This window comes from Clostridium intestinale (assembly GCF_035905475.1).
GTDB classification, from domain to species: Bacteria; Bacillota; Clostridia; order Clostridiales; family Clostridiaceae; genus Clostridium_T; species Clostridium_T intestinale.
On record NZ_CP121166.1, the window covers coordinates 746,786 to 804,456 of the forward strand.

General features: G+C 29.2%; 57 protein-coding genes (2 of these 57 running past the window's edge). 44 read left to right on the plus strand and 13 right to left on the minus strand.

What is annotated here, in order from left to right:
* The 7 genes from P8F83_RS03805 to P8F83_RS03835 all read left to right on the plus strand — a co-directional run.
* A protein-coding gene (locus tag P8F83_RS03805; protein ID WP_238904142.1) for a hypothetical protein crosses the window boundary here: on the plus strand, window positions 1-148 show its 3' portion. The gene continues 44 nt to the left of window position 1, outside the view; the window shows 148 of its 192 coding nt (coding positions 45-192); its start codon lies beyond the left edge, outside the window; its stop codon occupies window positions 146-148.
* A gap of 62 nt (window positions 149-210) precedes the next feature.
* Window positions 211-1,080 carry a methionyl aminopeptidase gene (locus P8F83_RS03810; RefSeq protein WP_326513538.1) on the plus strand — a complete coding sequence of 290 codons (870 nt, stop codon included), beginning with the start codon at window positions 211-213 and terminating at the stop codon, window positions 1,078-1,080.
* Between the two features lie 84 nt (window positions 1,081-1,164).
* Window positions 1,165-1,911, plus strand: a complete 747-nt coding sequence (locus tag P8F83_RS03815; protein ID WP_326513539.1) for an N-acetyltransferase — start codon at window positions 1,165-1,167, stop codon at window positions 1,909-1,911.
* Window positions 1,912-2,021: 110 nt separating this feature from the next.
* Entirely contained in the window at window positions 2,022-2,582 is a 561-nt protein-coding gene (locus tag P8F83_RS03820; RefSeq protein ID WP_326513540.1) for a sigma-70 family RNA polymerase sigma factor, read from the plus strand.
* On the plus strand, window positions 2,579-3,655 hold the full coding sequence (locus tag P8F83_RS03825; RefSeq protein ID WP_326513541.1) for a DUF4179 domain-containing protein: 1,077 nt from the start codon (window positions 2,579-2,581) through the stop codon (window positions 3,653-3,655). The genes P8F83_RS03820 and P8F83_RS03825 overlap by 4 nt, the downstream gene beginning before the upstream one ends.
* 321 nt (window positions 3,656-3,976) lie before the next feature.
* The gene (locus P8F83_RS03830; RefSeq protein ID WP_073016987.1) at window positions 3,977-5,659 is read left to right on the plus strand and encodes a ribonuclease J; all 1,683 of its coding nucleotides are present in this window, start codon (window positions 3,977-3,979) and stop codon (window positions 5,657-5,659) included.
* A 224-nt stretch (window positions 5,660-5,883) separates the two neighbouring features.
* Complete coding sequence (locus P8F83_RS03835; RefSeq protein WP_326513542.1) at window positions 5,884-6,573, plus strand: 23S rRNA pseudouridine(2604) synthase RluF; 690 nt, start codon at window positions 5,884-5,886, stop codon at window positions 6,571-6,573.
* A 27-nt stretch (window positions 6,574-6,600) separates the two neighbouring features.
* On the opposite strand, the gene P8F83_RS03840 is transcribed toward P8F83_RS03835, so the two are convergent.
* On the minus strand, window positions 6,601-6,942 hold the full coding sequence (locus P8F83_RS03840; RefSeq protein WP_326513543.1) for a cupin domain-containing protein: 342 nt from the start codon (window positions 6,940-6,942) through the stop codon (window positions 6,601-6,603).
* 185 nt (window positions 6,943-7,127) lie between these two features.
* Between P8F83_RS03840 and P8F83_RS03845 the strand changes: the two genes are divergently transcribed.
* The 4 genes from P8F83_RS03845 (at window position 7,128) to P8F83_RS03860 (ending at window position 9,370) form a co-directional block, all read left to right on the plus strand.
* On the plus strand, window positions 7,128-7,916 hold the full coding sequence (locus tag P8F83_RS03845; RefSeq protein ID WP_326513544.1) for a GNAT family N-acetyltransferase: 789 nt from the start codon (window positions 7,128-7,130) through the stop codon (window positions 7,914-7,916).
* Window positions 7,917-8,129: 213 nt separating this feature from the next.
* A complete protein-coding gene (locus P8F83_RS03850) occupies window positions 8,130-8,252 on the plus strand; it encodes a hypothetical protein (protein WP_275299572.1) in 123 nt (40 codons plus the stop codon).
* Window positions 8,253-8,394: 142 nt separating this feature from the next.
* Window positions 8,395-9,057, plus strand: coding sequence for a Crp/Fnr family transcriptional regulator (locus P8F83_RS03855; RefSeq protein ID WP_326513545.1), 663 nt, complete (start codon window positions 8,395-8,397; stop codon window positions 9,055-9,057).
* Complete coding sequence (locus tag P8F83_RS03860; protein WP_073016974.1) at window positions 9,050-9,370, plus strand: rhodanese-like domain-containing protein; 321 nt, start codon at window positions 9,050-9,052, stop codon at window positions 9,368-9,370. The genes P8F83_RS03855 and P8F83_RS03860 overlap by 8 nt, the downstream gene beginning before the upstream one ends.
* A 56-nt stretch (window positions 9,371-9,426) precedes the next feature.
* Here the strand turns inward: P8F83_RS03860 and P8F83_RS03865 are convergent, their stop codons facing one another.
* On the minus strand, window positions 9,427-10,338 hold the full coding sequence (locus P8F83_RS03865) for a DMT family transporter (RefSeq protein ID WP_326513546.1): 912 nt from the start codon (window positions 10,336-10,338) through the stop codon (window positions 9,427-9,429).
* Window positions 10,339-10,638: 300 nt separating this feature from the next.
* Between P8F83_RS03865 and P8F83_RS03870 the strand changes: the two genes are divergently transcribed.
* On the plus strand, window positions 10,639-11,247 hold the full coding sequence (locus P8F83_RS03870) for an HAD family hydrolase (protein ID WP_326513547.1): 609 nt from the start codon (window positions 10,639-10,641) through the stop codon (window positions 11,245-11,247).
* 42 nt (window positions 11,248-11,289) lie between these two features.
* On the opposite strand, the gene P8F83_RS03875 is transcribed toward P8F83_RS03870, so the two are convergent.
* Window positions 11,290-11,904: a manganese efflux pump gene (locus P8F83_RS03875; RefSeq protein ID WP_238904164.1), complete on the minus strand. Its 615-nt coding sequence runs from the start codon at window positions 11,902-11,904 to the stop codon at window positions 11,290-11,292.
* Window positions 11,905-12,133: 229 nt separating this feature from the next.
* Between P8F83_RS03875 and P8F83_RS03880 the strand changes: the two genes are divergently transcribed.
* The gene (locus tag P8F83_RS03880) at window positions 12,134-13,498 is read left to right on the plus strand and encodes a DUF2334 domain-containing protein (protein ID WP_326513548.1); all 1,365 of its coding nucleotides are present in this window, start codon (window positions 12,134-12,136) and stop codon (window positions 13,496-13,498) included.
* A gap of 51 nt (window positions 13,499-13,549) precedes the next feature.
* Here P8F83_RS03880 and P8F83_RS03885 read toward each other — a convergent pair whose 3' ends face one another.
* Window positions 13,550-16,060, minus strand: coding sequence for a vitamin B12-dependent ribonucleotide reductase (locus P8F83_RS03885; RefSeq protein ID WP_326513549.1), 2,511 nt, complete (start codon window positions 16,058-16,060; stop codon window positions 13,550-13,552).
* A 291-nt stretch (window positions 16,061-16,351) separates the two neighbouring features.
* Between P8F83_RS03885 and P8F83_RS03890 the strand changes: the two genes are divergently transcribed.
* A complete protein-coding gene (locus P8F83_RS03890) occupies window positions 16,352-17,038 on the plus strand; it encodes a putative ABC transporter permease (protein WP_238904170.1) in 687 nt (228 codons plus the stop codon).
* A 38-nt stretch (window positions 17,039-17,076) separates the two neighbouring features.
* Here the strand turns inward: P8F83_RS03890 and P8F83_RS03895 are convergent, their stop codons facing one another.
* Window positions 17,077-18,462: an NAD(P)H-dependent oxidoreductase gene (locus tag P8F83_RS03895; protein WP_326513550.1), complete on the minus strand. Its 1,386-nt coding sequence runs from the start codon at window positions 18,460-18,462 to the stop codon at window positions 17,077-17,079.
* A gap of 130 nt (window positions 18,463-18,592) precedes the next feature.
* On the opposite strand from P8F83_RS03895, the gene P8F83_RS03900 reads away from it, so the two are divergent.
* From P8F83_RS03900 to P8F83_RS03910, 3 genes are all read left to right on the plus strand, one after another.
* Window positions 18,593-19,186, plus strand: a complete 594-nt coding sequence (locus P8F83_RS03900) for a TetR/AcrR family transcriptional regulator (protein WP_326513551.1) — start codon at window positions 18,593-18,595, stop codon at window positions 19,184-19,186.
* A gap of 189 nt (window positions 19,187-19,375) precedes the next feature.
* The gene (locus P8F83_RS03905; protein WP_326514816.1) at window positions 19,376-21,025 is read left to right on the plus strand and encodes a GH3 auxin-responsive promoter family protein; all 1,650 of its coding nucleotides are present in this window, start codon (window positions 19,376-19,378) and stop codon (window positions 21,023-21,025) included.
* Between the two features lie 150 nt (window positions 21,026-21,175).
* A complete protein-coding gene (locus P8F83_RS03910; RefSeq protein WP_326513552.1) occupies window positions 21,176-22,723 on the plus strand; it encodes a carbohydrate-binding protein in 1,548 nt (515 codons plus the stop codon).
* Window positions 22,724-22,787: 64 nt separating this feature from the next.
* Here the strand turns inward: P8F83_RS03910 and P8F83_RS03915 are convergent, their stop codons facing one another.
* Complete coding sequence (locus tag P8F83_RS03915) at window positions 22,788-23,786, minus strand: 3-oxoacyl-[acyl-carrier-protein] synthase III C-terminal domain-containing protein (RefSeq protein ID WP_326513553.1); 999 nt, start codon at window positions 23,784-23,786, stop codon at window positions 22,788-22,790.
* A gap of 293 nt (window positions 23,787-24,079) precedes the next feature.
* Here P8F83_RS03915 and P8F83_RS03920 point away from each other — a divergent pair, with 293 nt between their 5' ends.
* The 7 genes from P8F83_RS03920 to P8F83_RS03950 all read left to right on the plus strand — a co-directional run bounded on the left by P8F83_RS03920 (window position 24,080) and on the right by P8F83_RS03950 (window position 31,023).
* Complete coding sequence (locus P8F83_RS03920) at window positions 24,080-25,540, plus strand: methyl-accepting chemotaxis protein (protein ID WP_238904180.1); 1,461 nt, start codon at window positions 24,080-24,082, stop codon at window positions 25,538-25,540.
* A gap of 152 nt (window positions 25,541-25,692) precedes the next feature.
* A complete protein-coding gene (locus P8F83_RS03925) occupies window positions 25,693-26,862 on the plus strand; it encodes an AI-2E family transporter (RefSeq protein WP_238904182.1) in 1,170 nt (389 codons plus the stop codon).
* A gap of 260 nt (window positions 26,863-27,122) precedes the next feature.
* Window positions 27,123-27,917 carry a MerR family transcriptional regulator gene (locus tag P8F83_RS03930; RefSeq protein WP_286908161.1) on the plus strand — a complete coding sequence of 265 codons (795 nt, stop codon included), beginning with the start codon at window positions 27,123-27,125 and terminating at the stop codon, window positions 27,915-27,917.
* Between the two features lie 14 nt (window positions 27,918-27,931).
* Complete coding sequence (locus P8F83_RS03935; protein WP_286908159.1) at window positions 27,932-28,591, plus strand: GyrI-like domain-containing protein; 660 nt, start codon at window positions 27,932-27,934, stop codon at window positions 28,589-28,591.
* Between the two features lie 179 nt (window positions 28,592-28,770).
* Window positions 28,771-29,187 carry an EamA family transporter gene (locus tag P8F83_RS03940; RefSeq protein WP_073016933.1) on the plus strand — a complete coding sequence of 139 codons (417 nt, stop codon included), beginning with the start codon at window positions 28,771-28,773 and terminating at the stop codon, window positions 29,185-29,187.
* A gap of 137 nt (window positions 29,188-29,324) precedes the next feature.
* A complete protein-coding gene (locus tag P8F83_RS03945) occupies window positions 29,325-30,056 on the plus strand; it encodes a phosphatase (RefSeq protein ID WP_326513554.1) in 732 nt (243 codons plus the stop codon).
* Between the two features lie 244 nt (window positions 30,057-30,300).
* The gene (locus P8F83_RS03950; protein WP_326513555.1) at window positions 30,301-31,023 is read left to right on the plus strand and encodes an MBL fold metallo-hydrolase; all 723 of its coding nucleotides are present in this window, start codon (window positions 30,301-30,303) and stop codon (window positions 31,021-31,023) included.
* A gap of 117 nt (window positions 31,024-31,140) precedes the next feature.
* Here the strand turns inward: P8F83_RS03950 and P8F83_RS03955 are convergent, their stop codons facing one another.
* Window positions 31,141-32,241, minus strand: coding sequence for a DNA alkylation repair protein (locus tag P8F83_RS03955; protein ID WP_326513556.1), 1,101 nt, complete (start codon window positions 32,239-32,241; stop codon window positions 31,141-31,143).
* A 192-nt stretch (window positions 32,242-32,433) separates the two neighbouring features.
* Between P8F83_RS03955 and P8F83_RS03960 the strand changes: the two genes are divergently transcribed.
* The 3 genes from P8F83_RS03960 to P8F83_RS03970 are packed head-to-tail and all read left to right on the plus strand — an operon-like array spanning window position 32,434 to window position 35,267.
* Window positions 32,434-33,501, plus strand: coding sequence for a sugar ABC transporter substrate-binding protein (locus P8F83_RS03960; RefSeq protein ID WP_326513557.1), 1,068 nt, complete (start codon window positions 32,434-32,436; stop codon window positions 33,499-33,501).
* Between the two features lie 59 nt (window positions 33,502-33,560).
* Complete coding sequence (locus tag P8F83_RS03965; protein ID WP_326513558.1) at window positions 33,561-34,628, plus strand: sugar ABC transporter substrate-binding protein; 1,068 nt, start codon at window positions 33,561-33,563, stop codon at window positions 34,626-34,628.
* Window positions 34,629-34,643: 15 nt separating this feature from the next.
* Window positions 34,644-35,267 carry a DUF488 domain-containing protein gene (locus P8F83_RS03970; RefSeq protein ID WP_238904198.1) on the plus strand — a complete coding sequence of 208 codons (624 nt, stop codon included), beginning with the start codon at window positions 34,644-34,646 and terminating at the stop codon, window positions 35,265-35,267.
* A 32-nt stretch (window positions 35,268-35,299) separates the two neighbouring features.
* Here P8F83_RS03970 and P8F83_RS03975 read toward each other — a convergent pair whose 3' ends face one another.
* The gene (locus P8F83_RS03975) at window positions 35,300-37,330 is read right to left on the minus strand and encodes a penicillin-binding transpeptidase domain-containing protein (protein WP_238904201.1); all 2,031 of its coding nucleotides are present in this window, start codon (window positions 37,328-37,330) and stop codon (window positions 35,300-35,302) included.
* Between the two features lie 156 nt (window positions 37,331-37,486).
* Between P8F83_RS03975 and P8F83_RS03980 the strand changes: the two genes are divergently transcribed.
* The 6 genes from P8F83_RS03980 (at window position 37,487) to ppaX (ending at window position 41,954) form a co-directional block, all read left to right on the plus strand.
* A complete protein-coding gene (locus P8F83_RS03980) occupies window positions 37,487-37,711 on the plus strand; it encodes a TIGR04540 family protein (protein WP_021802393.1) in 225 nt (74 codons plus the stop codon).
* A 107-nt stretch (window positions 37,712-37,818) separates the two neighbouring features.
* Window positions 37,819-38,016 carry a hypothetical protein gene (locus P8F83_RS03985; RefSeq protein ID WP_021802392.1) on the plus strand — a complete coding sequence of 66 codons (198 nt, stop codon included), beginning with the start codon at window positions 37,819-37,821 and terminating at the stop codon, window positions 38,014-38,016.
* A gap of 122 nt (window positions 38,017-38,138) precedes the next feature.
* A complete protein-coding gene (gene nagZ, locus P8F83_RS03990) occupies window positions 38,139-39,296 on the plus strand; it encodes a beta-N-acetylhexosaminidase (RefSeq protein WP_286908148.1) in 1,158 nt (385 codons plus the stop codon).
* 88 nt (window positions 39,297-39,384) lie between these two features.
* On the plus strand, window positions 39,385-39,774 hold the full coding sequence (locus P8F83_RS03995) for a bacteriohemerythrin (RefSeq protein WP_073016920.1): 390 nt from the start codon (window positions 39,385-39,387) through the stop codon (window positions 39,772-39,774).
* Between the two features lie 51 nt (window positions 39,775-39,825).
* Window positions 39,826-41,241 (plus strand): glycogen synthase, encoded by a 1,416-nt coding sequence (locus P8F83_RS04000; RefSeq protein WP_326513559.1) that lies wholly within the window; start codon window positions 39,826-39,828, stop codon window positions 41,239-41,241.
* Between the two features lie 59 nt (window positions 41,242-41,300).
* Window positions 41,301-41,954 carry a pyrophosphatase PpaX gene (gene ppaX, locus P8F83_RS04005; RefSeq protein ID WP_326513560.1) on the plus strand — a complete coding sequence of 218 codons (654 nt, stop codon included), beginning with the start codon at window positions 41,301-41,303 and terminating at the stop codon, window positions 41,952-41,954.
* A 43-nt stretch (window positions 41,955-41,997) separates the two neighbouring features.
* Here the strand turns inward: ppaX and P8F83_RS04010 are convergent, their stop codons facing one another.
* The gene (locus tag P8F83_RS04010; RefSeq protein ID WP_326513561.1) at window positions 41,998-43,266 is read right to left on the minus strand and encodes a D-alanyl-D-alanine carboxypeptidase family protein; all 1,269 of its coding nucleotides are present in this window, start codon (window positions 43,264-43,266) and stop codon (window positions 41,998-42,000) included.
* A gap of 120 nt (window positions 43,267-43,386) precedes the next feature.
* Between P8F83_RS04010 and P8F83_RS04015 the strand changes: the two genes are divergently transcribed.
* Window positions 43,387-44,004, plus strand: coding sequence for an NUDIX hydrolase (locus P8F83_RS04015; RefSeq protein WP_326513562.1), 618 nt, complete (start codon window positions 43,387-43,389; stop codon window positions 44,002-44,004).
* On the opposite strand, the gene P8F83_RS04020 is transcribed toward P8F83_RS04015, so the two are convergent.
* Both P8F83_RS04020 and P8F83_RS04025 read right to left on the minus strand, forming a co-directional pair.
* On the minus strand, window positions 44,001-44,735 hold the full coding sequence (locus P8F83_RS04020; protein WP_021802385.1) for a type 1 glutamine amidotransferase: 735 nt from the start codon (window positions 44,733-44,735) through the stop codon (window positions 44,001-44,003). The genes P8F83_RS04015 and P8F83_RS04020 overlap by 4 nt on opposite strands.
* An 11-nt stretch (window positions 44,736-44,746) precedes the next feature.
* The gene (locus tag P8F83_RS04025) at window positions 44,747-46,102 is read right to left on the minus strand and encodes a Mur ligase family protein (protein ID WP_326514817.1); all 1,356 of its coding nucleotides are present in this window, start codon (window positions 46,100-46,102) and stop codon (window positions 44,747-44,749) included.
* Window positions 46,103-46,318: 216 nt separating this feature from the next.
* Here P8F83_RS04025 and P8F83_RS04030 point away from each other — a divergent pair, with 216 nt between their 5' ends.
* The 5 genes from P8F83_RS04030 (at window position 46,319) to P8F83_RS04050 (ending at window position 52,959) form a co-directional block, all read left to right on the plus strand.
* Window positions 46,319-48,097, plus strand: coding sequence for a tetratricopeptide repeat protein (locus P8F83_RS04030; RefSeq protein WP_326513563.1), 1,779 nt, complete (start codon window positions 46,319-46,321; stop codon window positions 48,095-48,097).
* A 62-nt stretch (window positions 48,098-48,159) separates the two neighbouring features.
* The gene (gene manA, locus P8F83_RS04035) at window positions 48,160-49,137 is read left to right on the plus strand and encodes a mannose-6-phosphate isomerase, class I (RefSeq protein ID WP_326513564.1); all 978 of its coding nucleotides are present in this window, start codon (window positions 48,160-48,162) and stop codon (window positions 49,135-49,137) included.
* 630 nt (window positions 49,138-49,767) lie between these two features.
* On the plus strand, window positions 49,768-50,634 hold the full coding sequence (locus tag P8F83_RS04040; protein ID WP_326513565.1) for an undecaprenyl-diphosphate phosphatase: 867 nt from the start codon (window positions 49,768-49,770) through the stop codon (window positions 50,632-50,634).
* 307 nt (window positions 50,635-50,941) lie between these two features.
* Window positions 50,942-52,039: a 6-phosphofructokinase gene (locus P8F83_RS04045; protein WP_073016907.1), complete on the plus strand. Its 1,098-nt coding sequence runs from the start codon at window positions 50,942-50,944 to the stop codon at window positions 52,037-52,039.
* A gap of 140 nt (window positions 52,040-52,179) precedes the next feature.
* Window positions 52,180-52,959, plus strand: a complete 780-nt coding sequence (locus P8F83_RS04050) for a serine hydrolase (RefSeq protein ID WP_021802379.1) — start codon at window positions 52,180-52,182, stop codon at window positions 52,957-52,959.
* Between the two features lie 123 nt (window positions 52,960-53,082).
* Here the strand turns inward: P8F83_RS04050 and P8F83_RS04055 are convergent, their stop codons facing one another.
* Window positions 53,083-53,421, minus strand: a complete 339-nt coding sequence (locus P8F83_RS04055; protein WP_326513566.1) for a hypothetical protein — start codon at window positions 53,419-53,421, stop codon at window positions 53,083-53,085.
* Window positions 53,422-53,741: 320 nt separating this feature from the next.
* A complete protein-coding gene (locus P8F83_RS04060; protein ID WP_326513567.1) occupies window positions 53,742-54,059 on the minus strand; it encodes a hypothetical protein in 318 nt (105 codons plus the stop codon).
* A 420-nt stretch (window positions 54,060-54,479) separates the two neighbouring features.
* Between P8F83_RS04060 and P8F83_RS23530 the strand changes: the two genes are divergently transcribed.
* The 5 genes from P8F83_RS23530 to P8F83_RS04080 form a co-directional block, all read left to right on the plus strand.
* Window positions 54,480-54,671, plus strand: coding sequence for an aspartyl-phosphate phosphatase Spo0E family protein (locus P8F83_RS23530; protein WP_420022604.1), 192 nt, complete (start codon window positions 54,480-54,482; stop codon window positions 54,669-54,671).
* Entirely contained in the window at window positions 54,623-54,766 is a 144-nt protein-coding gene (locus P8F83_RS04065; RefSeq protein WP_175550846.1) for a hypothetical protein, read from the plus strand. Before P8F83_RS23530 ends, P8F83_RS04065 begins: the two co-directional genes overlap by 49 nt.
* Window positions 54,767-54,784: 18 nt before the next feature.
* Window positions 54,785-55,024, plus strand: a complete 240-nt coding sequence (locus tag P8F83_RS04070; protein ID WP_073016897.1) for an AbrB/MazE/SpoVT family DNA-binding domain-containing protein — start codon at window positions 54,785-54,787, stop codon at window positions 55,022-55,024.
* 589 nt (window positions 55,025-55,613) lie between these two features.
* A complete protein-coding gene (locus P8F83_RS04075; protein ID WP_286908119.1) occupies window positions 55,614-56,510 on the plus strand; it encodes a DMT family transporter in 897 nt (298 codons plus the stop codon).
* Between the two features lie 162 nt (window positions 56,511-56,672).
* Window positions 56,673-57,671, plus strand: the 5' portion of a protein-coding gene (locus P8F83_RS04080; protein ID WP_326513568.1) for a methyl-accepting chemotaxis protein. Its footprint extends 507 nt past the window's final position; the window shows 999 of its 1,506 coding nt (coding positions 1-999); its start codon is at window positions 56,673-56,675; its stop codon lies off the right edge, out of view.

The window sequence follows — 57,671 nt, forward strand, 5'->3', positions numbered from 1 at the left end:
ATTTCTATTTCTCAGTACATTAGCATATTTTTGGAAGTGGCTAGATATGAGTATGGAGACCGCACTTTTCATGTCTTTAGGAATGGGGATTTGTGATTTTCTAATCTATATAGTAAGAAAATATAGAAATAAGAAAAAGATAGAGTAACACAACTATATTTGTGTTACTACAATATTAAGATAAAAAGATTAAATTAAGGAGAATAATAAATGAGTATTGGTAGAAACGATAGTTGTTGGTGTGGTAGTGGAGTAAAATATAAAAAATGTCATATGAATTTTGATGAAAAGCTAGAGAGTCTTAAGGATAAAGGACATATAATTCCAACACGAAATCTCATAAAAAATAAAGAACAAATTGAGGAAATAAAAAAGAGTGCAGAAATTAATAATGCACTACTAGATTATATAAGTGATAAAGTTAAAGAGGGTATTACTACAGAAGAAATAGATAAACTAGTTTATGAATTTACCGTTTCAAAAGGTGCTATACCTGCACCACTTAATTATGGAGGATTTCCTAAAAGTGTTTGTACATCAATAAATGATGTAATATGTCATGGAATACCAAGTAAAAATGAAGTGCTTAAAAATGGTGATATTGTAAATATAGATGTATCAACTATACTAAATGGATATTATTCTGACGCTTCAAGAATGTTTATGATTGGAGAAGTAAGTGAAGAAGCCAGAAACTTAGTTGAAGTGTGTAGAGAATGTCTATATAAAGGTATAGAAGTAGTTAAACCTTGGGGTTTTGTAGGTGATATTGGTGCGGCTATACAAGAGTACGCTGAAAGTAGAGGATATTCAGTAGTTAGGGATTTTGGTGGACATGGTGTAGGAACTAAATTTCAAGAAGAACCTTTTATACCTCATTTCGGGAAAAAAGGTCAAGGAATGGTTTTAACTCCAGGAATGATGATAACTATTGAGCCTATGATAAATACAGGTGACTATAGAGCTTATATAGATGAAAAAGATGGTTGGACTGCTAGAACTGTAGATGGCTCGCTTTCAGCTCAGTGGGAGCACATGCTTTTGATAACAGATGATGGTATTGAAATAATATCAAAATAGTAGCTTATCAAGACGAATATGACATGTAGTTGTCTATAATAGAATGTTACTATAAGGGTAATATCTAAAAAGGAGATTAATAAAATGGAGATTATAACATTAAATAAAAACAATATAGACAATGAACATATTTGTTGTGCTATTTCTGATAAAAAGTGCAGAGAAGGTTACGAGAAGAAAAAAGAGCTATTAAAGAAAGAGATAGACAAAGGATACAGCTTCAAAAAGTTTGATGTAAAGCATAAAGTATTTATTGAGTATTGCCCATCAGAGATATCTTGGCTTCCTATAAATGCAGATAATTATATGATTATTAACTGCTTTTGGGTAGCAGGTATGCATGCTGGAAAGGGATACGGTAAGAAACTTTTAGATGAATGTTTTAAGGCAGCTGAAAAAATGAATGGAATTGTTGTATTAACAAGTTCTAAAAAGAAATCATACATGGCTGATAAAAGATTTTTTATAAAGCAGGGGTTTGAGGTTTGTGATAGAGCAGATCCATATTTTGAACTCTTAGTATATAAAAATAAAAGGGATGTAGAAAGTCCAAACTTTAATGATTCAGTTAAAAAAGCTATACCTAAAGGTGATAAAGGTTTATGTTTATATTACTCAAACTTTTGTCCTTTTACAGAGCATTACGCAAAAGTACTTAAAGAATTAGCAGATAAAAGCAATATACCTATAGAAATAATAAAAATTAACAATAGAGAGCAAGGGAAAGAAAATCCGTCGCCATTTATAATTTATAGCTTGTTTTATAATGGAAAGTTTCTAACTCATGAAATTGTGAATGACAAAAGGTTTGATAAACTTATTTTATCTTAAAAAGTGAATATATAATATAAAAATACAGATTAGAAGTCTGTATTTTTTTGTGAAATTAATGAAAGTTACTCCGTATATATTTATGAAGACATATAAGAAAGGAGTTAAATATGGTTATTAAAGAGGACAATCTTATAGAAGAATTGGACAAGAGAAATAGTGAAGCCTTAGAGTATATAATTCAGAAGTATGCTAACTTGATTTTTAAAGTAGTTATAAATGTTTTAGGTAGCGATAATAGAGAACTGGCAAAAGAGTGTATTGGTGATGTATATATGCTTGTTTGGAATAAATATAAGCTATATAATCCGGAAAAAGCCTCTTTTAAGAATTGGCTACTAACAGTAAGTAAATACAAAGCAATAGATTATAAGAGGGCTTGTAAGAGCTTAGAGAATGTAGAGTTAGATAAAGAAGCTTTAAAAGCACCTATCGACATTGAGAGAGATTTTATAGATAAAGAAAATGTTAAAGAGGTATTAGGGTTCCTCAACGATGAAAAACCTATAGATAAAGAAATATTTATTAGAAAAAATATATATGAAGAAAGTATAGAAGAGATTAGTAAAAATTTAAATTTATCTAAGGGAGCTGTTTATAATAGGCTTTGGAGGACAAGAAACTCTCTTACTGAAAAAATAAAATGTTATAAAAAGGAGGTAATAGAATGAAATCACATTTAAACGAAGATGATATTTTAGTGCTTCTTAATGATATAAATATAAATGAAAATGAGTTAAGCGATTTAGAACTTAATGATAAAGATATAAATCAAATTACTACTGAGGTTTTAAGTAGAATTAAAAACAAAAAGCCAAGAAGGAAAAAGTGGATGATAGCAGCTTCTATTGGGACTATACTTGTAGTTTTGTTTTTGGGACGACCTGTAATCGCAGCTATAAGTTCAAAAATATTTGAGAACAACAAAGATATTAAAAAAGCAGTTGAAAACAACTATGTTCAGAAATTAGATGAGAAAGTTGCTTATGATAACGGGGTTAAAATTGAATTAACAGATGTAGTTTTAGATAAGCGAAAATTGGCCTTATCATTTAAAATCAAGTTTGAAGATAAAAAATTAATTAATAATATAAAGTTAATAAATTTAGATTTGAAAATAGAAGATGAGAATGGAAAAATTATATACGGAAAGATGTCTAGTCAAGAAGATGCTAATAAACAAGTTATACAGGGAGGAAAAATAACTAATTGGAATTATGAGGTTTTAAATGATGATGAGGGTACTTTAAGATATGATTTTGTATTAAATTCAATAGATGTAGATATTCCTACATTAAATAAAATGAATATTTGTATTGAAAAAATACTATATGCAGATCACTTAAATGTAAAGTCTGAAGAAGATGTAGAAAAAATTGATGGATTGTGGAATATTGATTTTGACATAGATAGTAAATTTAAAGACGAAAATAAGATAGTGTTTAGATATGAAAATATTAATGATGAAGTGAAGATAATTAGCGCTGAATCAAGCCCTACAGGTTCTGTAATAAAATTTACTACCCCTCCTAATACAGATATTATAAGAGAAGAAGGGATTTCCTTAGTTTCTATTAATGGGAGCATAAATAATGCGGATTTTATGTTCCGTAATACAGATTATAGGGGTATTTCAACTTATACTGTTGAATTTAATATATCAACATTTGATGATTTAAATGATTTGGTTTTCATAGTGAAAAATTATAATGGGGAAGATATAAAGATAAAATTGATTAAATAATAGGTAATGAAAAAGAGTATGAAGAGATATAAATCTTTGTACTCTTAATTTTTTCAAATAATTTTGACTAAACTTGCTAATATAGGGCAGATAATATATAATGAGCCTAGGTTGTAAGTACAGTAATACGAATATAGAATTATTTTTATGCTATAAATTAATAATATATTTATAAAACTAATAAATATTATTGAGTTATTGGTTTGTATTTATTGATTTATTGTTCAGAATAGTTTCGGTTAAAATTGTAATACTGTTTTCGGACTTATATTTTTATGTAGAAGCAAGGAAAGATTGAGTTCTTGCTGGATTGGAGATTAAATGAATAACAAAAACAAAGCTAAAAGTAAGAAAAAAGTAAAGATAATACCCTTAGGTGGATTAGGTGAAATCGGGAAAAACATAACAGCTGTAGAATATGATGATGAAATCATAGTTATAGATTGTGGTGTAGCATTTCCAGATGTTGAAATGTATGGTGTAGATTTAGTAATTCCAGATATAACTTACCTTTTAAATAGAAAAGAAATGGTTAAAGGAATAGTGTTAACTCATGGTCATGAAGATCATATAGGTGCTCTTCCATATATATTGAAACAGTTAAACGTACCTGTTTATGGAACTAGATTAACCTTAGCATTAGTAAAAAGTAAACTTACAGAACATAATATACTTTCTGATTGTACTTTAAATGAAGTAAATGCAGGAGAGGAAGTTAAAACAGAACATTTTTCTGTTGAATTTATAAGAACCTGTCATAGTATAGCAGATGCTTGTGCATTAGCTATTAAGACTCCAGAAGGGGTTATATTCCATACAGGAGACTTCAAGATAGATTATACTCCTACTTATGGAGAGGGTGTTAATTTTGAACGTTTTGCAAAGCTTGGTAGCCAAAAAGTTCTTTTACTAATGGCTGAAAGTACTAATGTTGAACGTCCAGGATATACAGTTTCAGAAAAAATAATAGGTGAAAACTTAACTAGAATGTTTGGAGAAGCTAAAGGAAGAGTTATAGTAGCATCTTTTGCATCAAACTTAGATAGACTTCAACAAATAATTAATTCCTCTCTTCATTATGGAAGAAAAGTTGCTTTTAGTGGAAGAAGTATGGAGAAAAATTCAACTATAGCTATTGAATTAGGTTACATGCATATACCAGAAGACTTCCTTATAAGCTTAGATGACATAAATAAATATCCACCAGAGAAAATAACTATTATAACTACAGGAAGTCAAGGGGAGCCAATGTCAGCTCTTTCAAGAATAGCATCTGCTACCCATAGAAAGATAACTATTCAAGAAGGTGACTTAGTAATTGTTTCAGCTTCACCTATTCCAGGAAATAAAAAATATATATCTAAAAGTATAGATGAATTATTTAAAAAAGGCGCAAAAGTAATTTATGATGACATAGAAGAAGTTCACGTTTCAGGGCATGCATGTCAAGAGGATTTAAAATTAATTCATAATTTAATTAAACCTAAGTTCTTTATGCCTGTTCATGGAGAATATAGACATTTAAAGAAACATGGGATGTTAGCTGAAAGTTTGGGAATGGATCCTAACAATATATTTATATTAGAAACAGGTGATTCTTTAGAATTAACTAGAAGAGAAGCTAAAAAAGGACCTAATGTCCAAACTGGCGCTGTTATGGTAGATGGATTAGGAATTGGTGACGTAGGAAATGTAGTTTTAAGAGATAGAAAACATTTAGCTCAAGATGGGATATTAACAGTAGTTTTAACTATAGATACAGAGTCTATGAATATTTTATCTGGTCCAGATATAGTTACAAGAGGATTTATATATGTAAAGGAATCTGGTAACTTACTCCATGAAGCTACTAAGGTAGTAAGAGCTGAAATAGATAAATGTATGGAGAAGAAGATTACTGATTTATATGTAATTAAATCCAATATAAGATACTCTCTAGGACAATTTTTATATACTAGAACAAAAAGAAATCCTATTATATTAACTGTAATAATGGAAATTTAATAGATAGAGGTTATCGCAAATTAGTTTGTGGTGACCTCTTTTTTAACCATTAATTGAGGCTTCCTGCATAGAAACATAGGAACATAAAAGCATAGGAACATAAAAGCATAGGAACATAAGAACACAGGAACATAAAAACATAAAAGCATAGGAACATAGAAACATAAAAACATAAAAACATAAGTGCACAAATGTAAAAAATATAGAATGGAGAATGAGGTACCATGAGAATAAATAAGTTTTTTAGTAATATGGGACACTGCTCTAGGAAGGAAACTAATCGGCTTATAGAAGAAAAGAGAGTAACAGTAAACGGAAAACTCTGCATACCAGGTCAATGGGTAGAAGAAACTGATGTAATTTTGGTAGATAATAAACCGTTAGTGAGTAAAAATAAAGTATATATATTATTAAACAAACCTGTAGGAATTACTTGTACTGCTGCAAGGGAAGTAGAAGGAAATATAGTATCTTACATGGGTTATCCGGAATATATATTTCCTGTAGGAAGATTGGACAAGGAATCTCAAGGATTAATTTTAATGACAAATGATGGTGAACTAGCAAATAAAATATTAAATTCAGATAATGAACATGAAAAAGAGTACATAGTGACCTTAGATAAATCCTTTGATGATAGTTTTATAGAAGGAATGTCTGGTGGAGTTGAAATATTAAATATTAAAACAAAACCCTGCAAAGTTACAAGAGTGAGTGATGATACATTTAGAATTATCTTAACCCAAGGGCTTAATAGACAGATAAGAAGAATGAGTAAAGCTTTTGGCTACAATGTTGAAATCCTTGAAAGAGTAAGAATAATGAATTTGAAGATAGATGGTATAGAAATGGGAAAGTGGAGACACTTAACTAAAATAGAAGAGAATGAACTTAAAAAAGAACTATCCTTATGAGAAGCTAATCTCAAAAGGATAGTTCTTTTAAACTTCCTTTGAATATGGAGAAGATGGATTAGGTGTAAGTACTATAAATAGTGACATGTCTTTAGTTCCTGTATTTTTTAAACTAAAAACTTCTTTTCCATAGCAGTGTATAACATCTCCTTCAGTTATATTATGTAGGCTGCCATCTACAGTCATTTCTCCATCACCTGCTAAAACATGAACTAACAAATCGCTTTGTTCATGATTATGAGGTGGAACACCTTGACCAGGTTTAAAATTAAGAACAAAGTTTAATATTTTATCTTCTTTAAAAATAATTCTTTTAGTAAATGATTCATCTGTAAAAGCTATTTTATTTGTTATCTTTTCTAGTTTCATGTTTTCTCCTTTACTGAAGTTATTTCAATTTTAATATACGCATTGACATAATTTATTATACAATATATGTAATGGAAAATATATTAATGGATGAAGTGTTAAGATTAGTGGCTTAATATTAAAGAGAAATTTAAATATGTTAATTAAAGATAAGGCTTTAGATTATATAATTAGGGGGAGAGTATATGGAGATTAAAATTATTCATGAGAGGGAAATAGTATATAATTTTTTAAAAGAAAAAACTAGATTTAATTATATTTATCAGTTCAATAATATTGATAAGAGTAATTGGGGAAATGTTATATGTTATGGTCTTTTTGAAAATAAGGAACTGAAAGATATAGCAATGCTAAATATTAATTATGGAATTCCAGTTTTATTAGCTGCAAGTTTTGATGATAGTAATTATTCAGTAGAATTAATTAAAAGTATAAAAAACTTTCTCCCAAAAGAATTCTATACGCATATTGATAAAGTTACTATAGATAAAGTATTTAATGATTGTGATGTTTTAGAATATGAAGAGTATATAAACATGGGAATAGATAATAATGTAAGTATGAAAGAAATTACTTCTACAGACGTTGTTAGATTAGGAAGTAATAATTTAGATGATATAAAGGAACTGATTTTAAACAGTTACCCAGAAGCATGGTTAGATGATGATCTTATAAAATTAAATGAGAACTTTGGTATATATAATAGGGAAAAACTAATTAGCTTTGCTGGAATACATGCTTATTCAGAGGAGATGCAAGTCGCTGCCATAGCCCATGTTACTACCAATCCTGATTATAGAAATAGAGGTTATGCAGAAAATGTAGTAAATGAACTTGTAAGAAGCTTAAAAAATAAAATAAATTTTATTGGACTTAATGTTAAGAATAATAATGTAAGTGCAATAAATTGCTACAAAAAACTTGGATTTAAAGAGTATGGAAAGTTTTCAGCTTGTACAATAAAAAGAACTTAGTGTGAAATATTAACACTTAATTTAAATATAATATTATAAAGAGAATGAATTTAATGTTTATAGTGCTAAATATTAAGCTCAACAGATATTTATTATCAATAGAGAAGAAAATTAATTGATAATAAAACTTGATAAATGATAAAGGTTATGATATACTTAGTAATAAGTAATAAAAAACTATGTTACTTAATTTAGATCAAGGAGGAGAGCAATATGAATATAGATAAAACTAATAATAAATCTAGCAAGAGTAGTAAGGCATCCAAGTATGATCTTGAGGAAATAAGAAAACATCTAAAAGAAGCTCTTGATAGTGTTAAAGAATTAAAAAGTTAATGATTTTGCAGATATTTTCCCTAAGAAGTGTTGAATATAAACTTCTTAGGGACTTTTTTTATACTTGTGTGACCAAGTCACTTAATTTTTTTTGATTTCTTTATATAATTAGAATATAGAAAAGAAAAGGGAGATTTATCAAATGAATATTAAAGAATTATATAATGTATATCCAGTTCTCGAAAAAATAGATAAAGATAATAATGGAATAATAGCTTCAAGAGCAACTTTTAAAACTTTATATTCAGATGAGTATATATCTAGCAATGAATCTTCCTGCCAAGGAGTAGTATTTGTAATAAAAGGAATGATAAAGATTCAAAAGATTAATAAAGATGGGGAAGAAACAAATCTCTATAACATAAAACAAGGAGAGTTTTGTCATGAAGCCTTAAGTTGTTTATCAACACTTAATTCTTTAAATATATCAGGAAAAGCTATTCAAGATTCAGAAATCTGCATTATTCCTTTTGACGTAGTTAAAAAATATCTCATAAGTAGCAATGGATTTTTGATGTATATGTATGAAGATTTATATAAAAAGTTCAGCTCAATAATAGAAAACAAAGAAGAGAGAATGCATGAATCTTTAGAAAGCAGGATTATAAAATTTATCATTGATAGAAATAGTAAGGTTGTATATGCAACCCATAGTCAATTGGCATTTGAGATTGACTCTGTAAGAGAAGTGGTAAGTAGGAAGCTTAAAGTTATGGAGAGACAAGGATACATTAAGTTAGAAAGAGGGAAAATAATAGTTCTTAAGAATTTAAGTGAGTTTGAAGGAGGAAATAAAAATGTTTAATCTATTAAGAAGAAATACTGGAAAAGTAATAAATGTAAATGATATTGATAATGTTATAGGGAAAGTTGAATTAATTGATATAAGGGAAGAATATGAATATAAAGCTGGAAGTATTAGAAGCGCTAAGAATATACCTATGGGGAAACTTTTAAATGAGCCAGAAAGATATTTAGATAAGAATAAGGAATATTATATAGTATGTCAATCTGGAGGAAGAAGTTCAAGAGCCTGTAGCAATTTAGCTAGCAAAGGATTTAATGTTGTTAATGTAGCAGGAGGAGTAGGCTCTTATGTTGGGACAAAAAGAAAATAGATAGAGATATAAAAGGTTCTACAAGCTTATGAGGTTTGTAGAACCTTTTATTTATATTAACTACAAAAACTATTTAAAATCATACCTATAATGACAAGAGATAAACCTATGAAACCTAAGAAAGAAGGAAGGTTATCTTTAAATAGTATAACACCCATTAAAAGAGTAAATAAAATCTCTCCTGCTTGTGTAGATTCTACTATAGATAGTTTTAGTGGGTTTGTCTTTACTAACTCTGTAGCTTTAAAAAATAGGGTTGTAGCTATTATTCCAGAAAAAACTGCAACAATTAATGATTGAGCTATTTGATTAGAGCTTGGTGGGCCTATATAAGATAACCCCATTAGAGATAAAACTATCCAAAAAGGGAGACTACATAAAGTCATTCCAAATATTCTTTCTAGAGTAGTAAGCTTATTATCACAAATCTCCATCATCTTACGATTACCCAATGGATAGGAGAATGCTGCAATTAATACAGCTACGGTTATTATGAGCGCATTTAGAAAAGAAATATTTTTGGCTTCTTGAAATTGCATTATAAATATTCCAACAAGAATAATTGTTGAATTCATTATAGATTTTTTAGGTATTCTAGATTTCTTTTCAAGTTTTTTAAAAAACATAGGGGATAGCAGGGGCCCTGCAATTATAGTAATTTGCCAAGTACCAGCAACCAACCATGATGCTCCATAAGATGAAGCAAAACATAAGGGAGCATAAAATAAACCAAAACCAATGGTACTCCAAACAAACCATGAAACAGGAGATTTCTTTATAGAATTTATTACATTAATAAGCTGGTTTTTTAGAATCATATAAACTAATAAAATAAAAAACATAAAAAAATATCTTAAAGAGGCGCTCCAAATCCAGCTGCCTCCTGCAATATCCATTTGACGATTTAGTACAAAGGTAAAGGCAAAAAAGAATGATGATAATATTCCTAGTATGATTGATTTATTCATTGATAGACCTCTCTTATAAAAAGATTAATATATAACATTTTATTATATAACAGGATATATACAAAGCTTTATTCATAGAAATAAAGTCTTTGGAAAGGTACTTGACAACTAAAAAAGTATGTGATGAATTTAAGGATCTGATTAGAATTATTAGATTTTCTATGCAATAAATTTTTTGAGCAAGCTTCAGAGGCATTATATAACATTCAAAGTTATATTGAGTTAATATAAAACTCCTATTACATTAATTGCAAATATAATTTATAATTAAAATATCATAAAATTATGCAGGAGGATGGAATGATTAAGAATATAGTATTTGATTTAGGTAATGTATTACTAGATTTTAATCCTTTAGACTATTTAAAAGCTAAGGGAATAGAAGATAGTGTTAAATGTAAAGAGATATTTAATGAAATATTTAAAAGTGAAGAGTGGCTTATGTTAGATAGGGGAACTATAACTGAGGAAGAAGCAGTAAGAGTCCTATGTGAAAGAAGTAAGGGGAATTCTGAACTTATTAAATTAGCCATGGATAATTGGTATGATATATTAACTCCTATAGATGGAACCGTAAAGGTATTAGAAGAGATGAGTAATGCTGGCTATAATTTATATGTTCTATCAAATTTTCATTTATTAGCTTATGAAAATGTAACTAAAAGATATCCATTTTTTAATTATTTTCATGGTGGTGTTATTTCATATAAAGAAAATGTAATAAAGCCAGAGGAAGAAATATATATAAGGTTAATTAAAAGATATAATATAATCCCAGAAGAGACAATATTTATAGATGATACATTAGAAAATGTAGAAGCATCTAAAGTTTTTGGAATTAATGGCATAGTTTTTAAGAGTCCGAACAACTTGAGAGAAGAACTTAAAGAATATAAAATTAATATATAAACAAGAGGCTGCTCAAATTTTAGCAGCCTCTTGTTTATATATTTAGTTAATTAATTCTAAAATGCCAAGTATAATTAATAAAAATCCAGATAATAAAGGCGCATATCTTCCTAATAGCTTTCCTAAGAAACTATTTCCTAAATATTGTCCTATAATAATAGTAAAAATGCTTAATATAAAGGTAAAGATTACGGTTAACGAAATGCTAATTCCAGTTACACTAGCAGCAACTCCTGAACCTAAGTTATTAAGTGCCAAACCAAAAGAAATTAAAAGAGATTCTCTCATGTTTATGTCTCCAGAGTTATCTAAATCAGTTTTTTTTGCATATTCAATCATGTCATCTATATCTTTTAAAGCTAGATCATTGCTTTTGCTGTTATTTATAAGGTTGCTTTCACTTTTATATATAAAATATCCCCCTAAGAAAATAATTAATAAAGAGCCTAGAGCATTAGCTATATTGTGTGGTAGAAAATTAGTTATATAAAATCCTATGGACATTGCTAAAAATGTTCCTGTAGAAGTTATAAAAGCTATTATAAGATTAGAAAATATTTTTATATTTATCTTTTTTATACCATAAGCTATGCCTATAACTAAGTTATCAAGATTTGAATATAAGGCAAATAGCATTGCAGATAAAATCACAGACATGTTTATCACCTTCCTTTGTATTCACTTTTTAATATATGAAAAGAGTTAAAGGAAAGTTCTAAATAGTAAGCTAAGTGAATACAGGGTACAAATATATTTCAATGAAAAGTAATAAGTTAAATAATGGTTAAATAATTATTATATTTATCTTAAATTTAGTTAATATTATACAAAAAGTGTATATTGTGTAGTATTATGGGTAGGTAACTTATATTACGGGGGGACGAAAATGAAAAGTAATGCGATAAAAAAAATATCAGTTGGTATTTTGATGTTGTTAGTTTTACTAACTGGAGTTTATGGATGTACAAGCAAGACAGTAGCAGTTTCAGGAAATGGACCAGCTGATGTTAACGAAGAAAAAAAATTCGATTACAGTAGTTTTAAAGAGTTATCTTTAAATAAAGATGATATTAAAATTAAGTTTGAAGGGAAAAACTTAGATACAACTTTGCCTGTTTATGTTGAGAACAATAGGTATTACCTTCCATTAACTGAGATAGTAGAAAGATTGGAAGGAAAGATAACTAAAGAAGGAGATATAATTAAAATATCTTTAAATGGGAATGAGATAAGCATAAACACTAAAGATAACAATTTTACAATTAATGATAAAACTCAGAATTTAAAGAAAAAATTAATGATTTCTGAAGACATAGTTTACATATCAATGTTTGACTTTACTAAGATTTTAAATCTTAAAACTGATTGGAGTTTTGATAATAAAACTATCACTTTCTTTAATAATAGAGAAAAGATTGATAAAAAAGAAGTTGGTGATGCACCTAAAACAGCACTTATAAGAATAGAAGATATTGGAGTTAGTAAAAATTATAGATACGTAAATGAAGAAACTTTGGAGAAATTAAGAATTGTATCAGATTATATGTACTCTGAGGGAATACCATTTCATGTTGCTTGGGTTCCAAGATATATGGATCCTAAAAGAAATGAAGATAATGATTTAACTAAAGAAAATAATATGTATTATTCAGACTTTTTATTTACTTTAGATTATTTTGAGGACAGAGGTGGACTTATAGGACTTCATGGATATACTCATCAAGCAGGAGATGATGCTAGTATTGAAGGGAAAGAATTTGCAAATCCAAAGGACCCAAAATCTTATACTAAAGAATTTACAGAAGAGAGAATTAAAGCAGCATGTGATACTGCAAAAAAATTAGATATCAAGCCATATTTTTTTGAGACTGGTCATTATGCTGGATCAGATGATAATTTTAGAGTTATAGAAAAAGAGTTTGATTATATATATCAGCCTAAAAAAGATGGGTCAAAATATATAGTAAGTGCAAAAAATGAAACTAGAACTGCAAAATATATACCAGCTTACTTAGATTGTATAGATGGTAAACAAGATACAGATAACATGCTTAACAAAATCAACAAATTACCAGCTGATGTTATGGCGTCTTTTTTCTATCATCCTAATATAGAGTTTGAAGATATAAAGATTACTAAAGATGATACTGGATATCCAACTTATACATACTCAGAAGAGTCAACTTTACATAGAGTAGTTAAGTTACTTGAAACTAAAGGATATAAATTTAAAAAAATAACTGATTTTTAATATACAAATAGAAAGGACTAGCTGTTTTATTTTCAGCAGTCCTTTTCTATTTTAGCTACAACCACTTGTAGAACCACAAACTAAGCATAAGGAGCAAGTTCCATTAGGAACTATTTGTTCACTTCCACAATTATTGCATTTTACCTTATGATGACCTTCTGGGATGAGTTCACTTGAAATATCTATTTTAGAAGGTATATTTTTAATCTTATTTTCAAGAGACTTAGCATAATCTAATAGTTCTTTATAATTCATAGATTCAAGAGACTTAGTGGTACCATCTAATGATACATTAAGTGGTTGTGAAACCTTTGAACCATCTCTGTATAGTGCTATACATTTTACTCCAAGTTTCCAGGCTTCTTCATGAACCTCTTTAAAATCTTCTATAGTAGCATCATTAGGAAGATTTACAGTTTTAGAAATAGCTCCAGAAACAAAGGGAGTTAAAGCAGCAACCATTTTGACATGGCCCATAGGAGAGATAAATCTATATCCTCCAGAAGACTTATTTGCAGTGTCAAAAATTGAATAATGATTTTTATTTAAATAAGGAGCTCCTTCTATTTTGCCACTTTCATCTATATATGATACTATAGATGAAATTTCTGCACCGCTATAATTTAAGCTTCCTAAAGCAGTTTTAATAGTGGAGTTAACAAGTTTCATGTAACCACCACCGCTTAGATTTTTCCATACTATATGTGAGAAAAAAGGCTCTATGGAAGTAGTATCACAATCCATTGCTAAAGCAATGGTACCTGTAGGAGCTATTACTGTTACTTGAGCATTTCTAAACCCAACTTCACTTCCATGTGAATAAGCTAAGTTCCAAGAAGTTTTTAAGGTTTCAGATAAATTGTTTAGAGAAAGCTCATTTAAAACTTTATGGTTAACTTTAATTGGAGTATAATTTAAATCTTCAAAAGCACCAGATAAAGCACCTGCGGCTCTTGAGTGATTTCTAATTACTTTTAACATATATTCCTTATTAATATCAAACTTCGGAAAAGTACCAATTTTCTCAGCCATAAGTGAAGAAACATAATAAGAATATCCAGTAACAATTCCCATTAAAGCTGCAGAAATTGTTCTTCCTTCTTCACTATCATAAGGAATTGCCATAGCCATTAAAGTTGAGCCAGTATTAGCAATACCTAGACCAGTGGTCCTAAACATAAAGGATTTTCTTGCAATTTCTTCTGTAGGAAATTGACCTTGATAAATTGTGGTATCTAAAACAACTTGAATTAATGCAGTTAGATGTGTTAAAGCATCTAAATCAAAGGCTTTCTTATGTTCATCGTAAAATTTTCTTATGTTTATACTTGCTAGGTTACATGCGGTATCATCAAGGAAATGATATTCAGAACAAGGATTTGATGCATTGATTCTGTTGTGTTTAGCATCATATAGACCATCTTCTCCAGCAGGGCAAGTGTGCCATGCATTTATTGTATCATCAAATTGGGGAGCTGGATCTGCACAATTCCAAGAACTTTCATTAAAGCTATCCCACAATTCTTTTACTGAGATTACTCTATTAACAGCATCAGTTTTTCTTCCTTTAAGAAGAATAGTTTCATCAGAATTAGTGGTAGCCTTTTTCATAAATTCATCTGAAAAACGTACAGAATTATTAGCGTTTTGACCAGAAACAGTTTCATATGCTTCTCCTTCAAAACCTATGTCATACCCCATCTTACCTAAATCTCTTACTTTTTGTTCTTCTCTTGATTTCCAAGTTATAAAATCCATTATCTCTGGATGGTCATAATCTAAACAAACCATTTTTGCAGCTCTTCTAGTAGTTCCGCCAGATTTTATAGCACCTGCATTTCTATCAAGTACCTTTAAGAAAGACATTAGGCCTGAGGATTTGCCACCACCAGATAAAGGTTCATCTAATGCTCTTATGTTTGAGAAATTGGTACCTGTACCAGAACCAAGTTTGAAAAGTCTAGTTTCAGTAGTTATTAAATCTGTAATAGAACCAGGGCCTAGCAACTTATCTTCAATTTTGTTTATAAAACATGCAGAACCTTGAGTCCTAGTGTATGCATCTTTTGATTGAAGAGTTTTACCTAATTCTTCATCATAATAAAAATGTCCCTCAGCTTCCTTACTTATATTATAAGAGAGTTTTAATCCAGTATTAAACCATTGAGGTGAGTTAGGAGCCCACATTTGATTTAAGAGAGCAAAAGCAAGTTCATCATAAAATATTTGAGAGTTTTTTTTATTTATAAGTCCTTGTTCTAAAGCGTAAGTAGTCCAAAAGTTAACTAATCTATGAGTTATTTCCTTCATGCTTCTTTCATAGCCAAGAGAGTTTGGAACACCACTTTGTCTAAAATATTTACTTGCTATAATATTACATGCATTTTGTGAATAAAAGTCAGGAAATTCTAAATCTTCTCTGGAAAAAATAGTTTTATTAGTTTTATAGTCTACAATATGAACAGCTACGCTCTTCCATTTAAAAAGATCATAAACACTCTTATTAGTAGTCTCTAATTCTTTAGTAAAATATCTAGTTATTAGTTTATATAAGTCATTCATAAAACAAATCTCCTTCAAATAAAAACTTCATTAATATATTTTCACACAATATATTGTGGAATGCAAAAATTGAAATACTATATATAGTTGAATAGTCATGAGTTTTATTAGTAAATAATGCTATTATCTTCTCATTTCTAAGTTTTTTAATGCATGAGAAAGTATATAGCTTAAAATTATACATTGTGAATGAGAAAGGGGATTTGAGAAGATTATTAAAAAAATAATGGTATATAAGCAGATAAATACATATAAGTAGAAGGAAGAGAAATTTTAAAGGAGAAAGGTAGGATGATAGAAGATAATAAAAATTCTTTAGAAAAAACAAATAAATCTTTTGCTAGTGGATTAAACTGCTACAAAATTTTTTGGATTTTTTTTATAGGATGTATTTTAGGAGTGGTTATTGAAACTATTTGGTGCATTATAACACGCTTTAGAATTGAGAGCAGAAGTGGTCTTATATATGGACCCTTTAATCTTGTATATGGCTTTGGAGCTGTTATAATAACTTTGAGTTTATATTGGTTATATAATAAACGTGATTTGTGGGTATTTGTTGGAGGAATGTTAGTTGGGGGAGTCTATGAGTACTTATGCAGTTGGGTGCAAGAAAAGATATTTGGAACAGTTTCCTGGGAATATAGTCAGATGAATTTTAATTTAAATGGAAGAATTAGTTTATTGTATTGTTTTTTCTGGGGAATATTAGCGCTAATATGGGTAAAACAAATATATCCAGTTTTATCAAATCTAATCGAAAAAATCCCAAATAGAATAGGAGTTTCTTTAACATGGGTATTATTTATATTTATGATATTTAATACAGGTATTTCAGGTTTGGTAGTAGAGAGGCAAACTGAAAGACGTGAAGGAATACAAGCGGTATCTTTTCTTGATAAATATTTAGATAAACATTATTCAGATGAAGTATTAAGGAAAATATATCCTAATATGATATACGTTATTGAAAAATAAAAGGTTGCCAGTGATTATTTATTACTGGCAACTTTTTCTTATATATTTGGATCTTCGGCAATTTTCTTTAAATTTTGAATCATACCGGGTTTTATTTGATTTGAATATATTTCATTTTTTATCTTAGGAAACTTAGTCATTATTAAAAATATTGTACTCATTATTTTATATTTAAGAGAATTATGTGAAAAATCAAATATTCCTAATTTCTTATAAGCCTTATAATCTGCTAAAAAAGGAAATCTAAGTTTACCGTAAATATCATCTCTAAAAATCTTCGTACCTCCAACACCAAGGAAAGTTGAGGGTTTAATAAAATTAGCTAATGATAAGTTTATAGCTTTTGAAGCTAAAGCATAAAGCTGATTATCTATTTCATTTATAGAAGAATATTCATCAGTAACAAAATCTACTAGATTTGCTCTCTGCCATTGGGTATAAGACTCAAATATTTGTTTTAGATTAGGTATTTGAGTTAATGGACCTGATATTATAAATCCAATCTGTTTACCTGTAATACTTGGTGTATGGGTATTAAAGAAGCTTCTATCAAAAAATCTTTTCCATAGAGAAGATAAATATCTGTCTTTAATATTTCCACAAAAAATTATAATATCTGAATTTCTAATTTTATCATTATAAAAACCTATAAATTCATCTTTTCCAGTATAAACACACTCATAGTTATATCCACATTTTATACAACCTAAGCAGCCACCTTTTATATCTATTTCCTGAATATTAATTATTTCTATATCATCTATAAAAAAAGAGCTAAAAGTATTAATCATATTTGATAGATTGCTATTTTCAAGAGAGTCAGTTATTAGAGTTAACTTTTTATTAGAAGTATTAATTTTGCTAAAATTAGCTTCACCTTTATATTCTATTGGATTATATGATAATTTAGAGTAGTTTTTAGTTGTAGTAAATTTATTATTAATTGCATTAAAGTAATTTTCATAAAAGGTTAAAATGAGTTTTCTACTGCTTTCTTTTTCTAAATCATCCATATGCAAAGATAAATAATCTACAAAGTTCATGTCTAGGTCATCGCAAATAGCGTTTATATAGTTTATTGCAGTATGATCTTGAAAGTGAATGGATGTAGCTAAGGCGCAGGCGTATTTACCTTTAAAAGAATTAGTGACTTCTCTTTCAAAAATTAATTCAATAAATCTTTTATATTGGGATGCAACTAAGTGATAATAAAGTGGAAATGCCCAAATCACTCCATCGCTAAAATTTATTTCATCTATAATTTCCCCAAAAAAGTTCAAGTCTTTTTCAAGCTTATTTATCTGCTGTGCAATATTAATTATTTTAAGCTCATGTTTAGGAAATTTCTTTTGAATGTGTTTGATATACTGCATAGTAACGCTTATATCACCTTTTGGACTTCCGTTTAAAACTATTAGTTTCATTTATTAATCCCCCTTAAAAAACTATGTTTACGGTGTAAACTTTATTCCATTATATGTCGGTAAGTTTACACTGTCAACATATAATGATATAATTTAATAAAGAAATATTTTTTATTTCTAGGAGGAAAATATGAATAGAGAAAATTATCATCATGGAGATTTAAAGCAAGAGCTTATAGATAAAGGATTGTTATTGTTAAATAGGGAGGGATTTGAGAAATTCTCTTTAAGAAAGGTTGCTAGTATGTGTGGAGTTAGTCATACTGCGCCTTATAAGCATTTTAAAGATAAAGAAGAACTAATAGAAGAGATTATCAAAAAGGTTTGGAAAAGTTTTAATATGGCGTTATCAGAATCTACGCATAAGTATAAATTTTCACCTAAAGAAGAAATCCTCGAAATGGGAAAAGCCTATGTAAAATTTATGGTTGAAAATCCAGAATACTTAAATTTCATGTTTTTATGGGGAAATACTACACCAATAAAGATTGAAGAAAATAAGTTTAACTCTTATGAGGGAAGTACTTTTGAAGTATTTAAAAATTCTGCTGAAAGATACTTAAAAGAAATTAATATAGATGAGAGTGAGTATACTGAAAGAGTCTTAACTATGTGGAGTATGGTTCATGGAATATCAATATTATTAGCTAAAGGAAGCATAAAATATAATGGGGATTATTTAGACCTTACTGAGAGAATGATAAGAAGTGGGTTAGGAATTTAAAAAAATATTTTCTGTTAATGAATAATTGACAATGTAATATTCAAAAATATTTAAACCTATGCTAAAGATAAAAAAATACAATATTTATTAGTACCTATAGGCACTTCTTCTAGATTTTTCATATATTGATTATGGAAAAATCTAGGGGAGTGTTTTATTACGAGTATAATAAGCAAAGTGATATATAAAATGATGCTACAAGGTGGAGGAATAGTTGAAAAGAAATTCAACTCAAATACGAAAAATTACAGTAAGGTGAACAATGAATTGTTATTTAAAATATTAAAAAACAATTCTAAAAGTGAATTTGGAGTTAGTCATAATTTTAATGAAATTATGACTATAAAAGAATTTAAGGATAAAGTTAAATTAAGTGAATACAAAGATTATGAGGGATATATAAATAGAATGGCAGAGGGTGAAAAGAATGTTTTGATTAGTGAAGATGTAGTATATTTTAGTCATACATCAGGAACTACAGGTAAACAAAAATTAATCCCCTGTACTAAAAGTAGTAGGAAAGTTGCAGCAAAGTATATGGCCTTACTTATTAATAAATTTACTTATAATAATTTTAAAGATACTTGGAAGTTAAATAAAGGGTTAATGATAGCTGATATAGTGATGACCACTTATACTCAAGGAGGACTACCTATTTGTTCAGCAACTTCTGGGGGCTTTAAGAATATAAAATCTTTGTTGCCATTTTTATATACTTCACCAATAGAAGTTATGGAAATAAAAGATAAGGAAACTGCTTATTACTTACATTTATTATTTGCATTAGAAGAATCTAGACTTTCGTATATAAATGGAATTTTTATTTCAAATATATTAGACTTACTAAGAATTTTAGAAGAGAAACATCAAGACTTAGTAAGTGATATAAGAAAAGGTCGTATAAATAATAATTTAAATATAGATAAAACTATTATTGAGAAATTAAATAAGCTTATTGCTCCTAATTCTACTAGAGCGGATGAATTGGAAAAAGAGTTTAAAATAGGATTTGAAGGAATAGCTAAGAGAATATGGCCAAGGCTATCATATATAGCGACAGTAACAGGAGCAAACTTTTCTATATATGATGATAAGGTAAATCATTATACAGACTCAGTACCTATATATTCTCCTGTTTATGCAGCCAGTGAAGCTATGATTGGAATTAATCCATATGCGGATAAAATAAGATATGTAATTGTCCCAGATACAGCTTTTTATGAATTCATTCATGTTAAGGATGGGGAAACAGAAAGCGGAGATACCTTAAGCTTAGATGAGATTAGATTGGGTGAAAAATATGAAATAGTAGTTACTAATTATGCAGGGTTTTATAGATATAGAATAGGAGATATCATTAAAGTGGTAGGATTTTATAACGGCTGTCCAGAGGTTGAATTTGTATGTAGAAAAAACCAGCTGCTTAATATGGTATCTGAAAAGACTAATGAAGAACATATAACAAATTCAATAAAAAAAACAATGAAATATTTAAACTTAAGTTTGGTTGATTATACAACATTACCTGATAATTCTATTACACCTGGAAGATATATTTTCTACTGTGAGTTTAAGAATGACATTTCTATTTCTACTGTGAGATTGATAGAAGAAAAACTAGATAAGGAAATTAAAAATTCTAATTTAGCTTATGATAGAGCAAGAAATACTAATAGATTAGGAAAGGTAAAGGTTATAATCCTAGCACCCAAGACATTTAATTCAGTTAAACAATACTTATTCAATAAAGGAATATCTAAAAATCAGATAAAGATACCAAGAGTTATAACCAATAATACAAGCATATTAAATATATTAAAGCGCAATAGAAGATTATAGAATGTATTAATAAATATTGAAGGCACCAAAGGATAACTTTGGTGCCTTTTACAAAGTAAAGCATGAAAATAGCTTATTAGGTAATGAAACTAAAGAATAAACTACAATAATATCCATATGATATACAAAAAATAAAAGGAGCGAAAAATTTTGATTAAAAGTAAATTAATTAAAAAGGCTGTTTCAGTTATAGCTATGACAACTCTTATGGTTACGGGGGTAATACTTGGGAATACAAAAACAGTATCCGCAGTAACATCAAGTGCTATTCCAACTCATGTCTTAGTAGGTTACTGGCATAATTTTAATAATGGATCAGGAGATATTAAACTTAGAGATGTTTCATCAAACTTTGATGTCATTAATATTTCTTTTGGAGAACCAACTACAGTTACTTCTGGGGATATAAGATTTACTCCATATAATGCAACGGATTCTGAATTTAAAAGTGATGTTCAATATCTTCAAAGTAAAGGAAAAAAAGTTTTACTATCTATAGGAGGACAAAATGGTGAGGTTCAACTAACAAGTGCTGGAGCTGTTACTAGTTTTGTTAATTCCGTAAGTACTATTATTGATAGATATGGATTAGATGGATTAGATGTAGATTTTGAAGGACATTCACTTCATTTAGATGCAGGAGATAAGGACTTTAAGAATCCTACAACGCCAGTTATAGTTAATACTATTAGTGCATTAAAACAATTGAAAGCAAAATACGGTACGAATTTTGTTTTAACTATGGCACCTGAAACTTTTTTTGTTCAACTTGGACATACCTATTATGGCGGATTAAATTCATATGTTGATAATAGAGCAGGATCATTTTTGCCAGTAATCTATGGACTTAGGGATTATTTAAATTGGGTTCAAGTACAATATTACAATTCGGGTTCGATAAATGATATAAATGGAAAGGCACAATCCATGGGAACTGGTGAATTTTATGCATCTTTAGCTGATATGTTATTAACTGGCTTTAATGTAAATAATGATCCTAATTATTTCTTCCCAGCATTAAGACAAGATCAAGTTGTTATTGGTGTTCCAAGCTGTAATAGTGCGGGAAATGGATATGTTTCAAATTCTGAAGTTCAAAGCGCTTTAGATGGATTAATTTATGGAGGAACCGTTGGAAGTTATAAGATTAATAATAAATACCCTAATCTAAGAGGGCTTATGACTTGGTCAATAAATTGGGATAAGTATACAAACTATAATTGGTCAAACTATTTCAGAAACTATTTTAATAATTTAACTCCACCTACTAACACACTTAAGGCAGCAACTTTAAGCTCTTCAGCTGTTACGAGTGGAAACTATACAATATCTGCAGTAATTCCAGGCTATAATACTGCAACTTCATATAAGATTTATGAAGGAACAACTGTAATAACCTCAGGAAGTTTAACTGTTGGGCAGGCAAGTAAAACTATTAACTATAATATTACATCAAAAACTCCAGGCACTTATTCATATAAATGTGAATTAAGTGATGGTAGTAAAACAGTTACTTCGAATCAGATATCAGTAACAGTTTCAAGTTCTACAAATAACAATGCATGGGTTCCAAATCATGCATATAAAGTTGGTGATATAGTAACTTATAATGGTGGCACCTATATGTGCCGTCAAGCCCATACCTCATTAGTAGGTTGGGAACCAAGCTCAGTACCAGCTTTATGGCTAAAGCAATAACAGTGATTTATATGTAAGAAATAAAGAGTTGTCCATAGCTTAGGCTTGAACAACTCTTTATTATTTAATATCTTAAAAGAACACAGGAAGCTATTACTCCAGCGCCTACTGTCCAAAGAATAACATGGTCTCCAGGATTAAGGTTACCATTTTTTATAGAATCAGCTAAAGCTAAAAATGGACTAGTTACACCTGTGTAACCAAACCTGTCTCCAACAAAAGGAAATTTCTCAACTGGTTCTTCTAGCGTAGCTTGAATCATATCAATATTTTTTTTTGCAAATTGAGATAAACAATAAAGTTTAACATCCTTTTTAGTTAAATTATTTCTTCCTAAAATATCATTTATTGAATCTACAGAACTTGCAAAAGCATCGTCTGTATTAAAGTCTATCCACTCTATTATTCTGTTATCTTTTTCAGGTGCTTCTTCGGTTGCAAGAACATTTGAGAATCCTTCAGGTGGGAAGTTTATATAGCAGCTTAAAGAACTGTCCACATAAGAGGAGCTATCTATAAAATCGGAAGGACCGTTATCAACATTTTCTAATAAAACTGCACAAGCTGATTCACCAAAGTTAGCATAAGTTATAGCTTCGGATTTTCTAGAATATCTAATAAGTAAATCTGAGCCAACTAAAAGTGTATATTTTATTCTATTATTACTTTTCATAGTTCTGCAAACTTGATCAAAAGCATTGATCATTCCAGAGCAATTACCGTTCATATCATATGCATTAGTTTGTTTACCTAAACCTAAAGCTTCATGTATTTTAACAGCATTTGTAGGAGATAAATACTCTGGGGTTGAGGATACAAAAACAACTAGATTTATATCGGTTGGATCTATGTCAGAAGTTCTTAAAACTTTTGTACAGGCTTCAATTGCCATAGTCAAAGAGTTTTCATATGGATCTTCTGAAATATATCTCTCTTTTCTCCCTGTAACTTTTAAAAGCCCAGAAATGTCTACTCCTTGTTTAGAGAAATGATCTAAAAAGTATTCGTTTGAATATTTTGTTTTTGGATGATAATAGTCTATCGCTTTTATTTTCACATTCATTTTAAGTTCACCCTGCTTTCAATAATATTTAGTATTTTTGAACTTACAAAAACAAAATTTTATATAAGTAGTTACTATTTTACTAAAAAATATATATAATGGATTATTTTTTTATGTATAAAAATGAACCTTTAGTGAAAAATGAGGAATTATGTAATAAAGTTTGAGATAATATAGAAGAAAATATAATAACATGATAAACTATTAGGGAGATTATGACGAAAATATATATAGATGGATATTAAAACATATTAAGGATGATTATTATACAATCTCTAAGAGGGGGAAAGACAATGGATTATAAAAAGAACATTGATTTAAAAAATAAGATTATGCTTGCAGGATTTATAGGATCCGTAATATTAAGAGTTATATTTGATGTTATTTTGAAAGTAGATCAAAAGGCTATAGTGATTTTAATAGCGGCAGCTATACCTTTAGCTTTAGTTGACATCATTCTAGTGCTAAGAAAAAAAATCATACCGGCTATGTATTTTGGGATATTTATGTATGGGGTCGTAATATTTATAATGTTTATATCTGATCCTAATTGGGCAAATTTTATTTTGATTTATTATGGGGTAATGCTTATTAGTGTTTATCAAGATTTTAAAGTATTGATAATAGAGGCTCTGGTATCCTCAGCATTAATCATATATTTCTTTTTAACATATAAGACAAGCCTATTTGCTTCTGTAGGCTATGAAGAATTGATATTTTACATATTATACATTGTAGCAGCATCAGCTGTACTATCTATTAATGCATTTATAACAAAAACAATATATAAGAACATAGAAGACAACCATAAAGAAACGAAAGAGGCAAAACAAAAAGCAGAAGTATTATTAGAAAAGATATACACCACTATAAAAACTTTAACAGATGCTAACAAAAAAATAAGAAATGGAATCTCTTCAACAGGTCAGATAACAGAGGAGATTACAAGCTCAACTAGTGAGGTTTCAGCAGGAGCTTCAAATCAAGTAGAGGTAGTAGACAGCATGAAATCTGTCATGGAAGTCGGCGTAGAAAAGGTTGAGGAAGTTACAAACGCAATAAGAACTATGGAAGAACTTTCAAGGTCTACGGAAAATGTTGTGTTAGAAGGTACAAATAAAGTGGATATACTATCATCAGAAATGAATAAGGTTAATTCAGATATTACTAGTGTAGTTTCATTAATAACTGAGCTAAGTGAAGAAAATAGCAAAATAGTACAAATAATAAACAGTATTACAGAAATATCAGAGCAAACGAATCTTTTGGCACTTAATGCATCAATTGAAGCAGCAAGAGCTGGAGAACATGGTAAGGGGTTTGCTGTAGTAGCTGAAGAAGTTAGAAAATTGGCAGAGGACTCAAAAGCATCAACAGATAAAGTTGAATCAATACTTAATAATATATCAAATAAAACGCAAGTAGTTGCAAATCAAATACTTAAAGAGCAAAAATCTATACAGGCTTGTAATGACCATACAAATGATGTAAAAGATTTATTTAAAAATGTTAATTCTAATACCTCGAATGTACTTAGTCATTCAAAAAATGTTAGTTCTCAGTATAGAATATTAGAGAAATCTATGAAAGATTCCTTAGATTCTGTTCATAATATCAGCGATAATGTTGAAGAAACAGCAGCATCTATGGAGCAAATATTTTTAGCAATAAATGAATTAAATAAAAGCATAGTAGATATGACAAGCAGTTATAACGAAATTGATAATATATGTAAAGAATTAGAAAGCTTATAAAATAAAAACCATTATTACATTTGTGATAATGGTTTTTACATATTAGAAATTATTTGTTCTTTACTGATTGACATATATTTATTATAATTATAAATAACCATATAATAAGGTAATGAAAATTATAATACATTATTCAGGAGGATTTGGCATTAATGAAATTAGATAAAAAACTAATACAGTATTGCTTATATTTTGCAGGAACGGCTCTTTTAATTTATGCGGGTATAAGTCTTTTCGATAATATAGGAGGAATAATTAATTTTATTTCACGAACAATAGGATATTTTATGCAGTTAGTAAAGCCTCTTTTTATAGCATTAATAATAGCATATCTACTTTATCCTGGAGTTAAATTTATTGAAGAATTTTTAAGAAAAAATAACATATTTAAAAAAGAAGGCACAAGACGAACAGTTGGAATAGTAACTATGTACATATTAGTAATGGCAATATTTATAGCTATAATTTCTGGTATATATATCATGGTTGGAGGCAAACTTTCAAATAATACATCCATAACAAATATGACCGCGTATTTAACTGATTACTTAAACAATTCAACTCTTTCAGTAAATTCTATAAGTGAAAAGCTAGAAAGTTTAAATATTTCTCTTCTTGGAGGAAATTTAAATGATAAAATAGCGCAAATAGTAAGTTCTATACAGGTATATGTAACAAACAGTATAGGGGCTATGGGGAACTTTGTAGTTAATACAGGTGGAAATATTGCAACATTTTTTATAGCTTTAGTTCTTAGTATTTATCTTATAAAGGATTCAGAATACTTTATGGATTTATGGAATAAGATTTTTAATCTTATCTTTGGAAAGAGCAAGTCTGGAAATAAGTTGAAAGAAATATTTAATATAATCAATGATACTTTTAATAATTATATAAAAGGACAACTATTAGAAGCATTTATGGTTGGAGTATTATCAACAATTGCATTATTCCTTATAGGAATAGACTATGCCTTAGTTATAGGTATAATAGCTGGTATTTGTAACATGATACCATATATAGGACCAGTTGTAGGAACTATACTTGCTGTAGTTATGGCTTTATTAAGTGGAGAACCAATAACTGCCGTATGGGCAATCATAGGAATGCTTGTGGTTCAGCAAATAGACAATAATCTATTAGCACCTAAAATAGTTGGTGATAGTGTAGGGTTACATCCAGTATTTACTATGCTTGCAATACTTATAGGTGGAAATGTTGGTGGTCTTATAGGAATGCTTATAGGAGTACCACTTGCAGCTTCTTTGAAAATACTATTTAGTAGATGGTATGCAAATCATATGGAAAAAGTTGATGTTTAAACATAAAGTTAAGCTACAGAAATCTTTTTGTAGTTTAACTTCTTTTTTTTTGATTCTAAAATCATAGGAGCATAACAGCATTGGAACAGCAAAACAGGGAAGCATAATTGCATAAAAACATACTTGCGTAGAAACATAAAAACATAGGAACAGCGGAACAGTGAAGCATTGGAACATTGTAACATTGAAACAGTGTTATGAAAATATATTGACTTTCCAGTGCAGGGGATAGGTTATACTGATGTTATGGAGGGGAAGAAATGTATAAAATAGGTGAGTTTTCAAAGATAACAAATATGACTGTAAAGACTTTAAGATATTATGATGAAGAAAATATACTAACTCCATCTTATAGAGATGAGGATACTAATTATAGGTATTATAGCGAAGAGGATTTTAAAAAGGCGGAGCTAATACTGATGTTACGAAACTTAGATTTTTCTATTTCTGAGATTAAAGATCTACTTAATAGCTATGAGGATAAATCAGATTTATCTTATTATTTACAAGAAAAGAAAGAGTTAATAGAAAAGAAAATTCAGCAAGAAAAACTATTACTTAAAAAGATAGACCTCTATATTAATTTAGATAAGGAAGAGGAGATTAGTATGAGCTATGAAATTAAAATTAAAGAGCTTGAAGCTGTGAGGGTTGCATCAATTAGATTTAAAGGAAAGTATAGCGATGTAGGAAAGCATATTGGGAAAATATATAAAGCAATAAAAGGGAAAGCAGTGGGAGAGCCTTTTAACTGTTATTATGATAGTGAATATGCTGAAGAGGCCGACATAGAACTATGTGTACCAACATCAGAAAAAATTGAAAATGACGAGGTAACAATAAAAGAATTACCTAAGATAAAAGCAGTTGCTACAATTCATAAAGGTGATTATGGGAGCCTAAATATGGCTTATAAATCCATATTAGATTATGCAAAAGATAAAAATTATAAATGTTTAACACCATCAAGAGAAATATATATTAAAGGGCCAGGTAAAATATTTAAAGGCAACCCTAATAATTATATAACTGAAATTATAATTCCAATAGAGTAGGAGGAGAAAATAGAATGACTCAAGTTAAGTTAGATTATAAAAAAGAGTTTAAAGATTTATATCTGCCTAAAAATGAACCAATGGTGGTTGACGTTCCAGAGATGAATTTTATTATGGTAGATGGAAAAGGAAATCCAAATGATGAGGAAGGAGAATATAAATCTGCAGTAGAAATTTTATATGCTTTATCTTATGCTATAAAGATGAGCAAAAAGGGAAGTTATAATATAGAAGGTTATTTCGAATATGTTGTTCCACCGCTTGAAGGTCTTTGGTGGGTAGAGAATGATGAAATGGATTTTACTAAAAAGGATAAATTTGAGTGGACATCAATGATAAGACAGCCTGAATTTGTTACAAAAGAGGTGTTTGAGTGGGCATGTAGTGAGGTATTAAGAAAGAAACCTGATTTAAATGTTTCTAAGGCTAGATTACAAAGTTTCAGAGAAGGTCTTTGTGTTCAAATTATGCACATTGGTTCATATGATGATGAACCTAAAACTGTAGAAAAGTTAGATAAATATGTAGAAGATAATAATTTGATAAATGCAATCTCTACCATAAATGAACAAGGTATAATAAAAAGACATCATGAAATTTATCTGTCTGATCCTAGAAAAACAAGCTTAGATAAACTAAAAACCGTAATAAGGCATCCTGTAAAAAACTCTTAATATCAATAAAGTTAGAAAAATAAGCTTTAAAGTATACTTTTACTAAGCTTTAATTTAGTAGAATGTATACTTTTATTTATGCTATAATACTAAAAATAAATATTTAATTTTGTAACGAATTAATCAAATCAGAATAAGCTAAAGTAAAGAAGTAGTGATTTTTATAGGGAGGGTAAAGAATGTGGAAATTATTTGCCATACTTTCAGCAGTATTTGCAGCGCTTACATCAATTCTAGCCAAAATAGGTATTAAAGGAGTAGATTCTAATTTAGCTACTGCTATAAGAACTGTAGTGATAATAGTTCTAGCATGGGGAATTGTTTTAAGTACAGGAGGATACAAAGGGATAACCAGCTTAACTAAGCAAAATTGGACATTCTTAATACTTTCAGGTATAGCTACCGGATTGTCTTGGGTATTTTATTATAAAGCTATTTCGTTGGGACAAGTTGCACAGGTTGCATTGATTGACAAATTAAGCATAGTACTTACATTGATTTTATCATTTTTCATATTAAAAGAAGATTTCACCATAAAAACATTTATAGCAGGAGCACTTATAACTTCAGGTACTATTTTAATGATCTGGAAATAGATAATTGGATATATTTTGAATTTTAATAAGATAAGAAACCTTGAGAAATTGAGGTTTTTTATTTTTTATAATCTAAGTAAATAAATTAGAGGTATAATAGTTAGTGTAATTAATTGTTATATTTCAAGGAGGTAGAAATGAATATAGAATTGGACGTTCACACACATACAATAGCAAGTGGTCATGCTTATAGCACTATAAGAGAAATGGCTAAAGAGGCTTCTAATAAAGGTTTAAAATTGTTAGGAATTACAGAACATGCAACAGGAATACCAGGAACATGCGCACCTATTTATTTTGCCAACTTACGAGTGGTTCCTAGAGAGATGTATGGAGTAGAACTTATGCTTGGAGCTGAGATAAATATTTTAGATTATGATGGTAAACTTAGTTTAGAGGATAGAATCATAGATAAGTTAGACATAAGAATAGCAGGAATACATCATCATTGTTATACACATGGAACTATGGAACAAAATACAAATGCTATAATGGAGGCAATAAAGAATCCGAGAATAGATATTATAAGTCATCCCGATGATGGAGATTGTCCTTTAAATTATGAGATTATTGTACAAGCCGCTAAAGAGTATAATACACTTTTAGAGCTTAACAATAACTCCTTAAATCCTATTAATAATAGAAAAAATGCTAGAGAAAATAACATTAGTATGTTAGAGCTATGCAAGAAGTATGATGTGGAAATTATAGTAGCAAGTGACGCTCATATAGATACAGATATTTGTAAATATGATTTAGCATATGAAGTTTTAAAGGAAGTTAATTTTCCAGAGGAACTTATAATTAATAGATCAATTGAGAAATTCAAACATAAAATAAACTTAAATAGAATTGCTGAACATAGCTAGGGTCGTGCCACGGTTATCTCCCACTTGAAGAAAAGAAGATATTCCAAATTTTATATTTGGCATAGTCGCTTTCACACAGTGCGTGGGAGTGTTACAGTGGCTAGACATCAGATGAAATTAGCAAGAAGCAGTTGGTAGAAATACTAACTGCTTCTTGCTTTATTAATACAGAAACAATTATGAGCAATAAGATTAAAAATAATATGATATAGTATTAAGTATAGATTTATCAAGGAGTGAGAAAATGAGCACTTTAGAGGTATTGGAATTAAAATATTTTTATAATGATTCAGTTAATAGTATTTTTCCTGTGATCTTAAGGGATGATAAAGAAATGATTTTGATTGACTGCGGTTATCCAAATTCATTAGAGCTAATAGAAAAAGCAGCCAAAGAAAATAATGTAGATATAAGTAATTTAACAAAGGTTATAATTACACATCATGACTACGATCATATGGGATCTTTAGCTGAGCTAAAAAGAAAGTATCCAAGTGTTGAGATTATTTCATCTATAGAGGAAGAGAAATATGTAAGCGGAAAAGTAAAATCATTAAGGTTACAGCAGGCAGAAGATATTTATGATATTCTTCCGGAAAATGAAAAAGCTGGTGCTAGAGAGTTTCAAAAGCAGCTTGAAGCTTTAGAGAATGTTTTTGTAGATAAATGTGTAGAAGATGGAGAAGTTCTTAATTGCTGTGGAGGGCTAGAGATAATAAATACTCCAGGGCATATGCCAGGACATATATCAATATATGTTAAAGAAAGCAAAACCTTAATTACTGGAGATGCAATGGTCATTGAAAAGGGTCATTTATCTATTGCTAATCCTGAGTATACCTTAGATATGGTTAGTGCAAAAGAGTCTATAAAAAAGTTTATGCCCTATAATATAGAAAAGCTTATATGTTATCATGGGGGAGTACTTACAAATAATATTAAAGAAGAGCTTGAGAAAGTATTATAAATGATCAGGATACTGTAGTTGATGGTTGAACGCGCAAGCTTATAATATATAATTAAGACTTTGAAATGAAGTATACAACAAAGCTAAAGCACCTAGATTTTTCTAAGTGCTTTTATTTTACTTAAGGATTAGAGTATCTTTAGAAACTTCATTACCATTTATGAGAAGAGTTATAGAATGCTCTCCAGGATAGTGTTTACGTGTAGTTAAATCTTTAAAGCTATGAGTACGCCTTCCTTCTATATTAATATCTTTTGAAATTTCTTTATCTGATAGAAGAAAGGCTTTGCTGGACTTTTTCCCTTTAGCTTTTATAAAATCTATCTTATATTCTATTCTAATTTTAGTTTTTCTATTTACCTCAAGTTTTAAATCGTAATGAAGGTCACAGCTATCTCCTATGGTTATGTTATAAGGATTTATTTTCAGTAAAGCTTTTTTTATTAAAAAATCATTGCTGCCATTAAGAGAATAACCGAAAAGTTCAAGAGCTTTTGGATGCGACTTTTTTATTAAAGTTCTACAACCATGTCTTATTATCCAATCGGTATTAGCGCTTACACCTTTCCAAGCTAAAGCCGTTTCTAATACCAAATTAGGATTATCTTTTGAGATATCATTTAAATTATTACTAACGCTTTTTCTTACATAAAGTGATTCATCATTTTTTAATATTTCAAGTACAGATAAAACTGGAATAGGATCAGTTTTAAAAATTGGAAGAGACATTCCCCAAGGTAAACGTGGTCTTAAGCCCTCACTAGCGAGTCTTCGAACATGTTCATTTGAACTAGTAGCCCAAGATTTCATTTGAAGTATCATAGTTTCAGGTTTTTTAAGTATAAAGGGCCTAACAGCAAATTCAGATGATGACTTAATTGTGAATCGTTCAAGTGCCTTCATTGATAGGGACCAGTGTTCATCAGCTTGCCCATATACCTCTACAAAGTCAGGGAAAAATAAATAAGGAAATCCAACACAAGATTCATCAATAGAGAATAATATATCTAAGGCTTTTTCGTATTCAGTTGGGAGATGTTCACCTAGTGCAAGAGTTATCTTACGAATTCTCTCTTTTAGCTCAAGACTTTCCCAAGAATTGTCCATTACTGTATGTATAAAACTATCTATATTAAATTTATCATATACGCTATGTATTTTTTTAGCAAAATTACTTAGGAAAGTTTCATCGTACATGTATTTCAAAGGAGTTGGCATTATATCACCTCTTATAATTAGTTATCTTTATTATAAATCAAATAACATGACAATAGTACGTCATATTATTTAAAAGTGCATTATATTATAATTAATAAAAATAAATGATTTTGTAAAGTAATAAATGAATACAAAAAGAGTATTCTATGTATTAAAGAGTAATTATACTTAGAGGTAAAAGTGTTTTTATTAATGCCAGAAAATTTTTTAGTACCTACTAGGTACGTTTCTAAAGGGAGTTTAGATATTGAAGAAATTGTAAATAAAGAATTTAATTTAAAAGAAAGTTTTGGAAATATGTTTTTTTCTATTAGACAAGGATTAATAGGTGTTTCTCTACCAAGTGAGGTACCAAAAAGATGGGCCAGAGATGGGAAAGCTATGGAAGAACAAGCAGATATGTTGGGGATACCGATAATAGTTAAAAATGCCAACAACAGTGAAGAAAATCAAATACTACAGATAGAGGAGCTAATAGCACAAGGTGTTGATATATTGATAATAGTACCTATTAGTGGGAGTGCTTTAGAGGAAGTAATAAAAAAGGCTAAGGATAAAGGGATAAAAGTTATAGCTTATGACAGACTTATACCTAATGTAGATCTTGATGCTTTTATAACTTTTGATAGTGTAAGGGTTGGGGAAATTATGGGTAGATATTTAATTGAAAAGGTTCCAAGAGGAGATTATGTAATAATTTTGGGACATCCATATGATAATAACGCTACATTAGTTAATCAAGGAGCTATGGATTATATTAGACCTAGGGTTTTGCAAAGATATATAAATATAGTTAAGGAAGCTACAGCGTTTAAGTGGTCACCTGAAGTTTCTTATAATATAGTAAAAGATGCCCTGAAGGTAAATAATAATAAAATAGATGCTATATTAGCTCCAAGTGATTCAGTAGCAGAGGGTGCAATTAGAGCATTGGGAGAACAAGGATTAGAGGGAAAGACTGTAGTCACAGGTCAAGATGCAGATTTAGATGCAGCTAGACGGATAGTTAAAGGGACTCAAAGTATGACAGTTTTTAAAGATACTAGGGAGTTAGGAAAAGAGGCTATAAATACAGCAGTTAAGCTTGCAAGAGGAGAAGCCCTTGATGCAAGTGGTACAACTAATAATGGCAAAGTTGATGTACCATCAATTTTACTTAATCCTGTATTAGTAGATAAGAATAATTTGGATAAAGTGCTTATTGATAGTGGCTATCTAGATAAAAACGCTGTATATGAAAGAAATAGTTTTGTAAAGTAATAAATGCATATAAAATGAGTATTCTATGTATTAAGGAGTAATTATATTTAGAGGTAAAAATGTATATATCATTACCAGATATTTTTCTAGTACCAATCATTTATATTTACAATGAGATTCTTGAAATCAAAGAAATAGAAGTAAATAGATATAACTGGGTGGGACGATTTAATAATAGATATATTAATAGCAGGCAGGGGCCTATAGGAGTATCATTACCAAATGAAGTACAGAATAGGTGGGCAATAGATGGTCGATATATGGAAATGCAGGCTGATATGTTAGGAGTGCCACTTAAAGTTACTATAGCTGAAAATAATGCTAACAGGCAAAATGAGCAAATAGATGAGATGATAGATCAAGGAGTTCAAGTTCTAATAATAGCTCCTATAAATTCTAAAAGCTTAGCCCCTGTACTTGATAAAGCAAAAAAGGCTGGAATTAAAATTATAGCTTACGATAGATTAATACTAGATGCAGATATAGATGCATATATAACATACAGCAGCTTAAGGGTTGGGCAGATTCAAGGAAGATATTTAATAGAAAAAGCTCCAAGAGGAAATTATATAATTCTATTTGGGGATCCAGCGGATAACAATTCATCTCTGCTTAGAGAGGGAGCTATGGAGTATATAAGACCTCGTGTACTACAAAGATATATAAATATAGTAAAAGAAGCACCAGTTATTGATTGGAATCCATTAAATGCATATAATATAGTTAAAAATGCACTTGTAGAAAATAATAATAATGTAGTTGCAATATTATCCCCTAATGACAATATTGCAAGTGCTGTAATTAGAGCGTTGGACGAGCAAGGGTTAGCTGGAAAGGTATTAGTAACAGGGCAAGATGGAGAGTTAGAAGCAGCTCGAAGAATTGTAAATGGTACCCAAAGCATGACTGTTTTTAAAGATAGTAGAGAACTTGGAAAGGAGGCAGTTGATCTTGCTGTAAAACTTTCAAAAGGAGATCCTGTGGATGCTAGTACAACTGTTAATAATGGAAGAAAAGATGTTCCAACTATTTTACTCACCCCTGTGTTAGTTGATGAAAATAATTTAGATAGGGTTTTAATAGACAGCGGATATCTTGATAAAAATCAAGTTTACCAAAGATATTAGTAAGGAGTATAATTTATGAAAATTTATACAATAGGACATTCTAATTATTCTGTTGAAAAGTTAATAGATATGCTTAAAATTTTTAATATAGATTGTGTAATAGATATAAGGGGAACACCCTATTCAAAATACAATGTTCAATTTAATAAAGAGACAATAAGAAAAACACTTACTGATAGGGGCTATTTATATATCTATATGGGTAAAGAATTTGCAGCTCAAAGAATGAATAGAAGTTCTTATACAAAGGAAGGATATGCAGATTTTGAAAAAGCCATGAGAGATGAACATTTTTTGGAAGGCATAAAACGATTAAAAAATGGTTTAAATAAAGGATATAAAATAGCTTTGATGGGAGCTATGCAAGATCCTATTAATTGTCATAGAGCAATACTAGTAGGAAGAGCTTTAAGGGAAAAAGGCTTCGATGTTAAACATATATTACATGAAGGAACCTTAGCTTCTCAAGATGAATTAGAGGAAAGAATTTTAGAAAAATATTTCAGCACTAGAAATCAACTCACAATTGATGCTCTATTAGGGCAAGAGCCAACTAAAGAAGAGCTCATAATAGAAGCTTATAGGAAAAGTAACAGAGAAATTGGTTATAGAGTAGAAAAATTAAAAGATAAAAAATAGCTATACATTTTAATATGCATAGCTATTTTTTATTATGAACCTAAAGAATATTGAAGAACATTTTTAACTTTAGGTACAAGGTAATGTGTGCCTCCTATGGATTTAGTATCTTCCATCATCATTGCGATTACCATTTTAGGATTATCCATGTTTATTCCAACAAACCAAGAATTCTCAGTACCTGCAGTATCTCCTTGATTTAATTTTATTTCAGCTGTACCAGTCTTTCCACCTATGTTAACTCCATTTATTTTAGCTAAATTACCTGTAGCTTCCGGACTATTTACAACTGCAATTAAATCATTTTTTAATATATCTATGTTATCCTTACTTATAGCATTTTCTTTCCATATCTTTTGAGGATTAGAATCACTAATTTCAATTATAGGATTCATTATATTACCATTATTAACTACTGCGCTATACATTAAAGCAGCGTGTAAAGGTGTAATTAAAAGTTCCCCTTGTCCATAAGCTGTATCTGCAAGAAGTTCATCGGTTTTTAAGGAATTGTCACTAGATATTTGATTTTTTGCCATAGGGTATGGGAAAGGTAAATCTTCACCTATACCAAAAGATTTAATTCCTTCTACAAACTTATCCTTGTCAACTTTTAATGCTTGTTGTGCAAAATAAATATTGTGTGAGTATATAAAAGCATCTTTAAGATTTACAGGTTTTCCAGGATCAACTGTAGTAGTTATAGTTTTGCCACCCCAAGAACTGTCTTTTTGCCAAGATGCTCCCTTAATATCTAATGCTTCATCTGGTTTTATAACTCCTTGATCTAATCCGATAGAAGCTGTAACAAGCTTAAATATTGAGCCTGGAGCATAGGAATTATTAAATCTGTTTACTGAAATATTAGACCAAGTTGAATCTATTTGTTTCTTCAATGTATCAGATCTATAAGTTACAAAAATGTTAGGATCATAAGAAGGTGAGCTAACTAATGCTAAAACTTCACCAGTTTTAGGATCTAGTGAGGAAGAAGCACCTTTTTTACCGCTCATTTCAGTATAAACTTTTTGTTGTAGTGGTAAATCTATAGTAAGTTTTATATTTTCACCAGGTGATGATTCCTTCTGAAGTATTGTAACATCTTTACCATCTCTTGTTGCGGTTAACTTAAATCCATCTGTTCCTTTGAGTCTTGTTTCAAAAACTTGTTCTAAACCAGCTTTGCCAATATTACTAGTAGAACCGTAACCTTTATCTGAACTTTTTTCAAGCTCTTCTGCAGTTATTGGAGCAGTATATCCTATTAATGACCCTATAGCTTCTCCTCCATTATAGATTCTTGAGGAAACCTCCATATATTGTACACCAGGAAGGCTGGTAGCTTTTTGAATTTTTTCTTTATCATTTAAGGAAATTTTAACTAGTGGAATAAACTCATCTAGCTTATTTTCAGCATCTTTAAACTTATCTTTTATAAAGTCAATACTTAAATCAAGTATTGAGGATAGGGCTTGTATATTAGAATCTTTAGCTGTAAGAAACTTACGTGGATGTATTCCAACAGAAGCCACTTTGCCGTTTGAAGCTAGCTTAGTTCCATTTCTATCCATAAGTTCTCCTCTGACAGCAGTTATTCTTTGAAATTTTACCTTTTCTCCTTTTTCTAATTCAGGAAGTATAAGTTTTTCACTCCACTTAATTTTCCATGGATTAGATTTATCATTTGATTTAGTTAAATCTAGTGAATAGTCAGGGAGGTCTATTTCACCAAAATCACTGTTCATTGATAATGTAAAAGGGATACTAACTGTACTTTCTTTAGTTTTGTCTACAGTAGATAACTCCTCAGAGGATATAGATATGTCTTTTGATCCTAAACTTCCTAATATATTAGTATACTTATTTACAAAATCATCTTCGCTAATATATGATTTTGAGTCTTCATCTAATAACGTATATATTGATTTGTAATCTTGTTTGTTTAAATAATCTTTTAAGTTATTAAAAACTGTTGATGGTTTCTCTTTTTTTGAACATCCGAGAACCATTACAGAAATTAGAGATATAATTAATAACAAAGATATTTTTTTGAAATTTTTCACTTTACTTCCCCCTCAATAAATTAGTCTAACTTAAGTTTAACATAAGATATTAAAAAAAAACAATTTTATAACTTAAGAAAAATATAGAAGTAAATTGAAATTTAGAATATTATAATATATAATATTCTAAATTAATGAAATACAAAGGAGTTTAAAATGAGAACAGTATATAAAAACCCAAAGGAATTAGCAACATTTTTAAAGGATTCAATAGACTCGTATTTAGAAAATCTTATTACCTATGAAAAGTTAGAAGAAAGAGTAAAAAAGATTATTGATTCTAATGGGGAGAGAGTGTATAAGAATGGAATAATATCTCCACAACTTGCCAAGGTTTTAGGAGATTCAAGGATAGAAATAATGGATAAAATAGCTAAATAATACAAGACACCTTAGGGTGTCTTTTTTTACGAATAAAACGAATATGAGAACAAATGTTTGCATATACTTTTAATATAGTTTATAATATATTAAAGAGGTGATTAGTAATGGATATAATAAAAAAATCTATAGAAAATCATAAAGCTGTTACAATTATCTACATGGGTAAAGACAATAATATAACTAAAAGAAATATAGATGTATTAGGTGTAAATGATGAAAATATTAAAGCCTTTTGCCACTTAAGAAATCAAGTTAGATATTTTAAAAAAGATAGTATTTTAGCAGCTGAATACACTCATTAGAGTGTATTTATTTGTGAAATTAAAATGAAATAATTCAGTATGCTTATGATATTTTAGCTGAAAGTATAGAATAAACAAAATATACATAACCTAAGGAATATTAATAGTGAGGAGAATAAAGTATGAATAGATTACTAAAAGTTTTTCTTTCTTTTGTATTGATATTAACCTTAGGGGGATGCAGTATAGCCAAAGATGAGGTTCAAAATATAGATTCTTATCAAGATGTAATAAAAGACAAAGTAAAGAACATGTCTATAGAAGAAAAGATTGATCAGATGATGATGTTATCCATTGATAATGTGGTTGATAACGGGAAAACAATAAGGTTCACGAATGTGAATGAAGAAACTAAAAATTTTTTGAATAAGCATCAGTTAGCTGGAATTATATTATTTGAGTATAATATGGTAAATAAAGATCAGACCCAAAAGTTAACTAAAGATATTCAAGCCTTAAGCAAAGATAATAAGTTTTTTATAGCAGTAGACCAAGAAGGTGGAAAAGTAAGTAAAATACCTACGAGCAATAAAACAAAAAGTGCAAGAGAAATAGGAAATACGAAAGACTCTAAAAATGCATTTATAGCTGGAAGCACTATTGGAGAAGATTTTGAAACTTTAGGATTAAACTTAGATTTTGCACCTGTAATGGATGTTGATACTAATCCTAAAAATCCAGTCATAGGAAATAGAGCTTTTAGTAGTGACGAAAAGGTTGTAGCTGAGTTTGGAGTTGAATTTATAAAAGGACTTAAGTCTAAGGGAATATTAGCTACTGCTAAACATTTCCCAGGACATGGTGATACATCAGGAGATTCTCATAAAGAGCTCGTTAAAGTAATTCACGCAATAGATAGAATTGAGAAAGTTGAATTATATCCATTTAAAAAAGCTATAGAAAATAATGTGGATATGATTATGGTAGGGCATATAATAGTGCCTGCATTAGATGATGATAAAACCCCTGCAACTTTATCTAAGGCAATGATAACGGACTTATTAAAAGAAAAAATGGGGTTTAATGGAGTTGTTATAACTGATGCCTTTAATATGGGAGCTATAGCTAAAAACTATAATATAAAAGATGCAGTTGAAAAATCTATTAATGCAGGAGCAGATATTATTTTGATGCCAGTTACAGTAGTTCCAGGCGGGAATGAAAAAGATTATGAGGAACTTGTAACTTATATAAAAGATAAGGTTATAAAAGGAGAAATATCGGAAGATAGGTTAGATGATGCTGTTAGACGTATTTTGATTTCTAAGGAAAAGATTTAGATAATGAAAAAGAATGTAAATTTTTTATGAATAAAATCACTGAATAATATAATTGTAGTATAATACTGTAAGGGAGAGTGGTAGTATTATGGTACATTGGAAAGAGGAATATGTAATTGGTGTTGAACTTATAGATGAACAACACAAAAAGCTAATAGAAATAGCTAATAAAGTTTATGAATTGTTAAAAAATGATTTTTTAACAGATAAATACGATAGGATTGTTGAGGTTGTTGAAGAACTTGCAAACTATACAGTATTTCATTTTAAGTCTGAGGAAGAATATATGCTTAGTATAGGGTATAAGAAATTTTTATCTCATAAGGTTGAGCATGATGAGTTTATTGATAAAATAAATAGTTTTGATTTAAGTAAGATAGATGAAAGTCAAGAAAAACATCTAATAGATATATTAAACTTCATTATTACATGGATAGATGAACATATTATCCAAAAAGATAAACTAATAAATTCTTAAATTTATAAAAGGGCTTTAGAGCTCTTTTTTTATCTAAAAGGGAGTGAATTTATGAAGGTTCTATTTGTAACTGCCGAAGCATATCCTTTTGCAAAAGTTGGAGGTCTTGGAGATGTAGCTTTAGGACTTCCTAAAGCTTTAAAGGAGAAAAGTATTGATATTAGAGTTATAATGCCTAAGTATAAATTTCCTAAATACTATCGTAAAAAGATTAAAATCTTAGCTAAGTATGAGACGTTTATAGGGTGGAGGATAGTTCCTTGTGTATTAGAATATTGTAATTATAAAGGAATAGAGTATTATTTTATAGATAATCCAGATTATTTTTATAGAGAAAAAGTGTATGGTTATGGAGATGATGATGAAAGATTTATATTTTTTTCTAAAGCAGTATTAGAAGGAGTAAGATATCTAAAGGACTTTGTACCAGACATATTACATTGTAACGATTGGCATTCATCTATGGTTATACCATTAAAAGATATTTATTATAAGGAAGATAGATATAGAAATATTAAAACCCTCTTTACTATTCATAATCTTGCTTATCAGGGGCAGTTTGGTAAAGATACTCTTTGGATGCTTGGAATAGATGAAGAAAGGTATTATACTGAAAAAGAACTAAAGCATAATGAAGGAATTAACTTTATGAAATGGGCAATTAATAAAAGTGATATGGTAACAACAGTAAGTCCAAGTTATTCGAAAGAGGTTAAAGAAAAACATTATGGGTTTGGTTTGGAGAAGGTCTTGAAAGATAAAGATGAAAACTTTTTAGGTATACTTAATGGAATAGACTATAATCTATTTAAAGTTCCTATAGAGAATGGAACTATACAAGATTTAATTAAATATAAAAAAGTAAACAAAAGAAAACTTCAAGAAAAGTTAAATTTAGTTGTAGATGAAAACACACCTATAATATCTGTAATAAGTAGATTGGTAAATCAAAAAGGAATAAGTTTATTAATATCTAATATTCAGGAATTTGTTGATAGGGGGATGGAGATAATTATTTCTGGAACTGGAGAAAGTTATTATGAAGAAGTACTAATGGAATTAGAATCAAGATACAAAGGAAGGGTAAAAACTACAATTGATTTTAATATAAATTTAGCTAATGAAATATACTTATCTTCAGATTTATTTTTAGCTCCTTCAAAGTTTGAGCCTTGTGGATTGACTCAAATGATATCTATGAGATATGGAACAATTCCAATTGTGAGAGCAGTAGGTGGATTAAAGGATAGTGTAAAAGAATTTAATTTTTTAACGGAAAAAGGTAATGGATTTGTTTTTAAGGATTTTGAATCAAGAGATATGTTAGATAGTTTAGATAGAGCTTTAGATATATACAGAAATAAAAACTTATGGAACAAGGTTGTAGAAAATGCATTTTACTCAGATAATAGTTGGAATAAGGGTGCGGAAAAGTACAAGGATATATATGATAAGTTGAAGAAATAGGCGGTATAAGGTATAGTTATATTTATTGAGGATAACTTTAACGAAAGAAGGAGACTTTTATGATAAAAGCAGTTTTATTTGATTTAGATGGAACAATACTTGATACTAACGAGCTTATTTTAACTTCTTTTAGAGAAGCATTTAAAAAAGTATTAGATATCGAACCTTCAGACGATGAAATATCAAGACTATTTGGGAAACCGTTAGTTCAATCATTGATACCTTATACTGAAGATAAGTTGGAGGAATTAGTAACTACTTATAGAGGTCTTAATGATGTTAAACATGATACTATGTGTTATGCATTTCCAGAAGTGAAGGACATGCTCCAAGAACTTAAAGAAATGGGAGTTAAACTTGGGATAGTAACGTCCAAAAGAAAAATAATGGCAGATAGAGGATTGAAAATAGCAGGAATATATGATTTGTTTGATGTAATTATGACACCTGAGGCGACGGAAAAGCATAAACCAAGTCCAGAACCAGCTATAGAGGCTTGTAGATTATTAGGAGTTGATCCTTATGAGGCTATAATGGTGGGTGATGCAACTTTTGATATAATCTGTGGAAGAGATGCAGGGTGTAAAACTATAGGAGTCAGGTATACAGTGGTTCCAATAGAGGAATTAATAAGCACTAATCCAGATTATCTTATAGATAGTCCTATTGAGATAGTTAAGATAGTAAAAAGTCTAAAGAAAAAAATAGTGTAAAATGAAATGCCATAGCTCGATTAGACTAGCTATGGCATTTATTTTAAAAATATCTTCCTTTTCTACGTCTGCTTTTTGCAGTTAATAATAAATATGTTAAAGTAAATACAACTATTAAAACACCTAAAGTAATTAGATAGGTTACTATGTTAGTTTTAATAAGAGTAAAGGTATTTATATTTATTTTTCCTATATATTTTTGGTTATAATCTCTAATGGAAAAGTTAACCTCAGTTTCAGGTTTAGCGGCTAAAGACCAAGCATCTTTTCCTTGAACATCTACAGCTACAGTACCTTCATTTTTGTTGATATCATTATCATATATAGTTATATCTTTATCAACTAAAACACTTGCTTCAACTGTTTTCTTTGGTCCAAAGAATTTAAATGCCTTATAATCAACGTTAACTTTAGCAACTTCGGTACCAGAAGAGATGTAGGATGTTTTTTCAGCAGCATAACTATAGTTTATTAAAGATTCCATATCTTTAAATACTTGAGGATTATTAATATCTTTACCAGAGTTTAAAACAACTCCAACTATCTTTCTTCCATCTCTTTCATATAAAGCAACTAAACATCTTCCAGCTTTTTTTGTGAACCCAGTTTTACCACCTATACATCCATCGAGTCCTAAGTTTTCATTTCTATTGTCAACTTTAAACTCGGCAGTTTTGTTTATAGTTATAGTGGCATCTTTTGTGCCCATTACTTCTTTTACCCAATCATTATGGTAAGCAGCTTTTCCTATAGTAGCTAAATCAAAAGCAGTAGTGTAATGACTATCTCCATTTGGACCATCATCAACTCCATTAGGTGTTACAAAATTAGTGTTTTTAAGGTTTAATTCTTTAGCTTTATCATTCATCATCTTGATAAAGTTATCAGATGTACCCCCTACAGCATCAGCAACCATGTAAGCAGAATCATTAGCTGAGTACAATAAAAGTGCGTTCATAACATCTGCTGCTGTCATAGTTCCACCAATTGGTATGGGTTGGAAATTAGTATTTAAAGAGTAAGCTGGCTGAGCCTTTGCCTCCTCAGTATATTTAATATCATCATTTTTAGATTTGTTTTCAGCAAATAGTAAAGCTGTCATAAGTTTTGTAGTACTTGCTGGATAAGCCTTTGCATCAATATCTTTAGCATATATTATTTCGCCAGTTTCATAATCAATAGAAATGGCTGAGGTTCCTTTTATACTTGGCGCTTGTAGTTTTTCTACAGCATGGGCTTTAGTTATAAAAGGAGAAATTATTGTTAAAGATAGTGTTAATACTAAAGTAGAAATTAAATTCTTGCGTTTCAAAGTGTCATCTCCCTATCGTATTAATATTTTTTAATTATACTTTTAAATTTTGGCATTTATAAGTATAACATTATTATAGTATAATAACAACTGTAAAAATAATTACCAAGGAGATACAAAATGGATACAAAATCAATAAAAACATTGCTACAGAATAGAGTGCCAAAAGAAATTGGTAGTTATAAAAGAAGTTCTGTTATGATTCTTTTATACGAAGAAAATGATGAGATTTATTTGATATTAGAAAAGCGAGCTTTGAATCTTAGACACCAACCAGGAGATATTTGTTTGCCAGGAGGAAAAATCGAAGAGGGAGAAACTCCTATAGAGGCAGCTATTAGAGAAACAGTTGAGGAGCTTGGAATAGATAAGGAAGATTTAGAAGTATATTCTGCTATGGATTATCTTATTACACCTTTTTCAGTAATAATGTATCCTTTTGTAGCTAAAATAAAGGAGCTCAAGGATACTTATAGTAAGGATGAGGTAGATTCATTAATTAAGATACCATTAAAGTTTCTACTAGAAAATGAACCTATATATCATGAAGGAGAGTTAATAGTAGATAGGGGAGAGGATTTTCCTTATGATCTTATAAGAGGAGGAGAGGGATATAAGTTTTCAAAATGTATGTATGAAACCTACTTCTATATATGGAAAGATGAGGTTATATGGGGGCATACTGCTAGAATTATTTATGAACTTATAAAAATACTAAAAAAGAATAAACCAAGTTAAGCTGGTTTATTCTTTAAAGAGTTTATTACATTTTCTTTAGCTTTTAATTCAAAGGAATCATCTAAAGGAGTAAGGTCTATTTCAATTCCTTTATGAGCTAAAGCATTTTTAATTAATCTGTCTGCAAATTCAGGATTTTTAGAAAGAAGTGGACCATGAAAATAACTTCCGTAAGTATTTTTATAAATACATCCTTCCATACCATCTTCACCGTTATTACCATAACCTGTGATGCATTTTCCAAGAGGTTTTAATCCCTCACCTAGATAAGTTCTTCCAGAGTGGTTTTCAAATCCTACATAGGTCTCATTAAAATCTTCATTATGAATCATAGTATTACCTATAAACCTATTATCTCCACCTTCTGTATAAAGGTCTAAAATATTTAAGCCATCTAACTTTTCTCCATTTGGTGCAGAATAATATTTTCCTAAAAGCTGATATCCGCCACATATAGATAAAAAAACTTTTCCATCCTCTATATAATCTCTTATGGCATCCCTTTTTTCTCCAGTTAAATCTCTTGAAACAATGGATTGCTCATAATCTTGACCGCCGCCAAAAAACACTATATCATATTCATCTTTCATAAAAGGTTCATCTAAAGAGAGATTTATTATGTTTACATTAATTCCTCTTTTTTCACATCTGTGTTTCAATATTAATATGTTTCCTAAATCACCATATACATTCAATAAATCAGGGTAAAGGTGACAAATATTTATTTCCATAACTAAACCTCCTACCAAAGTTTTTCTATATATCCTTTTGAGTGAAGATATTTTCTATAATTGATCATAGCAGTGTAAGTAGCTAAAATATAAATATTTTTACTTTCGCTAGCTAATATAGAACTTGTAAGTCCTTCATAATCCTCTTTAACTATAAACTTTTCATCATTAAGACCAGCTATTTTAAGTCTTAGAGCCATATCATACATTCTTATTCCTGAGATGAATATATCCTTTAAGTTAAGGGTGTTTAACTTTTCAAAGTGAACATCCCATATCCAAGATACATCTCTACCATCAGCATAATTATCATTAAGCAAAAAGGCTGCTGAGAACTCGTCTTTATTAAGACAAAGAGTATCTATAGCTTGATTATATCCAGCAGGATTTTTAACTAATATTATTTTAATTTCCTTATTGTTTATGGTTAATGTCTCTTGTCTACCAAAGCTAGAGGATTGATTACCTAGTGATTCAATTATTTTTTCATCTGTTAAATCAAGTTCCTTAGCAATAGAATAAGCACATAAACCATTGTAAATATTATAAACACCAGATTGAGTTAAAACCACTTCATTACCATTAAAGGTTATTTTGGAACTATCTGCAGTAAGTTCTAGAATGTTATCAACGCTATACTTAAGTTCTTCTCTCTTAAAATCACATTCTGGACAATAATAATCACCTAAATGATTGTAGGTAATAAAATTATAAGAATAAGGAGCTTTACAGAACTTACAGAACTTAGCATCAGCGTTTATATCTATTTTATTATCATCATTAACAGAAGCATTAAAACCATAATAAACTTTAGGATTTGGTAAATCTAATCGTCCAAGTAGGGACTCGTCTCCATTTAAAACTAGGGTACTGTTTGGAACCTTCTTAATTCCTTCAAGAATTTTTTCTAAGGTTGTATAAACTTCGCCATATCTATCTAATTGATCTCTAAATAGATTTGTTATTGTTATTATATCAGGAGAAATATGTTCAGTTATAAACTTAACATTAGCTTCATCAACTTCAATTACAGCATATCTTAATTCTTTAGAGAAGAACTTGTAGTTTTCAACAAAACATGAAACTATTCCAGATAACATGTTGGCTCCAGTACTATTAGTAACTACAGAAAGACCATTGTTTTTTATGATATTAGTAATCATAGAAGTAGTAGTGGTCTTACCATTAGTACCTGTTACAAGGATTACTTTATAATTTTTAGCTATATCTTTTAATATTCTTTTATTTAACTTTAAAGATACTCTACCAGGAAAATTACTTCCTCCCTTAAAGAGCTTCTTGGATAAAAATATTGTTGTTTTACCGGCTATTATACTAATTAAAGACTTAATATTAATTTTGCCCACCACCTTTAAAAATCTTTTAACATAATTTATATACACTAAAATTTTCAATTAATCAATCTTTTTAGATTATTGACTATAATATATATTTTAAATCTAATTAGAAGTATAACATAATGGATAATTTATATAAAATAAATTTGTACAACAAAATTTATAGCTTTTTAAGAAGTATTTTGTTAGAATCTACTTAGGAATTATGAAATTTTAGGAGGAAATATGGATAATTTCAAGGAAAACCTATACATGATTAAGGATAAGTGTAAGAAATTAATAAAAACACTTTATAGTAAATATAATAAGGCGGCTGAGAAATGGAGCTTCTTAAAATCTAAAACATTTGTAGGAATTGTAGTAGCAGTTTTATGTATTGTTATTTTCTCCACAGTAGCTACCCTTAAAAAGGGACGATTAACCATTGCAAATAACAAAGCAGAAACTCTTTTTTATGAAAGAGATTTTGAAAATTCTTTAGTTGAATATAAAAAGATACAAGAAGACGATAAATGGCCTATTTGGACAGTTAAAATGGCAGAGGTACACTCAGTTAAAAGAGATTACGAGCAGTCAAATAATCTATTAAAGGAAGCAATGGAAAAAAGAAATGAGATTATGGTTTCGAAAACTGAAAAACTTATAGAAAAGGATAAAGAGTTCATAAACCATGTAGTTTTTACTTATTTCATGAATAAGGATTATGATGATGCACTTAAAATAGGTGAAGAATTTTTAGATACATATGAAGGGTACAAACCTTTAATAAAAACAATGTATACAGTATATATGGTAAATGGAGAAAAAAATAAAGCAGAAGAGTTAGTTAAAGAATATCCTGTTGATGAGGAATCAGCTTATGATATAGCTGTTTTAGCTAAGATGCAGATGATTCTAAATGATTGGGACAAAGGATTAGATACATTAAAAGAAGCTTGGAATAAGGATAAAGATGAGCAGAAGGTTTTTGACATCATAGCTCAAGAAGCTGCTTATAATAAGAATTTTATATTAGAGAAATTGGTTGAGAGAGTTTCTAAAGAGCCAGAAGAACTTGCGTACAAAATGTGGATTGCCAAGGTTTATTCTATGTCTTCTGTATCGGCAGATATGGCAGACAAATATCTACAAGAGTTAGATGGAAAAGATGTTGGTAAAGTAAATATAAAAATTATAAAAGCTAAAAATTATGAGAATTTAGGAGAAAGTGAAAAAGCAGCAGAGCTTTTAGGTGAAATTACAAAAGAAAATAAAAACTCCTACATTGCATACCATACTGAAGCTTGGAACTATTATGAAAAAGGTGAATATGATAAGGCTTTAGAAATGGCTGATAAAAGCATTTTAGCTAATAAGGATTACCCAGATAATTACGGATTTTTAATACCAGATATAATGATGAAAAAAGGGAATACAGAAGAGGCTGAGCCATATTTTAGAACAGCGCTACTTAAGGAACCTTTTAATTTTAATATAATGGTTAAAATAGCTGACTTCTATTGGTATACAGCCAAGGATAGTAATGCTGCTTACGAATATTTTAACTTAGCATCATTAGTAAAACCGATGGATTCAGAAGTTAACTACAATATGGCTATGATTAAATTAACCAACAATGAAATGGATGCAGCAGTAGATTTATTAAAAAAATCAATTTCCTTAAATGAAGCAGTTCCTAAATATCATAGAACATTAGGTACCGTATATATGAATAAAGAAAAATATACTGAAGCTATAACAGAAGTTAGGTATGCATATTCAGCAGATAAGGCAGATCCTCTAACTTTAAATAATGCAGGATGTTTTTACATTTCTATAAATGGAGATTTAGATAGAGGAATGATAAACTTAAAGGCAGCATTAGATGGAAAAGATTCAATTAATGATGAGGAAATAAAAAAGGCTATAGAGGATAATTATAATAAAGCCAAAAACCTTTATGATGAATTCCAAAAAGAAACTGGAGCATCACTACCTGTTCCTGAATTTACCTTGTTTTATTAATTAATAGTGGAATTTTATTGGATTTTGTATTATGCTAAAATGAGAAAAAAGGAGGTATGTACATGTATCCAATTATATTTGAAAATTTGTATTATGATAGAATATGGGGAGGAAGAGAGTTCGAGAAATTCAGAGATAATCTTCCAGAAGGTGTTATTGGTGAGAGCTGGGATATAGCATGTCATCCAAATGGAACTGGAATAGTTGCAAATGGTGAGTATAAAGGGATGTCTTTTACTCAATTAATAGAGGAAAAAGGAATAACTTTATTAGGAACAGAAGTTAAGGGAGATAGATTTCCTCTTTTATTAAAACTTATAACTTCAAACGATAGTTTATCAGTTCAAGTTCATCCTAATGACGAATATGCATTGAAGAATGAAGGAGATTTAGGAAAAACTGAAGCTTGGTATGTAATAGATGCTAAAGAAGGTGCAAAACTTGTTGTTGGAACAAAAGACTGCACAAAGGAACAATTTGCAAAAGCCATTGAGGAAGGGAATTTAGAAAAGTATCTAAATGAAGTTCCAGTAAAGCCTGGGGATATGTTTTTTGTGAAAAGTGGATTAGTTCACGCTATTGGAGAAGGAGTATTAATAGCTGAAATTCAGCAAAATAGTGATACTACTTATAGAGTATATGATTATAATAGAGGAAGAGAAATTCACGTAGAAAAAGCTTTAGATGTAATAGATTTTTCACTTAAGGGAGAAAAGTCTAATGGGATTACAGTAAAGTATGATGGATATGAAAAAACTTATCTTTCTTTATGTGAATACTTTTCTATTGAAAAATACGATATAAAAACTGAAGTTAAAGAATTAAGTGATAAAGAAAGATTTTATCTTTTAACTTGTGTAGAAGGAAATGGTGAAATACATCATGAAAATGGTAATTTAGCCATTGCTAAAGGAGATTCAGTTTTTATTCCGGCAACATTAGGAGAATATAGTGTTAAAGGTAATTTAAAAGTTTTAAAATCTTATGTTCCAGATGTTAAAAAAGTTGAAGAAGAGATTTTAAATAACATAAGAGGATAATATATGAAAAATGACACCTGTTTTTAGGTGTCATTTTTCATATAAAGATATTCTAAAGAGGAAGGGGAAGGATGTACGTGGTATATGAAAAAAATAAAGAACAAATAAGATTAAACTAACACCATTATAAATAATTTATTATACATAGATAATCTTTCGACTAAATACAAATAAATCACTACCTATAACAATGGTTCGTTCCACCATATAAAATATTTACACAACCCTATATAACCTCACGGCTATATAACATCATTACAACACCTTATATGATGTTAGCTAAACCCTATATGATAAGTTGGAATATTAGTATAATAAGAAGTTTTAGTTTCCGACTATAAAAACACTTTTCCTAACCATATAGAATTCACTAGATCAAATATAAATCTGAATCAACTTATACTCAATTCTAGCAAGCTTAAATAAATCTAAAAGAATCATTTAAGTATTGGCTTAATCGTTATTTGTTCCATGCTATTATATTAACCTGAATTAGTTTTTATATTCTGGTAAGTTATGGAGAAAAATTAGTAACATATTTATTAAGAAACTTTCAATAAGATGGACAAGCAAAGTTATAGGTTCTATAATTAATTTTAGATTATAAATATTAGGTTAAGGAGAGAAAGAATGGGAATTGATTATTTAGTTATTTTAAAAGCTATAGTTATAGCAGTAGTTGAAGGAATAACAGAATTTATACCTATATCATCAACAGGACATATGATATTAGTTGGGAACCTTATAGATTTTAAAGGTGAATTTGCAGATATGTTTGAAGTAGTTATTCAACTAGGTGCTATTTTGGCTGTTGTCGTTCTATATTGGAAGAAGATATACACTACTGTATTAGAATTTTTTAATTTTCTTTTTGGTGGGAAAAAAGAAGCTAAAAGAGGATTTGATTTTTGGATATCGGTTTTAATAGGTACAATCCCTGCCATTATATTAGGTTTTGCATTTCATGGTATTATTAAAGAAAAATTATTTTCAACAAAAACAGTTGCTATTGGATTTATAGTAGGTGGAATTCTTTTAATATTAATTGAAAATAATTTTAGAAGAAATCTTAAATACAAAAAAAATGTTACAAGAGATATAGATAAGATATCTTTTGTTCAAGCTATAAAAGTTGGTATATTTCAATGCCTTGCTATGTGGCCTGGTATGTCAAGAAGTGCCTCTACAATTATGGGAGGATGGGTTTCCGGTTTAAGTACTCCAGTATCGGCAGAATTTTCATTCTTTTTAGCAATACCAGCTATGATAGGAGCATCAGGTCTTGATTTAATAAAATATAAAGGATATGCAACTATGACTTCAACCGAATGGTTAGCCTTGGCAGTAGGATTTGTGGTGGCATTTCTAGTAGCATTACTTGTTATTGAAGGATTTATTGCATTTTTGAAGAAAAAACCAATGAGAATTTTTGCTATTTATAGAATTTTTGCAGGAATAATATTAGTAGCATTAATAGCTACAGGTATAATTAAATAGATTGAAAAAACTATAAAGAGTATAAATAGACTTTGGTGAAATTATTATTTATGCTCTTTTCATTTAAAATGCACACAATATAAAGTTAAAAAAAGGATATAATTCATTAATATTTAACAAAGAAAAGAGATGAAAAATGTCTTTGCACTTTCAGAATATTATGATATCATTTAATTGTAACAATAGTCTGAAAATTTGCAAACGTTTTGTGAAAAGTCCTTTGAATAGTTTAAACATTAGAAAGTTTATAGTACTTTCAATGCAATATAAATTTAAGAATAACCTACAGAAGTAGAGGGGGATTAATATGGTACAAGGAATCAAAAAAATTGCACTACTAACAGGAGGCGGAGATTGTCCGGGATTAAACGCTGTAATTAGAGCAGTAACTAGAACAGCAATATTAAACTATGGGTATGAAGTTATAGGGTATAGATATGGGTATAGAGGACTATATAATAATGATTATGTTCCTTTAACATTAGAAAGTGTATCAGGGATTCTTCATAGAGGAGGAACTATTTTATATAGTTCAAACAAAGATAACCTTTTTGATTATACAGTAGAAGAAAATGGAGCCATGGTTAAAAAAGATGTTTCTGATGTAGCTGTAGAAAACATGAAAAAAGAAGGCGTAGATGTTTTAGTTGTTATAGGAGGAGATGGAACTTTAACTTCTGCAAGAGATTTTGCAAGAAAAGGTGTTAAGGTTATAGGAGTTCCTAAAACTATAGATAATGACTTGGCATCAACAGATATAACTTTTGGATTTAACACTGCTATAGGAGTTGCTACGGAGGCTTTAGACAGACTTCATACAACTGCAGAATCACATCATAGAATTATGGTTTGTGAAGTTATGGGAAGAAATGCTGGATGGATTGCATTAGAATCAGGAATAGCTGGATCAGCAGATGTAATTTTAATTCCAGAAATACCATACGATATAAATAGAGTTGTAGATAAGATAAATGAAAGAAAGCAAAATGGTAAACCATTCTCTATAGTTGTTGTGGCAGAAGGTGCTAAGTCAAAAGATGGAGATGTGGTGGTAGCTAAAATAGTCAAAGATTCTCCAGATCCAATAAGATTAGGTGGAATTGGAAATAAGTTAGCAGAAGATTTAGAGAGTATAATAAAAGAAAATGAAGTTAGATGTACAGTTTTAGGTCATGTTCAAAGAGGAGGCATTACTTCTCCATTTGATAGAATATTATCAACTAGATATGGAGTTGCAGCTGCTGATTTAATTAGTAAAGGAAAGTTTGGAAATATGGTTTGTTTAAAAGGAAATCTTATTTCATATGATTCTTTAGAAAATGTAATTGGAGCTAACAAAAATGTAAATCCTACAGGTGAGCTAGTAACTATAGCTAAAAAAATTGGTATTTCTTTTGGAGATTAAAATAAAAGCACTAATTCCCCAATGGAATTAGTGCTTTTCCCAATATAAAATTAATTCTAATAAATGTTAAAATACTTCAAAATTTTCTGATAATATGTTATAATAGATGTAGCAGAACAGAATGGAAGCTGGAGGGTATTATGAAAGAGATTAAGAGATATTTAGAGTCAAGAATAGGTAATTATAGTTTCTACTTTGAGGATTTACATTCAGGATACATGTATAGTTACAATGAAAACGTTCAAATGGTAGCGGCTGGATGTATGAAGTTGCCAATAGCTGTATCATTAATAAAATCTGTTGAGGAAGGCAGATTTACATTTTTAGATAAAATAAAGATTGAAAGTAAAGATAAAGTTTACGGTACTGGTATAATCCATGAGTTTAATGAGAGAGAATACACCATATTTGAATTACTAGTAGCTATGCTAATACAGAGTGATAATACTGCTGCTAATAAAATTATTGATTTAGTGAGTATGGAAAAAATCAATAAAGATATTAAAGAAATGGGATTAAGAAGTACTATTCTAAATAGAAAGACAACAGATGAAAGATCAGATCAAAGTGAATTAGAAAACATAACTTCAGCATATGACCTTTCAAAGATATGGAAGCATTTATATAACGGAACTTTCCTAAATAAAGAAAACAGTACTATGGTTATAGATATTTTAAGAAGACAGCAGATAAAAAATAAATTAGCATTATATATATCTGATGATTTAAAATATGATATATCATCTAAAACAGGGGATAAAAAGGGTGTAGAAAATGACACTGAACTTATCCAATTATCCAAAGGAAATTTTGTTTTCACAATTCTTTCTATGGATATTCCAAACAGTGTTTATGGAACTGTTACTTTAGCAAAATGCGGCAAGATGATGTGGGATAATGTAATGAATAACTGGCACTAAGCCATGAAATACTGATAACTCCTAGGTTCTAGGAGTTATCTTTTTTTGATTTTAGGCAAACGGCAAAAAAACGGCAAAAATTCTATTCTTTATAGAAATTTTATATTCTTAATAAGGATTCTATTAATATCCAGAATCATCAAGTTGAGATAAGAAGTAATCTCTATCAATTGGTGTCATTGCTATGATCTGGTCAATAAAAAGGGTGAAAGTAAAATCGGTATAATTAGTTTTTACTCCATTATTATTAATAATTATTACATCAGTGAGTGAAATTTTACTAGATATATAATTATCTTCTGGATCTTTATAAGGTTTACCAATAACTTGTCCAAACGAAGTTAAGAAAAGACTATCAGCATAGTCGTTTGCAATTAATAACGCTAAAAAGGAATATTCTTTTAAGGTACATTTAGTTTTTAAAAGTTCATTATATTCCACAGTAACACCACCTTTTAACAAAATTTTACCATAAGGAGATATATAATACTAGAAAGAAGAAATTGATTGTTACTTGTAATTGGGAAAATAAATAGAGATAGTAGAAGAACATAAAATCAAGTTAGTTTGATGAGCCATCTTATTTTAGTTAACAACCATAAAAATGAATAATAACCTAAACCACAGCATTATTTAGAAATGAATTTTGGGGTGTTTTTTAGTTAATAATGTAAAATATATGATATTAAAAAGAATCATACCTGTAGAAGCCTAGTTTACTACAGGTATGATTCTAAAACAGCAAATATTAAAGCAATTTTAAAGATGCTTGTTAGTACATTTTAAGAAATATAGGCTTCTCCATCACCTATAATTACAATTCTATGCTCTGGCTTTAATGATATCAAATTAAATTTTTGAGATTTAGGAGGTAGGCGTATAGCTTGTTGTGCTATCTGATCTTTATCATAAATCTGCAAAAATATAGATCCTTTTTCAGATACATTTTGAATATAGTAAAGATTACCTTCAGAAAAATTAAAGTCTGATACTTTATAAACCCCCTCTTTAAATGTATTCGTATTTGAAACTGCGTTAGCTTTAGATGGAATTAAAAATAAGAACAAAAGAATTAAAAAAGTACTAGTAAATTTCCTCATATGCATAGCCACCTTTCATAGTTATTGTGATAATATAAAAAGTTAAATATTCATAAACCGAAAAAATATTAAAAATATGATTCAACAAAAGGCTAATTTATGTATTAGCATATAATGAGGATACCAATGCTTTGGAATTAAGTATTTGCAAATTAATAAAAGAACTGTTAGAACCAGATAACCAGTTAACCAGTTAGCCAGAAATACAGAAAAACAGATAAGAATATAACCAGTTAACCAGCAAAAAACAATTAACCAAAGAAATTTTAGATAAGAGCTTCAAAAATAAAAAAAAGTCTTACTTACTGACATATTAAGAAATTTGTGAAATAAGTTAACAAAAGTTTCAGTTTATTTTAAGAAAAGAGCTGTATTATATAGATAATCGAATATTGATGAAAATTTGAGAGGAGATTGAAGATGATAAGAATATTTTCGATAATAGAGAGAAAGAGAAGAAGTTTACATAAATCCATCAATATGTATGGAATTAGTGATAATAGGGTATTAACTAAGAGTAGAGAGCTTGATAAGCTAATACTTATAGAGCAAAGGAGAAGGTTATGTTTATTAAATACTGCCAAGTATTTCAATGCATGTGCAGCGAAGTAAAGGATATTATTAAAGGTTATGATGTTGTATGTAGTGGAGAGTGTTATAATTGTAATGAGTGCAAGGACTTGACAAAAGAAGAAACTGAAGAATAAATTTTTAGGAGGATAATTATGAAAAGTACAGGAATGGTAAGAAAAGTAGACGAGCTAGGAAGAATAGTACTACCAAAGGAGTTAAGAACAGTAATGAATATAGATATCGCTGACTCCCTAGAGGTATTCACTGAGGAGAAAACAATGATTCTAAGAAAATATAATCCGGGTTGCACTATCTGCGGCAATATAAAAGGTGGACAAGACTTTAAAGGTAAGTATGTTTGTGAGGATTGCTTGGAGGGGATTAAGAAGTAGTTTTTGCCTAATAAAGGTTTTGTTTGGTATTAAAAAGAAATAAAAAGAGCTAATAGAAGAGATGATAAAATTGATGGATGTTTGTTAACAGAATGTTTATTGTAATGACACATGAAGGACACATAGTAACTCTATAATAAACTCATAAGTTGAAATTAAGTTTTTTCATTATTCTTCTCCCTTTTAATAAAGCAGTCACTGTTGCGTGGCTGCTTTATATTATTTGTATATAATACCTATTGCAAGGACTTGATGAACAATTTTAAAAAATACTCCCAAATCAGCTAAATAATGTTTAAACATTTAAAAAGAAAAAAAGAAAAACATTTAAAAAGCTGACTAGACACCAATTAATATAGAGAGATGTAATCTGAAATATTATAGATGCAGAAAAGCCTAGGAGAATATACTCTTAGGCTTTTCTATATTTAATAAATAATATAAATAATATGAGTCAATAAAACTTTCAATATTATTATATGCTCAGAAATATTTGGCGTCACAATATAGTGAGGATTTTGAATTAATTTGTAGAAAAAATTGTGGTTGTGGTATTATAATAGAGAATTTAATCTAAGGGGGAGAATAAATGAATAATAAAAGATTAGCTGCTAATTCACTTCTATTGCTAGTTGCAGCTATATGGGGTTTTGCATTTGTTGCACAAAGAACTGGGGCGAATTATGTAGGTGCATTTAGTTTTAATGGAATAAGGTTTGCAATTGGTAGTATTTCGCTTGTTCCATTAATTGTTTTTTTTGATAAAAGAAAAAAGAAAGAGAAAAAGTATGATGTTGGCTTTAAGAAATCTATATTGCCTGGAATTATAGTAGGTCTTATTCTTTATGCTGGGGCAAGCTTACAGCAGATTGGACTTATGTATACAACAGCTGGAAAGGCCAGTTTTATAACAGGTCTTTATGTGGTTTTAGTACCCATTATAGGAATTTTATTAAAACATAAAATTGAAAAAAATGCATGGCTTGGAGTAATTATTTCAGTAGTTGGTTTGTATCTATTAAGTGTTAATGAGAATTTTTCAATAGCTTATGGAGACTTGCTTGAGATTATAGGAGCTGTTTTTTGGGCTATACATATTTTAGCTATAGATTATTTTTCAGATAAGATAGATGCTCTAAAATTATCTTGTATACAGTTTGCAACTTGTTCTATATTAAGTTTAATCACTTCGGCTATATTTGAACAAACTACTTTAAGTGGGGTATCTCAGGCGTTAGTTCCAATACTCTATGGAGGAATTTTATCGGTTGGAGTGGCTTATACACTTCAAGTTGTAGCTCAAAAGAATGCCAAACCTTCTCATGCTGCAATAATATTGAGTATGGAGTCTGTGTTTGGTGCCTTAGGGGGAGTTGTTTTATTAGGTGAAACTATGAGTATTAGAGGGTATATAGGGTGTATGTTTATATTTTTGGGAATAATTTTATCTCAAATTAAATTTAGTGAGGATACTAACTTTAAATAATATTTTATTATGTTATTTAAAAAAAGTTAAAATTAGAGTATAATTAGTTATAAATTATTTAATATTGATACGCAATAAAGAGGTTGTGGCTTAGCTGCTCTTAAGGAGCGGTAAGTTGTGATCTCTTTTTATTGTAGATATTTTAAAGAGGGGATTATACAAATGAATTATTTAAATTTAATTGAACTTATTATAATAGGTATACTTATTTTAGCTTTTACCTTTCAGGTGATAAAAAATAGAAAAATAAAATATGAATATAAAAAAGCTATAGAAAAGATAGTTTCTGGAGATTTGACTTTAAATATTGAAGATAGTAAATTTATAGACAATGATTTAGGTAAAATAACTGAAAAACTAATATCTTGGATATATAATACTTTAAGATCTTCAACTAGAATTTCACAGCAGCTTAATAACATATATTCTTCTTGTACTACATCTATGGATACTGCTAAAAGTGTAGGGGAAAAAATAGATGGATTTGAACATAAGGCCGAACATACTTTTAAAAGAATTGATGAACTAAACTCACTTACTAATAATATATACAATTCACAGCAGGAGATGTACGCTCTTTCAAATAAGGTAAGAGAAAGTGCAGCTCAAACAGAAGATTCTATAAAAATGGGAGGAAAGACTGTTGAAGATGCTGTAGAAATTCTTGAAGATATGAATGTACATATGGACGATCTGATAGGTGATATAACTAATTTAGCAAATGTTACTGATACTGTTGAGAAGATGGCTGATTTAATAAGTAAGCTTGCAAAAAATATAAATCTACTATCATTAAACGCTGCAATAGAAGCTGCTAGAGCAGGTGAAAGTGGCAGAGGATTTGGTGTTGTAGCAACTGAAGTTGGAAAATTAGCGGACGAAAGTGCAGTTTATGCAAAGGATATAAGAAGCAATATAGAAAACATAAAGGTTAAAAGTAATGCGGCTGTTGAGGCAATAAATATATTAGGTGAAAAAGGCAAAAAGGTTCAGACCGCTACGAGTTCTATAAAAGAATGTTTTAATGACATAAATACTGAGGTTACGGATATAATAGGGTCAGTTCATTTAGTTTCTAAAAAGATAGAGGAGCAATTATCTTCTAACGAAAAAATTAAAGTAGTATCTGATGATGCTTCAGAATTCTTTAAAGATTTTAAT

What these genes read in the sequence shown, in the direction of transcription:
- P8F83_RS03810 (WP_326513538.1), top strand. Translation starts at nt 211, where the DNA reads ATGAGTATTGGTAGAAACGATAGTTGTTGGTGTGGTAGTGGAGTAAAA.
- P8F83_RS03815 (WP_326513539.1), top strand. Translation starts at nt 1,165, where the DNA reads ATGGAGATTATAACATTAAATAAAAACAATATAGACAATGAACATATT.
- P8F83_RS03820 (WP_326513540.1), top strand. Translation starts at nt 2,022, where the DNA reads ATGGTTATTAAAGAGGACAATCTTATAGAAGAATTGGACAAGAGAAAT.
- P8F83_RS03825 (WP_326513541.1), top strand. Translation starts at nt 2,579, where the DNA reads ATGAAATCACATTTAAACGAAGATGATATTTTAGTGCTTCTTAATGAT.
- P8F83_RS03830 (WP_073016987.1), top strand. Translation starts at nt 3,977, where the DNA reads ATGAATAACAAAAACAAAGCTAAAAGTAAGAAAAAAGTAAAGATAATA.
- P8F83_RS03835 (WP_326513542.1), top strand. Translation starts at nt 5,884, where the DNA reads ATGAGAATAAATAAGTTTTTTAGTAATATGGGACACTGCTCTAGGAAG.
- P8F83_RS03840 (WP_326513543.1), bottom strand. Translation starts at nt 6,942, where the DNA reads ATGAAACTAGAAAAGATAACAAATAAAATAGCTTTTACAGATGAATCA.
- P8F83_RS03845 (WP_326513544.1), top strand. Translation starts at nt 7,128, where the DNA reads ATGGAGATTAAAATTATTCATGAGAGGGAAATAGTATATAATTTTTTA.
- P8F83_RS03850 (WP_275299572.1), top strand. Translation starts at nt 8,130, where the DNA reads ATGAATATAGATAAAACTAATAATAAATCTAGCAAGAGTAGTAAGGCA.
- P8F83_RS03855 (WP_326513545.1), top strand. Translation starts at nt 8,395, where the DNA reads ATGAATATTAAAGAATTATATAATGTATATCCAGTTCTCGAAAAAATA.
- P8F83_RS03860 (WP_073016974.1), top strand. Translation starts at nt 9,050, where the DNA reads ATGTTTAATCTATTAAGAAGAAATACTGGAAAAGTAATAAATGTAAAT.
- P8F83_RS03865 (WP_326513546.1), bottom strand. Translation starts at nt 10,338, where the DNA reads ATGAATAAATCAATCATACTAGGAATATTATCATCATTCTTTTTTGCC.
- P8F83_RS03870 (WP_326513547.1), top strand. Translation starts at nt 10,639, where the DNA reads ATGATTAAGAATATAGTATTTGATTTAGGTAATGTATTACTAGATTTT.
- P8F83_RS03875 (WP_238904164.1), bottom strand. Translation starts at nt 11,904, where the DNA reads ATGTCTGTGATTTTATCTGCAATGCTATTTGCCTTATATTCAAATCTT.
- P8F83_RS03880 (WP_326513548.1), top strand. Translation starts at nt 12,134, where the DNA reads ATGAAAAGTAATGCGATAAAAAAAATATCAGTTGGTATTTTGATGTTG.
- P8F83_RS03885 (WP_326513549.1), bottom strand. Translation starts at nt 16,060, where the DNA reads ATGAATGACTTATATAAACTAATAACTAGATATTTTACTAAAGAATTA.
- P8F83_RS03890 (WP_238904170.1), top strand. Translation starts at nt 16,352, where the DNA reads ATGATAGAAGATAATAAAAATTCTTTAGAAAAAACAAATAAATCTTTT.
- P8F83_RS03895 (WP_326513550.1), bottom strand. Translation starts at nt 18,462, where the DNA reads ATGAAACTAATAGTTTTAAACGGAAGTCCAAAAGGTGATATAAGCGTT.
- P8F83_RS03900 (WP_326513551.1), top strand. Translation starts at nt 18,593, where the DNA reads ATGAATAGAGAAAATTATCATCATGGAGATTTAAAGCAAGAGCTTATA.
- P8F83_RS03905 (WP_326514816.1), top strand. Translation starts at nt 19,376, where the DNA reads ATGATGCTACAAGGTGGAGGAATAGTTGAAAAGAAATTCAACTCAAAT.
- P8F83_RS03915 (WP_326513553.1), bottom strand. Translation starts at nt 23,786, where the DNA reads ATGAATGTGAAAATAAAAGCGATAGACTATTATCATCCAAAAACAAAA.
- P8F83_RS03920 (WP_238904180.1), top strand. Translation starts at nt 24,080, where the DNA reads ATGGATTATAAAAAGAACATTGATTTAAAAAATAAGATTATGCTTGCA.
- P8F83_RS03925 (WP_238904182.1), top strand. Translation starts at nt 25,693, where the DNA reads ATGAAATTAGATAAAAAACTAATACAGTATTGCTTATATTTTGCAGGA.
- P8F83_RS03930 (WP_286908161.1), top strand. Translation starts at nt 27,123, where the DNA reads ATGTATAAAATAGGTGAGTTTTCAAAGATAACAAATATGACTGTAAAG.
- P8F83_RS03935 (WP_286908159.1), top strand. Translation starts at nt 27,932, where the DNA reads ATGACTCAAGTTAAGTTAGATTATAAAAAAGAGTTTAAAGATTTATAT.
- P8F83_RS03940 (WP_073016933.1), top strand. Translation starts at nt 28,771, where the DNA reads ATGTGGAAATTATTTGCCATACTTTCAGCAGTATTTGCAGCGCTTACA.
- P8F83_RS03945 (WP_326513554.1), top strand. Translation starts at nt 29,325, where the DNA reads ATGAATATAGAATTGGACGTTCACACACATACAATAGCAAGTGGTCAT.
- P8F83_RS03950 (WP_326513555.1), top strand. Translation starts at nt 30,301, where the DNA reads ATGAGCACTTTAGAGGTATTGGAATTAAAATATTTTTATAATGATTCA.
- P8F83_RS03955 (WP_326513556.1), bottom strand. Translation starts at nt 32,241, where the DNA reads ATGCCAACTCCTTTGAAATACATGTACGATGAAACTTTCCTAAGTAAT.
- P8F83_RS03960 (WP_326513557.1), top strand. Translation starts at nt 32,434, where the DNA reads ATGCCAGAAAATTTTTTAGTACCTACTAGGTACGTTTCTAAAGGGAGT.
- P8F83_RS03965 (WP_326513558.1), top strand. Translation starts at nt 33,561, where the DNA reads ATGTATATATCATTACCAGATATTTTTCTAGTACCAATCATTTATATT.
- P8F83_RS03970 (WP_238904198.1), top strand. Translation starts at nt 34,644, where the DNA reads ATGAAAATTTATACAATAGGACATTCTAATTATTCTGTTGAAAAGTTA.
- P8F83_RS03980 (WP_021802393.1), top strand. Translation starts at nt 37,487, where the DNA reads ATGAGAACAGTATATAAAAACCCAAAGGAATTAGCAACATTTTTAAAG.
- P8F83_RS03985 (WP_021802392.1), top strand. Translation starts at nt 37,819, where the DNA reads ATGGATATAATAAAAAAATCTATAGAAAATCATAAAGCTGTTACAATT.
- nagZ (WP_286908148.1), top strand. Translation starts at nt 38,139, where the DNA reads ATGAATAGATTACTAAAAGTTTTTCTTTCTTTTGTATTGATATTAACC.
- P8F83_RS03995 (WP_073016920.1), top strand. Translation starts at nt 39,385, where the DNA reads ATGGTACATTGGAAAGAGGAATATGTAATTGGTGTTGAACTTATAGAT.
- P8F83_RS04000 (WP_326513559.1), top strand. Translation starts at nt 39,826, where the DNA reads ATGAAGGTTCTATTTGTAACTGCCGAAGCATATCCTTTTGCAAAAGTT.
- ppaX (WP_326513560.1), top strand. Translation starts at nt 41,301, where the DNA reads ATGATAAAAGCAGTTTTATTTGATTTAGATGGAACAATACTTGATACT.
- P8F83_RS04015 (WP_326513562.1), top strand. Translation starts at nt 43,387, where the DNA reads ATGGATACAAAATCAATAAAAACATTGCTACAGAATAGAGTGCCAAAA.
- P8F83_RS04020 (WP_021802385.1), bottom strand. Translation starts at nt 44,735, where the DNA reads ATGGAAATAAATATTTGTCACCTTTACCCTGATTTATTGAATGTATAT.
- P8F83_RS04030 (WP_326513563.1), top strand. Translation starts at nt 46,319, where the DNA reads ATGGATAATTTCAAGGAAAACCTATACATGATTAAGGATAAGTGTAAG.
- manA (WP_326513564.1), top strand. Translation starts at nt 48,160, where the DNA reads ATGTATCCAATTATATTTGAAAATTTGTATTATGATAGAATATGGGGA.
- P8F83_RS04040 (WP_326513565.1), top strand. Translation starts at nt 49,768, where the DNA reads ATGGGAATTGATTATTTAGTTATTTTAAAAGCTATAGTTATAGCAGTA.
- P8F83_RS04045 (WP_073016907.1), top strand. Translation starts at nt 50,942, where the DNA reads ATGGTACAAGGAATCAAAAAAATTGCACTACTAACAGGAGGCGGAGAT.
- P8F83_RS04050 (WP_021802379.1), top strand. Translation starts at nt 52,180, where the DNA reads ATGAAAGAGATTAAGAGATATTTAGAGTCAAGAATAGGTAATTATAGT.
- P8F83_RS04060 (WP_326513567.1), bottom strand. Translation starts at nt 54,059, where the DNA reads ATGAGGAAATTTACTAGTACTTTTTTAATTCTTTTGTTCTTATTTTTA.
- P8F83_RS23530 (WP_420022604.1), top strand. Translation starts at nt 54,480, where the DNA reads ATGATAAGAATATTTTCGATAATAGAGAGAAAGAGAAGAAGTTTACAT.
- P8F83_RS04065 (WP_175550846.1), top strand. Translation starts at nt 54,623, where the DNA reads ATGTTTATTAAATACTGCCAAGTATTTCAATGCATGTGCAGCGAAGTA.
- P8F83_RS04070 (WP_073016897.1), top strand. Translation starts at nt 54,785, where the DNA reads ATGAAAAGTACAGGAATGGTAAGAAAAGTAGACGAGCTAGGAAGAATA.
- P8F83_RS04075 (WP_286908119.1), top strand. Translation starts at nt 55,614, where the DNA reads ATGAATAATAAAAGATTAGCTGCTAATTCACTTCTATTGCTAGTTGCA.